Source organism: Streptomyces hokutonensis (genome assembly GCF_042751305.1).
In the GTDB taxonomy this organism is placed as follows: domain Bacteria; phylum Actinomycetota; class Actinomycetes; order Streptomycetales; family Streptomycetaceae; genus Streptomyces; species Streptomyces hokutonensis_A.
Window position 1 is genome coordinate 399,065 of sequence record NZ_JBHYWD010000001.1, and the last position, 57,224, is coordinate 456,288.

45 protein-coding genes are annotated in these 57,224 nt (G+C 71.3%); 22 read left to right on the forward strand and 23 right to left on the reverse strand.

The features are described 5' to 3' along the window. Positions 1-183: 183 nt before the first annotated feature. Positions 184-1,281, reverse strand: a complete 1,098-nt coding sequence (absR1, locus tag ACFXC1_RS01820) for a beta-glucuronidase AbsR1 (RefSeq protein WP_381237361.1) — start codon at positions 1,279-1,281, stop codon at positions 184-186. Between the two features lie 97 nt (positions 1,282-1,378). Here absR1 and ACFXC1_RS01825 point away from each other — a divergent pair, with 97 nt between their 5' ends. Next, positions 1,379-3,256: a LuxR family transcriptional regulator AbsR2 gene (locus ACFXC1_RS01825; protein ID WP_381237364.1), complete on the forward strand. Its 1,878-nt coding sequence runs from the start codon at positions 1,379-1,381 to the stop codon at positions 3,254-3,256. Between the two features lie 24 nt (positions 3,257-3,280). On the opposite strand, the gene ACFXC1_RS01830 is transcribed toward ACFXC1_RS01825, so the two are convergent. Continuing rightward, positions 3,281-5,884: a CHAT domain-containing protein gene (locus ACFXC1_RS01830; RefSeq protein WP_381237366.1), complete on the reverse strand. Its 2,604-nt coding sequence runs from the start codon at positions 5,882-5,884 to the stop codon at positions 3,281-3,283. A 109-nt stretch (positions 5,885-5,993) separates the two neighbouring features. Here ACFXC1_RS01830 and ACFXC1_RS01835 point away from each other — a divergent pair, with 109 nt between their 5' ends. The 3 genes from ACFXC1_RS01835 to ACFXC1_RS01845 are packed head-to-tail and all read left to right on the forward strand — an operon-like array spanning position 5,994 to position 8,613. Continuing rightward, on the forward strand, positions 5,994-7,430 hold the full coding sequence (locus ACFXC1_RS01835; RefSeq protein ID WP_381237369.1) for a S8/S53 family peptidase: 1,437 nt from the start codon (positions 5,994-5,996) through the stop codon (positions 7,428-7,430). Continuing rightward, a complete protein-coding gene (locus ACFXC1_RS01840) occupies positions 7,427-8,065 on the forward strand; it encodes an RNA polymerase sigma factor (RefSeq protein WP_381237372.1) in 639 nt (212 codons plus the stop codon). The genes ACFXC1_RS01835 and ACFXC1_RS01840 overlap by 4 nt, the downstream gene beginning before the upstream one ends. 5 nt (positions 8,066-8,070) lie before the next feature. Continuing rightward, positions 8,071-8,613: a hypothetical protein gene (locus tag ACFXC1_RS01845; RefSeq protein ID WP_381239389.1), complete on the forward strand. Its 543-nt coding sequence runs from the start codon at positions 8,071-8,073 to the stop codon at positions 8,611-8,613. A 54-nt stretch (positions 8,614-8,667) separates the two neighbouring features. On the opposite strand, the gene ACFXC1_RS01850 is transcribed toward ACFXC1_RS01845, so the two are convergent. After that, complete coding sequence (locus ACFXC1_RS01850; protein ID WP_381237374.1) at positions 8,668-9,894, reverse strand: cytochrome P450; 1,227 nt, start codon at positions 9,892-9,894, stop codon at positions 8,668-8,670. A 57-nt stretch (positions 9,895-9,951) separates the two neighbouring features. Next, a complete protein-coding gene (locus ACFXC1_RS01855; RefSeq protein WP_381237376.1) occupies positions 9,952-10,764 on the reverse strand; it encodes an N-formylglutamate amidohydrolase in 813 nt (270 codons plus the stop codon). A gap of 83 nt (positions 10,765-10,847) precedes the next feature. Between ACFXC1_RS01855 and ACFXC1_RS01860 the strand changes: the two genes are divergently transcribed. Beyond that, on the forward strand, positions 10,848-11,189 hold the full coding sequence (locus tag ACFXC1_RS01860; protein WP_381237379.1) for a DUF5713 family protein: 342 nt from the start codon (positions 10,848-10,850) through the stop codon (positions 11,187-11,189). An 88-nt stretch (positions 11,190-11,277) separates the two neighbouring features. Here ACFXC1_RS01860 and ACFXC1_RS01865 read toward each other — a convergent pair whose 3' ends face one another. After that, on the reverse strand, positions 11,278-13,497 hold the full coding sequence (locus ACFXC1_RS01865) for an NADP-dependent isocitrate dehydrogenase (RefSeq protein WP_381237381.1): 2,220 nt from the start codon (positions 13,495-13,497) through the stop codon (positions 11,278-11,280). Positions 13,498-13,707: 210 nt separating this feature from the next. Here ACFXC1_RS01865 and ACFXC1_RS01870 point away from each other — a divergent pair, with 210 nt between their 5' ends. Continuing rightward, positions 13,708-15,279, forward strand: coding sequence for a M1 family metallopeptidase (locus ACFXC1_RS01870; RefSeq protein ID WP_381237383.1), 1,572 nt, complete (start codon positions 13,708-13,710; stop codon positions 15,277-15,279). Between the two features lie 18 nt (positions 15,280-15,297). Here ACFXC1_RS01870 and ACFXC1_RS01875 read toward each other — a convergent pair whose 3' ends face one another. Next, a complete protein-coding gene (locus ACFXC1_RS01875; protein WP_381237386.1) occupies positions 15,298-16,395 on the reverse strand; it encodes a mechanosensitive ion channel family protein in 1,098 nt (365 codons plus the stop codon). Between the two features lie 375 nt (positions 16,396-16,770). Here ACFXC1_RS01875 and ACFXC1_RS01880 point away from each other — a divergent pair, with 375 nt between their 5' ends. The 5 genes from ACFXC1_RS01880 to ACFXC1_RS01900 all read left to right on the forward strand — a co-directional run bounded on the left by ACFXC1_RS01880 (position 16,771) and on the right by ACFXC1_RS01900 (position 22,939). Further along, complete coding sequence (locus ACFXC1_RS01880) at positions 16,771-18,210, forward strand: FGGY family carbohydrate kinase (protein ID WP_381237388.1); 1,440 nt, start codon at positions 16,771-16,773, stop codon at positions 18,208-18,210. 124 nt (positions 18,211-18,334) lie between these two features. Continuing rightward, positions 18,335-19,504, forward strand: a complete 1,170-nt coding sequence (locus ACFXC1_RS01885) for a low temperature requirement protein A (protein ID WP_381237391.1) — start codon at positions 18,335-18,337, stop codon at positions 19,502-19,504. Positions 19,505-19,634: 130 nt separating this feature from the next. Beyond that, positions 19,635-20,831 carry an MFS transporter gene (locus tag ACFXC1_RS01890; RefSeq protein WP_381237393.1) on the forward strand — a complete coding sequence of 399 codons (1,197 nt, stop codon included), beginning with the start codon at positions 19,635-19,637 and terminating at the stop codon, positions 20,829-20,831. Between the two features lie 22 nt (positions 20,832-20,853). Beyond that, positions 20,854-21,228 (forward strand): nuclear transport factor 2 family protein, encoded by a 375-nt coding sequence (locus ACFXC1_RS01895; RefSeq protein WP_381237395.1) that lies wholly within the window; start codon positions 20,854-20,856, stop codon positions 21,226-21,228. 94 nt (positions 21,229-21,322) lie between these two features. Then, positions 21,323-22,939: an FAD-binding oxidoreductase gene (locus ACFXC1_RS01900; RefSeq protein ID WP_381237397.1), complete on the forward strand. Its 1,617-nt coding sequence runs from the start codon at positions 21,323-21,325 to the stop codon at positions 22,937-22,939. A 67-nt stretch (positions 22,940-23,006) separates the two neighbouring features. Here ACFXC1_RS01900 and ACFXC1_RS01905 read toward each other — a convergent pair whose 3' ends face one another. The 6 genes from ACFXC1_RS01905 to ACFXC1_RS01930 are packed head-to-tail and all read right to left on the reverse strand — an operon-like array spanning position 23,007 to position 27,622. Next, positions 23,007-23,843, reverse strand: a complete 837-nt coding sequence (locus tag ACFXC1_RS01905; RefSeq protein WP_019072630.1) for an SDR family NAD(P)-dependent oxidoreductase — start codon at positions 23,841-23,843, stop codon at positions 23,007-23,009. 17 nt (positions 23,844-23,860) lie between these two features. Beyond that, positions 23,861-24,310 carry a VOC family protein gene (locus ACFXC1_RS01910; RefSeq protein WP_381237400.1) on the reverse strand — a complete coding sequence of 150 codons (450 nt, stop codon included), beginning with the start codon at positions 24,308-24,310 and terminating at the stop codon, positions 23,861-23,863. A gap of 10 nt (positions 24,311-24,320) precedes the next feature. Then, positions 24,321-24,692, reverse strand: coding sequence for a nuclear transport factor 2 family protein (locus ACFXC1_RS01915; protein WP_381237403.1), 372 nt, complete (start codon positions 24,690-24,692; stop codon positions 24,321-24,323). Between the two features lie 41 nt (positions 24,693-24,733). Continuing rightward, positions 24,734-25,552 (reverse strand): ester cyclase, encoded by an 819-nt coding sequence (locus ACFXC1_RS01920; RefSeq protein WP_381237405.1) that lies wholly within the window; start codon positions 25,550-25,552, stop codon positions 24,734-24,736. Between the two features lie 10 nt (positions 25,553-25,562). Beyond that, the gene (locus ACFXC1_RS01925) at positions 25,563-27,182 is read right to left on the reverse strand and encodes a GMC family oxidoreductase (RefSeq protein ID WP_381237407.1); all 1,620 of its coding nucleotides are present in this window, start codon (positions 27,180-27,182) and stop codon (positions 25,563-25,565) included. Positions 27,183-27,208: 26 nt separating this feature from the next. Next, positions 27,209-27,622, reverse strand: coding sequence for a nuclear transport factor 2 family protein (locus ACFXC1_RS01930; protein ID WP_381237410.1), 414 nt, complete (start codon positions 27,620-27,622; stop codon positions 27,209-27,211). Between the two features lie 317 nt (positions 27,623-27,939). Between ACFXC1_RS01930 and ACFXC1_RS01935 the strand changes: the two genes are divergently transcribed. The 5 genes from ACFXC1_RS01935 to ACFXC1_RS01955 are packed head-to-tail and all read left to right on the forward strand — an operon-like array spanning position 27,940 to position 34,539. Continuing rightward, on the forward strand, positions 27,940-28,779 hold the full coding sequence (locus ACFXC1_RS01935) for a type 1 glutamine amidotransferase domain-containing protein (RefSeq protein WP_019072624.1): 840 nt from the start codon (positions 27,940-27,942) through the stop codon (positions 28,777-28,779). 51 nt (positions 28,780-28,830) lie between these two features. Next, complete coding sequence (locus ACFXC1_RS01940; RefSeq protein ID WP_381237414.1) at positions 28,831-30,507, forward strand: thiamine pyrophosphate-binding protein; 1,677 nt, start codon at positions 28,831-28,833, stop codon at positions 30,505-30,507. A 5-nt stretch (positions 30,508-30,512) separates the two neighbouring features. After that, on the forward strand, positions 30,513-31,106 hold the full coding sequence (locus ACFXC1_RS01945; protein WP_381237417.1) for a DJ-1/PfpI family protein: 594 nt from the start codon (positions 30,513-30,515) through the stop codon (positions 31,104-31,106). Positions 31,107-31,132: 26 nt separating this feature from the next. Beyond that, positions 31,133-33,121, forward strand: coding sequence for an alpha-1,4-glucan--maltose-1-phosphate maltosyltransferase (locus ACFXC1_RS01950; protein ID WP_381237419.1), 1,989 nt, complete (start codon positions 31,133-31,135; stop codon positions 33,119-33,121). Beyond that, entirely contained in the window at positions 33,118-34,539 is a 1,422-nt protein-coding gene (locus ACFXC1_RS01955; RefSeq protein WP_381237421.1) for a maltokinase N-terminal cap-like domain-containing protein, read from the forward strand. Before ACFXC1_RS01950 ends, ACFXC1_RS01955 begins: the two co-directional genes overlap by 4 nt. 315 nt (positions 34,540-34,854) lie before the next feature. On the opposite strand, the gene ACFXC1_RS01960 is transcribed toward ACFXC1_RS01955, so the two are convergent. Further along, a complete protein-coding gene (locus ACFXC1_RS01960; protein ID WP_381237424.1) occupies positions 34,855-36,210 on the reverse strand; it encodes a helix-turn-helix domain-containing protein in 1,356 nt (451 codons plus the stop codon). A 277-nt stretch (positions 36,211-36,487) separates the two neighbouring features. Here ACFXC1_RS01960 and ACFXC1_RS01965 point away from each other — a divergent pair, with 277 nt between their 5' ends. After that, entirely contained in the window at positions 36,488-36,640 is a 153-nt protein-coding gene (locus tag ACFXC1_RS01965) for a hypothetical protein (RefSeq protein WP_158697264.1), read from the forward strand. A 58-nt stretch (positions 36,641-36,698) separates the two neighbouring features. Here the strand turns inward: ACFXC1_RS01965 and ACFXC1_RS01970 are convergent, their stop codons facing one another. The 3 genes from ACFXC1_RS01970 to ACFXC1_RS01980 are packed head-to-tail and all read right to left on the reverse strand — an operon-like array spanning position 36,699 to position 41,175. After that, positions 36,699-39,302, reverse strand: a complete 2,604-nt coding sequence (locus ACFXC1_RS01970; protein WP_381237428.1) for a dipeptide ABC transporter ATP-binding protein — start codon at positions 39,300-39,302, stop codon at positions 36,699-36,701. Continuing rightward, on the reverse strand, positions 39,299-40,195 hold the full coding sequence (locus tag ACFXC1_RS01975; protein ID WP_381237431.1) for an ABC transporter permease: 897 nt from the start codon (positions 40,193-40,195) through the stop codon (positions 39,299-39,301). The genes ACFXC1_RS01970 and ACFXC1_RS01975 overlap by 4 nt, the downstream gene beginning before the upstream one ends. Beyond that, the gene (locus ACFXC1_RS01980; protein ID WP_381237433.1) at positions 40,192-41,175 is read right to left on the reverse strand and encodes an ABC transporter permease; all 984 of its coding nucleotides are present in this window, start codon (positions 41,173-41,175) and stop codon (positions 40,192-40,194) included. The genes ACFXC1_RS01975 and ACFXC1_RS01980 overlap by 4 nt, the downstream gene beginning before the upstream one ends. Positions 41,176-41,348: 173 nt before the next feature. On the opposite strand from ACFXC1_RS01980, the gene ACFXC1_RS01985 reads away from it, so the two are divergent. Next, entirely contained in the window at positions 41,349-42,974 is a 1,626-nt protein-coding gene (locus ACFXC1_RS01985; protein ID WP_381239391.1) for an ABC transporter family substrate-binding protein, read from the forward strand. A 55-nt stretch (positions 42,975-43,029) separates the two neighbouring features. Here ACFXC1_RS01985 and ACFXC1_RS01990 read toward each other — a convergent pair whose 3' ends face one another. The 6 genes from ACFXC1_RS01990 to ACFXC1_RS02015 all read right to left on the reverse strand — a co-directional run bounded on the left by ACFXC1_RS01990 (position 43,030) and on the right by ACFXC1_RS02015 (position 51,809). Continuing rightward, the gene (locus tag ACFXC1_RS01990) at positions 43,030-44,208 is read right to left on the reverse strand and encodes an IS701 family transposase (RefSeq protein WP_431255708.1); all 1,179 of its coding nucleotides are present in this window, start codon (positions 44,206-44,208) and stop codon (positions 43,030-43,032) included. A 31-nt stretch (positions 44,209-44,239) separates the two neighbouring features. Next, positions 44,240-46,399, reverse strand: a complete 2,160-nt coding sequence (locus ACFXC1_RS01995; RefSeq protein WP_381237438.1) for an AGE family epimerase/isomerase — start codon at positions 46,397-46,399, stop codon at positions 44,240-44,242. Position 46,400: 1 nt separating this feature from the next. Further along, the gene (gene glgX / locus ACFXC1_RS02000; RefSeq protein ID WP_381237441.1) at positions 46,401-48,548 is read right to left on the reverse strand and encodes a glycogen debranching protein GlgX; all 2,148 of its coding nucleotides are present in this window, start codon (positions 48,546-48,548) and stop codon (positions 46,401-46,403) included. Between the two features lie 50 nt (positions 48,549-48,598). Further along, on the reverse strand, positions 48,599-49,309 hold the full coding sequence (locus ACFXC1_RS02005; RefSeq protein ID WP_381237443.1) for an NAD(P)H-binding protein: 711 nt from the start codon (positions 49,307-49,309) through the stop codon (positions 48,599-48,601). A gap of 59 nt (positions 49,310-49,368) precedes the next feature. Continuing rightward, on the reverse strand, positions 49,369-50,703 hold the full coding sequence (locus ACFXC1_RS02010) for a sugar phosphate nucleotidyltransferase (protein WP_381237445.1): 1,335 nt from the start codon (positions 50,701-50,703) through the stop codon (positions 49,369-49,371). 173 nt (positions 50,704-50,876) lie between these two features. Continuing rightward, entirely contained in the window at positions 50,877-51,809 is a 933-nt protein-coding gene (locus ACFXC1_RS02015; RefSeq protein ID WP_381237448.1) for a lysylphosphatidylglycerol synthase transmembrane domain-containing protein, read from the reverse strand. 138 nt (positions 51,810-51,947) lie between these two features. On the opposite strand from ACFXC1_RS02015, the gene ACFXC1_RS02020 reads away from it, so the two are divergent. Next, entirely contained in the window at positions 51,948-53,831 is a 1,884-nt protein-coding gene (locus tag ACFXC1_RS02020; RefSeq protein WP_381239394.1) for an ABC transporter ATP-binding protein, read from the forward strand. 27 nt (positions 53,832-53,858) lie between these two features. Here ACFXC1_RS02020 and ACFXC1_RS02025 read toward each other — a convergent pair whose 3' ends face one another. Beyond that, complete coding sequence (locus ACFXC1_RS02025) at positions 53,859-55,310, reverse strand: purine-cytosine permease family protein (RefSeq protein ID WP_381237450.1); 1,452 nt, start codon at positions 55,308-55,310, stop codon at positions 53,859-53,861. A gap of 136 nt (positions 55,311-55,446) precedes the next feature. Between ACFXC1_RS02025 and panD the strand changes: the two genes are divergently transcribed. Genes panD through ACFXC1_RS02040 form a run of 3 tightly spaced genes read left to right on the forward strand, consistent with a single transcriptional unit; the run spans position 55,447 to position 56,921 of the window. Next, complete coding sequence (panD, locus tag ACFXC1_RS02030; RefSeq protein ID WP_019068223.1) at positions 55,447-55,866, forward strand: aspartate 1-decarboxylase; 420 nt, start codon at positions 55,447-55,449, stop codon at positions 55,864-55,866. Positions 55,867-55,888: 22 nt separating this feature from the next. Next, complete coding sequence (locus ACFXC1_RS02035; protein WP_359614517.1) at positions 55,889-56,233, forward strand: GNAT family N-acetyltransferase; 345 nt, start codon at positions 55,889-55,891, stop codon at positions 56,231-56,233. 49 nt (positions 56,234-56,282) lie between these two features. Then, positions 56,283-56,921 (forward strand): aspartate/glutamate racemase family protein, encoded by a 639-nt coding sequence (locus ACFXC1_RS02040; RefSeq protein WP_381239397.1) that lies wholly within the window; start codon positions 56,283-56,285, stop codon positions 56,919-56,921. Positions 56,922-57,224 lie beyond the last annotated feature (303 nt).

Below are 57,224 nucleotides of genomic sequence, written 5' to 3' on the forward strand. Positions count from 1 at the left end.
CCTGTCTCTGGTGTCTGTTTGCGCTGGCCCCCCCGACCCCCCCCGCCCGGGGTGGGTGGGGCGCGCGGGGGGGGGGGGTCGGCGCAGACCAACACCCCCCCCCCCCCCCCCGCCGCCCCCCCCCCCGCTTCCCCCGGCGCCGGACCGTGGTCCGTCCGTCCGCGTGCGGCTGTACACGTGCTGTTACCAGCACATCACCGCGGTGTCCCCCGACCCCCAGGTGGAGTACAGGCGCACACGGACGAAGTAGCGGCGGCTCTTGACGAGCCTGACCTTGAGTGTTGCGTTGTGCGGGGTGCCCCCGTCGTCCTGACCGGCGAGGAAGCGCGGTTCGCCGTCCCGTTCCTCGAAGACCACGACGACCGTGTCGCTGTCCCCGAAGGTGCCGACGGCGTACTCGCGCGTCTGGGTCGGCTCGATCGTGAAGTCGGCCTGCTCGCCCGGTCCCAGCCGCAGCGGCGCCGAGCGGAACGGCACCAGCTCGGCCGGCCTGGGCGGGCCGGCGGGCGGGTACCAGCGGAGCACGAACTCCTTGTCCGAGGACGAGAGTCCGCCGTGCGGGCGCAGACCCGTGCGGTACTCCTCCGGCTCCAGGACCAGGCCCGACGCGAACGGGTACTCCATGATCGACTGCGGGTCCCAGACGGAGCCGTTGACTTCGGCGGGGTCCAGTTTGCGCAGGATGTTGAACAGGGTCTTGTCCCGGCTCCAGAAGTTCGGCGGGCCCGCCAGCTCGGCGTACACGGCCTCGTCGTCCCAGTGGATCCCGGCGAACGGGCTCTGGTGCTCGTGCAGCATGCCCAGCGCGTGCCCGATCTCGTGCAGCGCCGTGCCCCGCTGTCCGGGCGCGGTCAGATCCCAGCCGAAGTTCATGGTGCGGTCGCCCAGACCGACCGTGAGCGCGTCGCGTCCCACCGCCGACCAGGAGCCGTCGCCGGCCTGGAACCCGATGCGCAGCTCGGCCTCCGAACGGTCGGTCACCTCGGCGAAGTCGACTCCGATGCCGAGCCCCCGCCACTCACGGAAGCACTCGCGTACGACGTCCTGCTGCTCCTTGGCGCCGGCCCACGGCACCCGCCGCAGCTCGCCGGTCCCGGGCACCGGGATGACGGAGGTGTCGGCGGCGGCGGAGTTGTCGACGTCGAAGAAGTAGTAGTGCAGGACCGTGCCGTTGACCCACATCCGGCTGCCGCCGATGAGGGCACCGCGCCGCTCCGCGGCCAGTCCCGGTCCGAACTCCGGGGCCGGCTGCTGCGTGAGGGAGCAGTAGCGAGCGGTCATGCGACCAGAGTGCCGTCGACCGTACCCGGGCGCCTGAGTCGAGGGCTACTCAAGTCACCCTGTATCAGGCATGAGTAGCCCGGCTCATATCTGCGTGATGACTTTCGAACAGGACGCGAAGACCCTTGAACTGCCCTGGCCGTTCACCGGCCGGGAGGACGAACTCGAACTGATCCGCAGGTCGTTGACGGCAGGACGGCACGGCATCGTGGTCACCGGCCCGGCCGGCCGGGGCAAGACCCGGCTGGTCACCGAAGCCGTCCGGGGCGGCGACTGCGCCCGGATCACCGGGACGCCCGAGACCCGCGCGCTGCCCTTCGCCGCGTTCGCCCACCTGCTGCCCGAGAGCGTCTCCCTGCACCGAGCGGTCCAACTCCTGTCCGGTACACGCCTGTTGCTCATCGACGACGCCCACCTCCTCGACGACTCCTCGGCCGCCCTCGTCCACCAGCTCGCCGTCCACGGCCGGACCCGCCTGATCGTCGTGGTGGCCGACGGCAACCCGGTACCCGGCGCGGTCTCCCGCCTCTGGACGGGCGAACTGCTGCCGCGCCTCGCGCTGGAACCGCTGGCTCGCGAGGAGATCGCCCAGTTGCTGGCGGCGGGCGCGGGCGGCCCGCTGGAACCCCTCACCGTGAAGCGCCTCCACCACCTCTGCCAGGGCGACCTGCGCCTGCTGCGCGACCTGTTCGGCGCGGTGCGCGAGCGCGGGCTGCTCACGCGGGCCACGGACACCGACGAGTGGGCCTGGCGCGGCCCGGTGCCGGTCACCGCGACGGTCCGCGAACGCACCGCGCAGGTCCTCGCCCGCGGCAGCCTCGACGAGCGCGAGAGCCTCGAACGCCTGGCCTTCGCCGAGCCGTTGGCGTCCTCCCTGGACGACTTCGACCTCGACATCCTCGAACGCCTGGAGGCCGAGGACCTGATCCACGTCGACGACCGGGGCGCCGTCCACCTCACTCACCCCCTGCACGGCCCCGCCCTGCGCGCCGCCGCCGGCCGGCTCCGGGCCCGCCGCCTGGCCCGCACCCCCGACCAGTGCGTCCCGGCCCTCGCGGCCGAACGGGCCGCGCTCACCGACCGCATCGACCGGACCGACGTACGGCCGTTTCCGACGCCGGTGGGGGAGTGGCTGGTGGCCGAGGGCGCACCGGTACCGGCCGGGTACGCGGCCGTACGCGCCCGGTTCGCGAGGCTGCGCGGCGAACTGCGCGAGGCCGCGGCCTGGGCGCGGGAGGGACTGCGGGAGACTCCGGCCGACCGTGCCTGCGGGGCCGAACTCGCCCTGGCCGCCGCCCAGTCGGGCGACGTGCCGGACACCGGCGAGACTCTCGCCGACCGCCCCGCGAGCGGCTGGCTGGAGGCGGCCCGGGGTGATGTGGAGAGGGCCCGCGAGACGGTGGCCGAGGCGCTGACGCCGGACCGGCGGGAGGGCACCGCCGAGGACGGCAGGCCCGCCGCGTACGCCCTTTACGACGCCGTGCGACTCGGTGCTCCCGAGCGGGTCGTCGGCCGGCTGGCCCGGCTGCCCGGCGACGGACCGGCCGTGCTCGCCCGGCATGCCGAGGCGCTGGTCGACGGCGACGGGCCCGCGCTGGACCGGGTGGCGGGGGAGCTGGAGCAGCGCGGGTTCCTGCTGTTCGCGGCCGAGGCCCACGCACAGGCCGTACGGGCGCACCGCGACCCGCGCGCAGCCCGCATGTCCCGCACCCGTGCGGTCACGCTGGCCCGCCGCTGCCAGGGCGCGCGCACCCCGGCCCTTTCCGGTCTGGTGCTCGGTGAACTCACCGCCCGCCAGCGGCAGATCGTCACGCTCGCCGCCGCGGGCCTCAGCAACCGGCAGATCGCCGAGCGCCTCACCCTCTCGATCCGCACCGTCGGCAACCACCTCTACAGCGCCTACGCCCGCCTCGGCGCGAGCGACCGCGGCGCGTTGCCGTGGCTGGTGGAACTGCCGACGACGCAGTCGGCCTGACAGGTGGCCCAACGGGTTGGGCGTTCACGCCGCTCCGAACGCCGTGAACGCCCAGCCCGTCGCCTGGTGCATCGCGTCCCCCGGCAGCGCGGCCCGGGCGTCGCGCAGGGCCTCCGCCAGGGAGAGGCCCGCGCTGAGGCCCTTGTGCAGGGCGAGCATCAGCGGGACCACCGCGGCGTCGCTGACGGGCGCGCTGCTCGCCACCACGCCCGCCGTGCCCAGCGGGAGCAACGCCGTTACCAGGCCCAGGAGTTCGTCCGCGCCCACCGGGGCGAGGCGGGCCGTGTCGCAACTGGAGAGGATGATCCGGTACGGGCTGCGGGCGAGACGTTCGAAGTCGTGGACGATGAGCGGGCCGTCGGCCATGCGAAGGGCCGAGAACAGCGGGCTGTCCGCGCGGAACGTGCCGTGCGCGGCGATATGGGCCAGGGTCGCGCCGTCCAACTCGGCCAGCACCCGGGGGACTTCGGCGTCCTCGTGCTCCAGGACCGTGGGCCTGCCGTAGCGGTCGGCCAGGTCCGGGACCTCGGCGCCGTCGGTCGCGAGGCCGGGCCCGCGCACCAGGACATGCCGTCCGCCGGGCGGCGGCCGGGTGTCCAGGGCGCGCAGCCAACTGCCCGCCGACGGCGACACACTGAGCACCCGCTCGCGCAGCGAGGGCAGCAACGCCCAGGGAACACGGTGGAGTCGGCCCGGCGGGACCACCACCACCGGCCCGGAGCCCAGGTGCCCGGCCGCCTCACCCAGCAGTAGTTCCTCCAGACGCCGGCCCGCCGCCTCCACCACCGGCAGCCTGGCCTCCGCCCCGGGGTGCGCGAGGCGCCGCAGCCCGGCCTGTACGTGTTCCGCCTCGGCCATCGCCTCGGCGAGCAGGCCCGCCTCGAACCGTCGGACCCGTCCCTGGCCGCACAGCAGGGCGTGCACCCGGCCGTCCACGACGGCGAGTTCCACCAGCCGCCCCTCACCGAGCCGTGCCAGCAGCCGAGTCGGGTCGAAGCGCTCGCCCTCGCCGGGGGCATCGCCGCGCATGTGGAGGGTGCGGGAGCGGATCTCCCGTTCCAGGCGCCGCTGTTCGCGTTCCAGGGCCGGCACCGGGTGGCCCTCCATGCGGGCCTCCTCCGCGCGGGCGGCGATCTCGCGGAACGCCGTCAGACCGCTCAGCAGGGCCGGGTCGGCGGGCGGCCGGGCGGGCGGGGTGGACAGCGCGGTCGCCCGCCAGCGCTCGCTCCACGCCAACAGCCGTCGCGGACCACCGGAGTCGAGGCTCGCCCGCTGCGCGAGCGCCGCCAGCTCCGCGCCCTGCGCGGTCGCCCGGGCCCGCAACTCCGAGGCGCCCAGGGTCGTACGGTGGTCGTCCAGGACGTCGAGCCCGCGTCGGCAGGCCTCCAGCACTCCGCGTCCCGAACCGGCGGCCTCGGCGCGCAGCGCCTGCGCCGCCCAGCCGGTCATCCGGGCCAGCGGCGGACCGGCGCGTCTGCTGCGGGCGGCCACCGCCAAGTGCCGTTCCGCGTCCGCCGTCCAGCCCAGCGCCAGCGCGATCCGACCCGCGAGCAGCGCGGCCTCCGGCGCCGACGGGGAGCCGAACGCGGCCAGCCGGCCGGCCACCGCGGCGGCGTCCGCTACCAGCCTGCCCGAGGCCCGCCCGGCCGCCAACCTCGCCTCGATCAGCACCAGTTGGGCATGCGTCTGCCACCAGGTGCGGCGCTGCGCGGCGAACAGCCGTACCGCCACGGCCGCGCGCGCGATCGCCGTGGGCGGATCGTCCGCGAGCCGCGCCGCCCGGGCGGCCACGAGCAGCAGTTCCGCCTTGCGGGTGGACTGCCCGCCGATGCCGTCCAGCAGCCCGATCGCCGTGTCCGCCTGGGCCAGCGCCTCCGCGGCCAGGCCCGCGCTGAGCAGCACCTCGCAGCGGCGGATGGTGAGCATGAAGGTGGGGGTGGTCAGCTTGGCGTACATTTCCTCGGCCTCGTCGAGGAGCCGGAGCGCCACCGGGATGTCGCCCGAGCGGAACGCGGCCAGGCCCCGGCTCTCCACCGCGTCGGCCTTGTCGTGTTCCTGGCCGGTGGTCTCCCACAGCCGCTCGGCCGCCGTGAAGTCGGCGTCCGCCCGGTCCACCGCGCCGAGCGCCAGATGCACGGTCGCGCGCAGGGTCAGCGCCCGCGCCGTCCAGATCACGTCCTCCGTCTGCCGCAGCACGGGGATCGCCCGCCGTACGTCGTCCAGCGCCTCCTTGTGCCGGCCCAGCACCCACCAGGCGTAGGCCCGCAGGAACAGGACGCGCGCCCTGGACTTTCTGCTGCCGCGGGCGATGCCCCGCTCGAAGGCCGCCAGGCCCTGCCGGGTGCGGCCCGCGTGCACCAGGGCCACGCCGAGCGTGCCGAGAACGTCCGCCTCCCGGTCCGCCGACTCCGCGCGCGCCGCCAGGTCCCGGGCGCGCCGCAAGTGCTTGAGAGCGAGCCGGAGATCGCCGAAGTCCCGCTGCCAGATACCGATCACATGGTGGGCCACGGAGGCCTGGAACGGCGTCGGATCGCCGTCGAGAACCTCCCGCGCACCGGCCAGCGCCTCGCTCGGAGCCGCGAACACCATCGGCAGCAGTTCGAGAACCGGGTCGCCTTCCGCTGTCACTCCTCGGATGGTAGTGGCCCCCGGTGCACACCACACGTGTTTGGCGCTGTATCAAGTAACGGCCCGCGGGCTCTGATTGACGACCGCCGCCCCAGTGGGAGGACACGCCATGGCACCACAGCGATTCCACGAGCAGTTCGACCAGATCCAGCGCTCGATGCCCGACATCCCCCTCGCGATGGGGCCTGACGACTCCGCCGAGTTCTTCTACGAGAAGGGTGTCGTGCTCGCCCGCGACGGCGAGGAGGCCCGCCTCGTCGAGGACACCGTACGCACCCACTTCACCGAGGCCACCGGCCTCACCGCCGACTCCGTCCGCAGGGCGGGCCCCGAGACCAACCGGTCCGGGATCACCCGCATCCAGGTCGGCGACCCCGGCCACGGCGACCGGCGCGGCGACCGTGCCGTAGCCAACGCGCTGCGCGCCCTGCGCGAACCCGAGGGACGGGCAGGCCGCCGACTGGTCAGCCGCAACCACGTCGTGTCGATCGCCGTGAACGCCTGTCCCGGCGACGAACCCGTGCCCGCCCCGCTCGCCCAGGGCGCCAACCCCGCGCCCGCGGAAGCCGGTTACGACCCGGACACCGCCGTCGAGGTCCTCGTCATCGACACCGGACTCATGCACGACTACCGGTCCTATCCGCTGCTGGCCCACGTCCAGGGCGACCCGCAGATCAAGGAGACCGACGCAGCGGGAGTGCTCCAACAGTACGTAGGACACGGCACGTTCATCGCCGGGCTCGTCGCGGCCGTCTCGCCCAACACCGAGGTGACCGTCCGCAACACCCTCAACGACGCGGGCGCCATCCTCGAATCCGACTTCGGCGAGGCGCTGTTCGCCGCCGTCGACCAGAACGGGTGGCCCGACGTCATCAGCCTTTCCGCCGGCACCAGCAACGGCCGCACTGACGGACTCCTCGGCGTCGAGGGCTTCATGCAGGCCCTGCGCGGACAGCGCACCCTGCTCGTCGCGGCGGCCGGCAACAACGCCAGCGCCACCCCCTTCTGGCCCGCCGCCTACGCCGACCTGCCCGACTACCGGGACGTCGTCCTCTCGGTCGGCGCCCTGCGCGGCGACGGCGAGTACGGCGCCTGCTTCAGCAACCACGGCGCCTGGGTCAAGGCCTACGCCCCCGGCGAGCGGCTCGTCGGCCCCCTCACCGGCTTCGACGCACCCACGCCGTACACCTACCAGCACAGCACCTACGACGCCTGCCGGTTCGGCTTCACCTACTCCTGCACCTGCCAATACCCCTCCCACACCGGGGTGTTGAGCCAGCAGGGCGACAACTCGGCCGGCAAGCCCGACCAGGTGATGTTCGAGGGGTTCGCGCACTGGAGCGGGACCTCGTTCGCCACCCCCGTCGCCGCCGGCCTGGTCGCCGCCCACATGACCGCGAACAAGGAGAGCGACGCGCGCGCCGCCCGCACCCAACTCCTCGCGGCCAACACCGAGTACGCCGAAGTACGCGGGGCGCATGTACCGGCGCTGCGCCCGCCCACCTGGCGCCCGGTCCCCGTCGTGCCGCTCTCCGCTCCCGCATGAGGGCCGGAACCATCCCCTCCACGGCGTACGATGACATGCCGTACACGAGGGGTGGCACCGTGGAACGTGCAGAAGTCGGCGCGCTCGTCCGGTCGGCGGTCGACGGCGACGCGGCGGCCTGGAAGGCGCTCGTGGAAGGGCTCAGCCCACTGGTCTGGTCGGTGGTGCGCGCCCATCGGCTCTCCGACGCCGACGGCGGCGAGGTGTACCAGACCGTGTGGTTCCGCTTCGCCCAGCACCTGGGCCGGATCCGGGAACCCGACAAGGCGGGCTCCTGGCTGGCGAGCACCGCGCGCAACGAGTGCCTGAAGGTGATCAAGGGACTGCGGCGGCTCATGCCCACGGACGACCCTCAACTCCTCGACCGCGTCAGCGAGGAGCGCACCCCCGAGCAGTCGGTCCTCGACTCCGAGGAGGCGGCCTCCGAGGCCGAGCGCATCCGCAGGCTGTGGCAGGAGTTCGCCGAACTGGGCGAGCGGTGCAGGCAGTTGCTACGCGTCCTGATGGCCTCGCCGCCACCCAGTTATCAGGAGGTGTCCGCCGGTCTGGGCATCGCCGTGGGCAGTATCGGACCCATGCGCCAGCGCTGTCTGCGCCGCCTGCGGGCCCGACTCGACGCCGGGGAGGCGCTGTGAACGGCATGTACGGCGACGGTCCCGGAGGGTTCGACGCCTTCGGCCAGAACCCCTTCGACGACGAGGAGTTCGACGACCAGCAGGGCGAACAGGACGGCGACGGCTCGGAGTTCGACGACGCCCTCCTGGAGGAGGAGCTGCGCCAGGCGGCCGCCATCCTGGACCCGGTCCCCGCCGAACTGCGCCAAGTCGCCATGGACGCCTACGCGTTGTACGACATGGACGCCCGGCTCGCGGAACTGACCTTCGACTCCCTGGTCGACGCCATCCCGGTCAGGGGAGCCCTGGACGTACCCCGCATGCTGACCTTCACGGCGGGCGAGCTCAGCGTCGACGTCGAGGTGACCAGCGAGGGCCTGATGGGTCAGGTGATGCCGCCCCAGCCGGCCGGCATCGAGGTCCTGAACGGCTTGCAGGCCCTGCGCCCCACCACCCTCACGGCCGACTCCATGGGCCGTTTCACCAGCGACGTACCTCCGGCGGGTCCCTTCGCGCTGCGGCTGCGGACCGGCCGTGAGGTCGTCGTCACGGAGTGGCTGCGGGCGTGAGCGCCGGTGCGCGAGGAAGGAGAGCGGGACACCCCTTCCTCGCGCACCAACGAGCTACCAGGTCACCGGCAGTGTCTGCGGACCCCGGATCATAGTCTTCCGGCGCCAGACGATCTCCTCCGCGGGGACGGCCAGTTGGAGGCCGGGCAACCGGTCCAGCAGGGTGTCGACGAGGAGTTCGGTCTGCAGCCGGGCCAGCACGGCACCGGTGCAGTAGTGCGGGCCGTTGCCGAGGGCCAGATGCGGGTTGGGATCGCGGTCGACGTCGATGCGGTCCGGGTCAGGGAAGACGGCCGGGTCGCGGTTGGCGGCGAGATAGGAGACGTAGACCGGGTCGCCCGCGCTGATGCGGTGGCCGTGCAACTCGACGTCCTCCAGGGCGATCCGGGCCAGCCCGACGGAGGAGCGGTGCGGAATGTAGCGGAGGAGTTCGTCCAACGCGGCCTCCCGGCACTCCGGTTGAGCCCGCAGGCGCTCCAGCAGCTCGGGGCGGGTGAGCATCAGGTACAGCATCTGGCCGCAGTTGTGGGTGACCGCCTCCCCGCCGATCTGCAGCGGACCCGCGAGGCCCACCGCCTCCTGCTCGCTGATGTCGCCCCGGGCCACGGCGGTGCCCAGCAGCGAGTACACATCGGTGCCGTCGCTGTCTGCGCGGGCGCGGATGGTCTCGGTGATCCACGCGTACATGCCGTTCTTGGCCCGGTCGGCGGCCTCGGCGCCACCGGAGGTGGAGATGATCTGCCGGGTCCAGGCGTGCACCTGCTCCCGGTTCTCCTCGGGCACCCCCATGACCTCGCTGACCACCGCGAGCGGGAAGGGCTCCAGGACCCGCTCGATCAGATCCGCCGGCGGCCCGTCCGCCACGACTCCGTCCACCAGCGCGTCGAGCAGCGCCTGCGCCCGGGGCCGCAGCCGCTTCATCGCGCCGACCGTGAACGCGCCCGCGACCGGCTTGCGCAGCCGGTTGTGGTCCGGCTGGTCGGCGAACGCCAGTGACCCGGGGCGCGGCTTGAAGTGCGGGGCCATGCGCGTCACTTGACGGGTCGTCACCTCCGCGCGGCCGAATCGCGGATCGTTGGTGATCATCTTCACGTCGTCGTAGCGGGTGGCCAGCCACGCCCAGCCCTCACCGTGCGGCAGCCGGATCCGGTTCAGCGGGCCCTCGCGCATCAGCTCCGCGAGCACCGGGTCGAAGTCGGTCCCGGTCAGGTCGATCGGGGGCCAGTCCCGCACGGGTGGCTGCGGGGCCTGGCTGGTCAGCGTGGTGGTCTCCTCGGTCATGCGTCCACCCTCGTACGCCCCCGCCCGCCTGTCCTGCGGGAGTGCTCCAGCCGGTGGTCAGCCCGACACGGCGGCGACGAACGCCGCCAGCGCCGCGGCGAGCCGCGCGACCGAGATTCCGTCGGGCGGCCCCCCGGGCTCCGTCATGTACGTGTCCCGGCGCAGCTCCACCATCAGCGCTCCTACGGCCGGCTCCTTGCCGTAGAACTCGAGCGGGACGTAGGTCCCGATGAACGGGCTGTCGACGCCGATCTCCCCGCACCCCGCGAACGCCTCGCGCGCCGCCGCCGGCAGCGCGGGCGGCGTGTGGAAGGCGTCCGTGCCCAGGCAGACGGGCGGCCGGGGACCGGTGCCGTGCAGTTCGTAGGGGAGCGGGGCGGTGGGGTAGGAGTGCAGGTCGACGACGACGGCCCGGCCGGTCGCGGCCAGCCGGTCGGCCACGGCCTCCGTCATGGCACGGGCGTACGGGCGGAAGTAGCGGTCGATCAGCGGCTCGGGGTCGTGCTCGGCGGGCCGCAGCTCGGCGCGGTGCGTGGTGCGGGTGTAGACCGCGCCCATGCCCACGGCGAGCATCTCCTCCCGCTCGTCCGGGAACCGCTCCGGATCGACGACCAGCCGGGACAGCCGGTTCACGAACCGCCAGGGGGCGAGGGCACACGCGCGTGCCGCCTCTTCCGCGATCCGGGCGGTGTGGCTGTCCGTGATGTGGTCCAGCTCGCGTGCCAGCGCCCGGTCGTCCAGCACGATGTCCGCGCGGACGTCGTCCGGTATCTCCCGCGCGGAATGCGGGACATGAAGGATCACGGGCGAGTCGGCGGCGCCGGGCAGCAGCTCGAAGGACGGCGCGGAGGACGGCACGGAGAGGGACACGGGCGGCTCCCGGGGCGTTGTCAGTGGCGTGGTGCAGGATCAAGGTAGTCGCATCGACGATCACGAACCGGGGGAGCACCACCATGCCCGTCAGCAACCAGCAGATCACCGAGCACGCCTTCCTGCGCGCGCTGTACCGGGACGACTACTACCCCGACCCCGTGGTGGACCTCGGCAAGGCGATCCTGCTGCGGCTGTGCGAGCGCATCGAGACCGGGCGGCCCGCCGACCTGTCCGCGCTGTACGCCCTGACCGAGGTCGCCACCGAGGAGTTCAACGCCCTGCAGGACGACTTCGAGGCGGCCGGCAGCGAGATCGAGACCGTGGCGCGCGAGGAGATAGCCGGGGACTTCTGGTTCGTGGCCAAGGCGTACGGCTTCGCGGACGCGGACGTGGAGGAGCTGATCGCCGTACGGGACTGGTGACCGGCGGGCTGTCGCGCTGTCGCGTGGGGACGCAGCCGCCCCGGCCAGGAGGAACCCGGCCGGGGCGGAGTGACACGGAGAGCTTGCGTCAGCTCAGGGAAGCCAGCGCCTCGTTCCACGTCGTCGACGGGCGCATGACCTTCGCGGCCTTGGCCGGGTCGGGCTGGTAGTAGCCGCCGATGTCGGCCGGGTGGCCCTGGACCGCGAGGAGCTCCTCGATGATCGTCTGCTCGGCGCCCGCGAGGGTCTCGGCGAGAGAGGCGAAGGCCTTCGCGAGGTCCGCGTCCTCGGTCTGCGCGGCCAGCTCCTGCGCCCAGTACAGGGAGAGGTAGAAGTGGCTGCCGCGGTTGTCGATGCCGCCGACGCGACGGGTCGGGGACTTGTCCTCGTTGAGGAAGGTCGCCGTGGCGCGGTCGAGGGTGTCGGCGAGGACCTTGGCGCGGGCGTTGCCGGTGAACGTCGCGTACTGCTCCAGGGAGGGGACCAGCGCGAAGAACTCACCGAGCGAGTCCCAGCGCAGGTAGTCCTCCTTGACCAGCTGCTGCACGTGCTTCGGCGCGGAGCCGCCGGCGCCCGTCTCGAAGAGGCCGCCGCCCGCCATCAGCGGGACGACCGACAGCATCTTGGCGCTGGTGCCCAGCTCCAGGATGGGGAAGAGGTCTGTCAGGTAGTCGCGCAGCACGTTGCCGGTAACCGAGATGGTGTCCTCGCCGCGGCGGATGCGCTCCACCGACAGCTTGGTCGCCTCGACCGGGGCGAGGATCCGGATGTCCAGGCCCTCGGTGTCGTGCTCCGGCAGGTACGCGTTGACCTTGGCGATCAGCTGGGCGTCGTGCGCGCGGGTCTCGTCCAGCCAGAACACCGCCGGGTTCCCGGTGGCGCGGGCCCGAGTGACGGCCAGCTTCACCCAGTCCTTGATCGGGGCGTCCTTGGTCTGGCAGGCGCGGAAGATGTCACCCTTGGCGACCGGCTGCTCCAGGACGACGTTGCCGGCCTGGTCGACGAGGCGGACCGTACCGGCGGCCTGGACCTCGAAGGTCTTGTCGTGGGAGCCGTACTCCTCGGCCTTCTGCGCCATCAGACCGACGTTGGGCACCGAGCCCATGGTCGAGGGGTCGTAGGCGCCGTGGGCGCGGCAGTCGTCCAGGACGGCCTGGTAGACGCCGGAGTAGGAGGAGTCCGGGAGCACCGCGAGGGTGTCCGCCTCCGCGCCGTCCGGGCCCCACATGTGGCCGGAGGTGCGGATCATGGCCGGCATCGAGGCGTCGACGATGACGTCGGACGGGACGTGCAGGTTGGTGATCCCCTTGTCGGAGTCGACCATCGCGAGCGCGGGGCCCTCGGCGATCTCCGCGTCGAAGGAGGCCTTGATCGCGTCGCCCTCGGGCAGCGCGGCGAGGCCCTTGAGGATGCCGCCGAGACCGTCGTTCGGGGAGAGACCGGCGGCGGCGAGCGTGGCGCCGTACTGCTCGAAGGTCTTCGGGAAGAAGGCGCGGACCACGTGGCCGAAGATGATCGGGTCGGAGACCTTCATCATCGTGGCCTTGAGGTGCACCGAGAAGAGGATGCCCTCGGCCTTGGCGCGGGCGATCTGCGCGGTGAGGAACTCACGCAGCTCGGCCACGTGCAGCACGGAGGCGTCGACGACCTCGTCCTTCTGGACGGGTACGGACTCGCGCAGCACGGTGGTGGTGCCGTCCTCGGCGACCAGCTCGATGCGCAGCGCACCGGCCTCGGCGATCGTCGCGGACTTCTCGGTGGAGCGGAAGTCGTTCTCGCCCATGGTGGCGACATTGGTCTTGGAGTCCGAGGACCAGGCACCCATGCGGTGCGGGTGGGTCTTCGCGTACTTCTTGACCGAGGCGGGGGCGCGCCGGTCGGAGTTGCCCTCGCGCAGGACCGGGTTGACCGCGGAGCCCTTGATCCTGTCGTAGCGGGACTGGATGTCCCGCTCCTCGTCGGTCTTCGGGTCGTCCGGGTAGTTCGGCAGCGCGTAGCCCTGCTCCTGCAGCTCGGCCACCGCGGCCTTGAGCTGCGGGATGGACGCCGAGATGTTCGGCAGCTTGATGATGTTGGCCTCGGGCGTCTTCGCCAGTTCGCCCAGCTCGTGCAGGGCGTCCGGGATCCGCTGGTCCTCGGTGAGGTACTCCGGGAACACGGCGATGATGCGCCCGGCCAGCGAGATGTCCCGCGTGGTCACGGCGACACCCGCCTGCGAGGCGTACGCCTGGACCACCGGCAGGAAGGAATACGTCGCCAGGGCCGGGGCCTCGTCAGTGTGCGTATAGATGATGGTCGAGTCAGTCACCGGTGCTCCGCTCCACGTCTGCAACATTGCTCGACATCAAGATATCTCGTGATGGGATCCCACTCGACAGCGGTCCGTCCGCACTGCGCGAACAACAGTCCGCCGATCGTGGGCAACCGACCGCCCGGTCCGGCAGTCAGTAAGGGGTGGATCACCTTCACTGACCGACGGCCGGAGCTGACCACCCGGCCGCCCGAGCGAAAGCGGATCATGAGAAATCGCACCAGAGTAACGGCCCCGCTGGCCGCCCTGATAGGTACGGGCACGGCACTGACCATGGGTTCCCCGGCCTTCGCGGCCGGACGGGGGAACACCGACACCACGACCGGACGGGGATACGGCGATGAGGGCGCCGAGACCCTCGGCGACCCGGTGTACCCGGGTCTCGGCAACGACGGCTACCGCGTCCGCTCCTACGACCTCGACCTCGCCTACGACGCGACGACGAAGCTCGTCGACGGCACGGTCACGATAGAACTGCGCACCACCGAGGCCCTGACCCGGTTCTCCCTCGACGCCCTCGGCCTCGACATCCACGCGGTCCGCGTCCAGGGCCGCAGCGCCGACTTCGAGCAGGCCGGCGAGAAACTGCGAATCACGCCCGCCCGAACTCTCCCGGAGAGGGCCAGGGTCACCGTCCGCGTGGACTACTCCGCCGACCCGGGCCGCGCCGCCGCGCCCACCGGCGGCTGGGTCATCACCCCCGACGGTTTCGCGGTGTGCGGCCAGCCGAACCTGGCGCACACCGTCTTCCCCTGCAACGACCACCCCAGCGACAAGGCCGACTTCACGTTCCGGATCACCGTCCCGGACGGGCTGCGCGGGGTCGCGAACGGTCAACTGGTGTGCACCGAGCCGCTGGACGGCGACCGGACCGCGTTCAGCTACCGCTCGCGCTCGCCGATGGCGACCGAGCTGGTGCAGCTCACGGTCGGCGACTACGTCGTCAAGGAGCGCAGCGGCCCGCACGGACTGCCGCTGCGGGACATCGTGCCCACCGCCCGCGCCGCCGCCCTGGAACCGGCGCTCGCGCTGACGCCGGGCCTGGTGGACTGGCTGGAGCAGCGGCTCGGGGCGTTCCCGTTCGAGACGTACGGACTGCTGCCCTGCAACTCCGACAGCCCGACCGCCTTTGATTTCACGGGACTTGAGACCCAGACCCTCACCCTGTACAAGCCGAACTTCCTGCTCCAGGTGGAGAGCAAGATCGGCTCGCACATGATGCACGAGCTGGTCCACTCCTGGTTCGGCAACAGCGTCAGCCCCGCCACCTGGGCCGACCTGTGGCTCAACGAGGGCCACGCCGACTTCTACGGGCTGCTCTACCGCTACGAGCGCGGCTGGGCCGACTCCCTCGGGCTGACCACGATGGAAGCCCGTATGAAGGACACCTACGCGCGCGGCGACCAGTGGCGCCACGACTCGGGCCCGGTCGCCGCCCCGAACGCGGTGAACCTCTTCGACAGCCAGCGCTACCTGGGCGGCGTCCTGGTCCTGTACGCCTTGCGGGAGTTGATAGGCGAGGACGCCTTCCACGCCGTGGAGCGCGCGTTCCTCGCCCGGTACCGCGACTCCGCCGCGACGACGGAGGACTACATCGCCGTCGCGTCGACGGTCTCCGGCCAGGACCTGTCCGGCTTCCTGCGGGACTGGCTCTACGGTACGACGACGCCGCGCATGCCCGGCCATCCGGACTGGACGGTGACGCCGGTGAAGCCGTCGCTCACCGCCCCGCACAGCCGGACCGGCGGGCACTACCGCGACAACTCGGCGACCCTCTGAGGGAGTTGACCGAGCAGGTCAGTCGAGCCGGGCGGAGGAGACTTCGCCCGGCTCGTCCTCCGGGACCCGCTGCTGCGGTATGGCGATCGCGCCCTGCTGCAACGCCACGGTCCGCGTCGGCGCCGGGATCCGGATGCCCTCCGCGCGATACCGCTTGTGCAGGCGCTTGATGAACTCGTGCTTGATGCGGAACTGGTCGCTGAACTCGCCCACGCCCAGGATCACCGTGAAGCCGATCCGGGAGTCGCCGAAGGTGTGGAAGCGGATGGCCGGTTCGTGCTCCGGGATCGCGCCGGTGATGTCGGTCATGACCTCGGCGATGACCTCCATGGTCACCTCCTCGACATGCTCCAGGTCGCTGTCGTAGCCGACGCCCACCTGGACCAGGATCGTCAACTGCTGCTCGGGACGCATGAAGTTGGTCATGTTCGTCTTGGCGAGCTGGCCGTTCGGTATCACGACGAGGTTGTTGGAGAGCGCTCTGACCGTGGTCTGACGCCAGTTGATGTCCTCGACGTATCCCTCCTCGCCGCTGCTCAGCCGGATGTAGTCGCCGGGCTGCACCGTTTTCGAGGCGAGGATGTGGATGCCGGCGAAGAGGTTGGCGAGGGTGTCCTGGAGCGCGAGCGCGACGGCGAGACCGCCGACGCCGAGGGCGGTGAGCATCGGCGCTATCGAGATGCCGAGCGTCTGCAGCATCACCAGGAAGCCGATGGCCAGGACCAGTATCCGGGTGATGTTGACGAAGATCGTGGCCGAACCGGCGACACCGGAACGGGAGTTGGTGACCGCCCGGACCAGACCGGCGATCACCCGGGCCGCCGACACCGTCACCGCGAGGATGACCAGCACCCGGAGGGTCTGGTTGACCTGGTGCTGGACCGTGTGCGTCAACGGCAGCACCGCCCCCGCGACCGCCGCGCCACCGGCGATCGCCGACCACGGCACCACGGTCCGCAGCGCGTCCACGATCACGTCGTCGCCGCTCCACCGGGTGCGGTCGGCGTGCTTGCCGAGCCAGCGCAGCAGTATGCGCAGCAGAAACGCCGCCAACAGGCCGGACGCCAGGGCGATTCCGGCCAGCATGAAGTCGTCCAGGGTCGGCGTGCGGTTCATCGGTCACCTCCGGGGAACGAAGCTGCGGCGGAGAGGGCCGCCGACGGCCGGATGTGAAGTGTCGTCACGTTGCCACCTGCTCGAATTGCGGGCATTGCCGGTATTGCGCTCACACCGGCCGGGACGGGCCCGCACACCGGCGCGACCGCTCATCCTGCCGTATCCGGACGGGGAGTTCGTACCCGGTGCGGGGCTGTGAGCATGGGTTTCGGACGGTGCCCGTTGCGCCGTCGAGCGCGGAAAGGCGCACTTCCCGCTTCTCCGTCCTCCCCAACTCTGCAGATATATCTGCGAGTTGACTGAAGATCAGAAATGCTTGACGTGGTGTGCGGAGCGGCGGCAGGCTGGCGGGCGTTGATCTACGGGAGGGGTGGTATGACGGGTCCGGTACTCGCCGTCGACCAGGGAACATCCGGTACGAAGGCCCTGGTGATCTGTCCCGAACGCGGCGTGATCGGCACCGGGTTCGTCTCGGTGGGGAACCGCCGGCCGCCGGGCGGTCCGGTCGAGGCCGACCCCGAGGAACTGTACGAGTCGGTGATCGTCGCCGGGCGCCGCGCGCTCGCCGAGGCCGACGAACCCGTGACGGCGCTGGGCCTCGCCAACCAGGGCGAGACCGTGCTCGCCTGGGACCCCGACACCGGTATGCCGCTGACCGACGCACTCGTGCGGCAGGACCGCCGCGCCGAGAGCGTCTGCGCCGAACTCGCCGCACACGCCGACGAGTTACGAGCGCTGACCGGGCTGCCCCTCGACCCCTGCTTCGCCGCGCCCAAGATGGCCTGGATCCGCCGCCACCTCACCCGCGAGGGCATGGTCACCACCAGCGACTCCTGGCTGGTGCACCGTCTCACCGGCACCCATGTCACCGACGCCGCGACGGCCGGCCGTACCCAACTCCTCGACCTGGACAAGGCCGCCTGGTCGCCCCGCACCCTCGACCTCTACGGACTCCTGGACGAACGCCTCCCGGGAGTCGTCGACTGCGACCGACCCATCGGTACGACCACCGCGTTCGGCGCGGAGATCCCCCTCACCGGACTCGTCGTGGACCGGCAGGCAGCACTCCTCGCCCAGCGGATCACCGCACCCGGCGGCGCCAAGTGCACTTATGGGACAGAGGCGTTGCTGCTCGCCCACACCGGGGACACACCCCGGCGCGGGGACTCGGGCCTGGTGAGCTGTGTGGCCTGGCGGCTGGACGGGCGGACCGGTTACTGCCTCGACGGGCAGGTGTACACGGCCGCGTCCGCCGTGCGCTGGCTCACCGACCTCGGCGTCATCACCGGCCCCGCCGACCTCGACCGCGTCGGCGGCACCGTCCCCGACAACGGCGGCGTCACCTTCGTCCCCGCCCTCGCCGGACTCGCCGCCCCCTGGTTGCGCGGCGACCTGCGCGGCTCCCTCACCGGACTCGGCCTCGACACCACGGCCGGGCACCTGGTGCACGCCCTGTGCGAGGGCATCGCCGCACAGGTCGCCGAACTCGCCGCAGCCGCCACCACCGACCTCGGCATCCCCCTCGACGTGCTGCGTGTCGACGGTGGCCTCGCCCGCTCCGCCCTGCTCATGCAGATCCAGGCCGACCTGCTGCAATGCCCCGTCGAGGTGTGCGTGCTGCCCGACGCCACCGCCCTCGGCGTGGGCGCGCTGGCCCGACTCGGCGCCGAACCCGGACTGTCGCTCGCCGACGCGCTGCCGGACGGAAAGCCCTCCGCCGTCTACGAACCCCGTATCGGCCCCGACCAGGCGGCCGAACGCCTCGCCGCCTTCCGGTCCGAGGTCACCACCCTGCTCGACCGGACCCCCGGATGACCGTCACGGCCAACGGCCCCCGGCCGTCGTGGAGTTCCCACAGCAGGTGGTCCGACTCGCCGCAGTAGGAGCCCACTTCGGCGATTCCCCGCCCGCAGGACCCCGCCCGTGCGCCGATACGACGATGACCGACGCAACCGCGACAACGACCGTCCCGGCCGTTCAGGTGCGCGACCGGGCCACCTGGGCGGAGCTCTTCTTCGATCTGGTCCTCGCGTTCGGCGTGGGCCAGATCGCGCACCTGCTCGCCGGACACCCCACCTGGCCGGTCCTCGGACAGTGTCTGCTCGTGCTCGTCCCGCTCTGGTGGGCCTGGGTGGACGTCGTCATGGCGATGAACGCCGTCCACGAGACCAACCTGCAACGCGTGTTCCTCCTGCTGACCGCACTCGCCGTCTACGGCATGGCAGTTGCGGCGCCACAGGCACTCGTCGACCGGGAACAGGCCCTGCTGTACGCGGGCAGCTATCTCGCGCTGCGCCTGCTCATCGGCGAGGCCATCCGCAGGGAGTGCGCCCTCTACACCATCCACCCCTACCGCGCCGGACTCGCCTTCGCCCTGGTGCTGTTCGCCGCCGCCACCCTCCCCGCCCCCTGGCGCGAGGTGTGCTGGGCGTTCGCCGTGATCGCCGAACTGGCGGCGCCCGTGCTGCTCAGCGGACATCTGCGGCGACTGGCCTTCGGCGTCAACCATCTCCCGGAAAGGTTCGGCCTGTTCATCATCATCGCCCTCGGCGAGAACATCTTCTCCGTCGGCGCCGGGGTCGCCAAGGGCCCGCTCGACCCGGTCAGCCTGACCGCGCTCGTCCTCGCCTTCCTCATCGGCTGCGCCCTGTGGTGGCTCTACTTCCACCTCGCCGCCTCGGCCGTCGCCCACGCCCTGCGCACCCACCCCACCCCCGCCGTCGTCGTCCGAGACGTCCTCAGCTACGGCCATCTCGCCCTGGTCGCGGGCCTGTTGCTGGTCTCCGTCGGCGCCGTACGCACCGTCCACGACCCGCTGCGGGCCCCGCACTCCGGCGCCGCAGGACTGCTGCCCGTCGGCGCCGCCCTGATCCTGCTGACCTTCTGCTACACGCGCCGCCGGATGTTCGGCGCCGCGTCCGCCACCCGCTTCTACTGCGGGCTGGTCCTCCTGGCCGCCGCCGTCGCCGCGCCCCTCGTGCCGGCCCTCGCCGTGCTGGCCCTCACCACTCTGCTGCTCCTGCTGGTCAACGGCGTCGAGCACTGGCTCATCAGTACCGGCCGGAGCGTGCCGCTGGTGCTGCGCTCACGGTCCTTCGGCGCGACCTGACGTAGTGCGGGGACGGACCTCGGGCAGTGCCGCCGGCCTCCTCGCGGCGCGCGCGAGGGCCCGCCCGGCCCTCCTACGGTCGCCGTATGCAACTTTCCCGTTCGGAACGTTCGGAAGAGGAGGTGGCGTGATGCCGTCCCGCAACGCCTTACCGGCCTTGCTGTCGCTGTCACTCGGCTACTTCAGCCTGGGGACGATCTCGCTGGCGGTCGTCGGCCTCAACGGTCCGATCGGGGACGACCTGCACGTCCAGCCCGCCTCGGTGGGCATCCTCGTCACCGTCTTCGCGCTGACCTTCGCCGTCTGCGCGCCCACCGCCCCCATCCTGCTGCGCCGGTGGAACCGCAAGCGCGTTCTCCTGGTCGGCATCGGGCTGCTCACCGTCGGCGCCGCGCTCGGCGCAGTGGCGCCCAACTACGGCTTCCTGACGGTCACTCGGGTCCTCGCCGCGATGGGCGCCGCCGTCTTCGGACCCGGCGCCTCGGCGGCCGGGGCGCTCATCGTCCCGGCCGAGCGCCGGCAGCGGGCGCTGGCCACCGTCTTCGGCGGGATGACGGCAGCCGCCGTGCTCGGTGTGCCGCTGGCCTCCTTCCTCGGCGGCAGCCTCGGCTGGCGGCCGGCGCTGCTCGGTGTGGCCGCGCTCTCCGCGATCGCCTTCGTGACGGTGTTCGTGTTCGTCCCCGAGATCCCGGTCGGCGAACCGCCCACCCTGCGCGCCTACCGCGGCGCGCTGGGCACCCCCGCGACCGTGGCCACCGTCTCGACGACCCTGCTGTTCATGGCCGCCCAGTTCACCGTCTACGGCATCGCGGGCGCCTACCTCAAGGACCGCTTCGACGCCTCCTCCGGGCTGATCTCGGTGACCCTGCTCGCCTTCGGCGTGATTGGCGTCGCGGGCAACGCCTCCGCGCCGAGGATCGCCGAACGGCTCGGCGGGGACCGCACCGTGGGCCTCGCCGTCATCGGACTCGCCGCGGGCTTCGCCCTGTTGCTGGTCGCCCCGCACTCCCACGCCGGGCTGGTGTTCTTCGCGTTCTGGGCCTTCTTCAGCCAGCTCTACCAGGCCCCGCAGCAGGCCCGGCTGGTCGAACTCGTGCCCCTGCAACCGGGGTTGATCCTCGCCCTGAACGCCGCCGCGCTCTATCTCGGGATGAGCCTCGGCAGCTTCATCGGCAGCTCCCTGCTGCCCGGCGTGGGCGCGGGCCCCATCCCGGCCGCGGCCCTGGGCGTCCTCCTCCTCGCCGCGCTGGCCCATGCGCTGTCCGTCCGGCAGGCCTCGGCGGCGGCGTCCGCCGAGCAGCCCGCCACACCTGTACACATCAGTTAGATCAGTCAGTCAAGGAGAACTCATGAGCAGCCACCAGGTGCACCTCGTCAGCGAATACCTGGAGACCGTCTGGAACCAGGGGCAGACCGACCTGGCCGACAAGTACCTGGCCGCGGACCTCATCCAGCACAACCCGAACCTGCCCGACGGACGGGAGCCGCTGGTCGAGTTCATCAAGGGCTTCCGCAAGCAGCTCCCCGACGCACGGTTCGAGATCAAGCGCTCGGCGAGCTCCGGCGACCTGGTCTTCGTGCACACCCACTTCCGCGCCACCGCGACGGACCGGGGCTCGGTGGTCGTGGAGATCTTCCGGCTCGAAGGCGGACTGATCGTCGAGCACTGGGACGTCCGCGACGAGATCCCGGAGACCACGGTCAGCGGACACGACGTCGTCTGACGCCCCCTCAACTCCTGCCGCCCAGAAGGCTCCCGGCCTCCTGGGCGGCAGTTTTTTCACGAGATGCACCCTTCACGAGACAAAGGAGACAGCAGTGGCACGACAGCTACCGGACCGGCCTCCGTCCACCGGCCTCACCCGGCGCGGACTCCTCGGCACCGCCACCGCCGCGGGGATCGCCGCGGCCGCGGTCCCCACCCGCGCCCTCGCCGCCGACAGCAGCACCCCCGGGGCGGTCACGGTCAACGCGGCCGACTCCCGCTATCTCGACCTCACCTCCCGCGGCTACAACGCGAGATTCACCGCCGCCCCCGACTCGATACGCCTCGTCCACACCACCGCGCAGGTGGTGTCCGTCGTCCAGGAGGCGGTCGACGCCGGCAAACGCATCGGTGTGCGCGGCGGCGGGCACTGCCTGGACGGGCTCGTGGACGACCCGGACGTGCGGATACTCGTCGACATGTCGGAGATGGACGCGGTCCGCCACGACCCGGCCCGCCGCGCCTTCCTGGTCGAGGGCGGTGCCACCCTCGGCCACGTCTACCGCACCCTCTACCTGGAGTGGGGCGTGTCCCTCCCCGGCGGCACCTGCCCGACGGTCGGCGTCGGTGGCCATGTCACCGGGGGCGGCTACGGCGCGATGTGCCGCCAGTACGGCGCCGTCGTCGACCACCTCTACGCCGTGGAGGTCGTCGTGGTCGACGCGACCGGCACCGCCCGTGCCGTGGTGGCCACCCGCGAGGCGAACGACCCGCACCGCGACCTGTGGTGGGCCCACACGGGCGGCGGCGGAGGCACCTTCGGCATCGTCACCCGCTATTGGTTCCGCGCCCCCGACGCCACCGGCACCGACCCCTCGACCCTCCTGCCCAGACCGCCCAAGACGCTCCTGAAGTCGACGGTCGCCATCAAGTGGACCGACCTGACGGAGGCCGCCTTCACCGCGCTGATCGCCAACCACGGAGCCTGGCACGCCCGTAACAGCGTCGCCGGCTCCTCCTACGACAGCCTGCACAGCGTCCTGATCCTCTACAACCGCATCCAGGGCAGCCTGGTCCTCAACACCCAGATAGACGGCACCCGTTCGGACGCCTCGGCGCTCCTCGACGCCTACGTCACGGCGGTGGTCGGCGGCATCGGCGTCCCGTACACGGACGGCCGCTCCTCCTGGCCCTGGCTGAAGACGACCCTCAAAGACCCCTACGACACCGGCCTCTACAACCGCACCAAGTCCAAGGGCGCCTATCTGCGCCAGGGTTGGTCACCCGCACAGGCCAGGACGCTCTACGGCTACCTCTCCGACGCCGCCTACGACGGGCACGCCGGCATCCTGCTCTACTCCTACGGAGGCAAGGTCAACACCGTGTCGCCCACGGCCACCGCGCTGGCCCAGCGGGACTCGATCCTCAAGGCCAACTTCACGACGTACTGGCCCGATCCGACGCAGGACGACCGGCACGTGGCCTGGATGCGCGCCCTCTACCGCGACCTCTACGCGGACACCGGCGGTGTGCCGGTGCCGAACGACACCAACGACGGCTCGTACATCAACTATCCCGACACCGACCTCACCGACCCGGCCTGGAACACCTCAGGCGTGCCCTGGGGGACCCTCTACTTCAAGGGCAACCTCGCCAAGCTGCGCCAGGTGAAGGCCACTTGGGACCCGGGCAACGTCTTCCACCACAAGCTGTCCGTGACCGCGAACTAGCACCCGCACACCACGGAGCCCCCGCCTCGCGTGCACGAGGCGGGGGCTCGGTGTTGTCGCGGGCCGCTCAGCCGCTGAGGTCGGCCGGGAAGGTCACCCCGGTCAACGACTCGCTCAGCGCCCGCAGTTGGGCTCGGGCCTTCTCGTCGTAGGCCTGGGCGCCCGCCCGGGAGCGCTGGGTGCGGTTGAAGTAGGTGCCCGTGACGTCGTCGAGGGCCGGGTCGGTGATCAGGCGCAGGGTGCTGTGCACACCCTCCGCGACCGTGGACTGCGGGGTGAAGAGGTTGACCACCATCTTCGTCGGCATGTACGACGCCGGGTGCAGGGCGTTGGCCGTCACCCCGGTGCCGCGCAGCCGCTCCGCCAGGTCGATGGTCAGGCTGATCTGGGCCAGCTTCGCCTGGCAGTAGGCCTGCACCCCGTCCCAGTGCCGCTCCAGCATCACGTCACGGAAGTCGATCGGCGCCTGGCCCGCGGAGCTGACGTTGATGATGCGGGCCGGGGCCGAGCGCACCAGCAGCGGCGCCAGCCGGCAGCTGAGCATGTACGCCGCCAAGTAGTCGACCTGGAAGGTGAGTTCCAGGCCGTCCTGGCTCTCGTGGCGCACCAGCTCGACCCCGATGCCGGCGTTGTTCACCAGCGCGTCGAGCCGGTCGTGGGTGGCGAGGATCCGGTCGGCCAGCTTGCGGATGTCCTCCAGCGAGGAGAAGTCGGCCAGCTCGTAGCTGAGCCGGTCGTTGCCGGTGGACGCGCGCAGCTCGGCCAGCAGCTCCGCGCCCTTGGCCGCGTTGCGGCCGTGCAGGATCAACGACGCCCCCTGCGCGGCGAGTTCACGGGCCAGCTCACGGCCCATGCCGTCGGTGGCGCCGGTGAGGAGGATGGTCTGGTCGGGGACGGGCCTCATGGTGGTGCACTCTCCTGTCAGGCGTAGGTGGCCAGTTCGTCGGTGGTCTGATCGGTGTAGCCCTGGCTGACCTCCAGCACGATGCCGTCCGGGTCGGACACCCACACGGTCTTCCAGCCGGGGATGAACTCGTCGAAGGTCAACGGGCCGAGCAGCGGCTCCAGTTCGCCTCCGGCGGCGGCGAGGAACGCGTCCACGTCGTCGACCTGGAAGGCGAGATGGCGTGCCGTGCCGGGGTTGGCCGGGCCGTCCTTCGCCGTGGTGAACAGGGCGTCCGCGTCGGTCGCGAACAGCTCCAGATAGACGGGGCCGTTGCGCAGGAACACCACGCGGACCCCGTCGGCCTCCACCACCCGGGCCCGGGCGAACCCGAAGTGCCCGGTGTAGAAGTCCTCCGTGGCCTTCTGGTCACGGCAGTTGAGGCCGACGTGCGACCAGCGCAGGCCGGCCGGAGCTGCGGTCGTCATCGGTGAGCCCTCACTTCCCGGTGACCGCGGCGAACGGCACACTGTCGTGGAAGTTCGCGAAGTAGCTGATGAGACCGCCGGTGACGCGGAAGTAGTTGCACACCTTGGCCTCGACGGTGATGCCGTCGTGGGTGGTGCCGGTGATGTCGGAGACCACCGCGGCCTGCTCGCCGTCCACGACCACGTGCCGGGGCACGTTGGCGAAGGAGGCGTACATCTCCGGGAAACCCTTCATCATCTCCCGGAGGGTCTCGCGGCCCTCGACGTGTCCGGCCAGCTGCTCGTCCATGGTCTGGTCGATGGCGAACAGGTCGCACCAGGCGTCCCACTCACCGGAGTTGGCCAGCCGGTAGTACGTGTCGACCACTTCTCGGGTGTTCATGCGCCCGTCCTTTCCGGTTGCTGTCTGGGGTGTGGGAACGGTCAGGGGAGGGGGACGCCGACCTGGCGCATCAGGCCCGCGGTGTCGGCCTGCACCCAGCGCTCGACGACCTTGCCGTCCTCCAGCCGGTAGACCTCAAGGCTGGTCCAGGAGACCTCCTTGCCGGTCGGCTCCTGGCCGAAGAACGGGGCGATGTGCTTGCCGTGGAAGGTGATGTGCATGATCACCTTGTCCGGCGAGGCCGGGTAGAGCGCGTCGAGGTGCACGCTGAAGTCGAGCCCGTCGTACGCGCCCTGGATGATGCCCTTCAGTTCCTCCAGGCTCTCGCAGCTCCACGCCGGGTTGTTGTCGTGGAACGTCGGCCCGAACAGGTCGTCGAGGGCGTCCAGACGGCGCTGGTTGACGGCGTCGCTGACCTGCTGGACGACGGCCAGGTTCGAGGCGTCCGAGGAGATCTGCTCGCGCAGCCCGAGCATGTCGTCCTGCGCCCACCGCTCCACGAACAGGCCGTCCTGGACCCGCCAGATCTCGGTGGTGGTCCACTCGACCTTGCGGCCCGTGGCCGGGAAGCCGAACAACTCGCCGAGGTGGGTGCCGGTCAGCTTGACCCGGGTCAGCACCCGGTCCTCGCCGAGCGCCGACAGCTCCTCCAACTCGCCCTTCAGATCAAGGGTGTTGTAGGCCCCGCGCAGCGCCTCCAGATAGGAGTCGAGGCCGGTGATGTCGAACCCGGGGTGGTGGTCGGTGAAGTCGGCGGCGATGACCCGGGGGATCTCCGCCTGGTCGCCGGCGTTGAACGCGTCGAGGAAACGCCGGTACAGCCTGAGGTTCTCCTGCTGGGACTGGTCGAGGTCGGACATGGTGCATCCCCTAGCTCAAGTGGACGTCGGACAGGGACGGTTCGGCGAGAGCCGGTACGGCGGCCTCGCGGACGAACGCCGCCGCACGCTCGCCGATCATGACGCTGGGCGCGTGCGTGTTGCCGGCGGTGATCGACGGCATCACCGACGCGTCGGCGACCCGCAGTCCCGCGATGCCGTGCACGCGCAGCTCGGGGTCGGTGACGGCGTCCGCGCCCGTGCCCATCCGGCAGGTGCCGGCCGGGTGCCACAGGGTGGTCGCGTTCGTGGCGACGTACCGGCGCAGCTCGGCGGCCCCGGTGATGTCCTTGCCGGGGCCCAGCTCGTCGCCGCGGAACGCGTCGAAGGCCCGGGTGGCGGCCAGCTCGCGCGCCAACTCAACGCCGCGCGCCAGGACTTCGAGGTCGGCGGTGGAGGTGAGGTACCCGGCGCTGACGACGGCGTTGGACCGCGGGTCGGCGTCGCGCAGCCGTATCCGGCCCCGGCTCTCCGGTCGCAGCGCGATGGGCGCGAAGGTGAAGCCGGGCCCCTCCCACTGGTCGGCGGGGGCGTCGGCCGGCAGGAACTTGATGGGCCCGAAGGTGAATTGAAGGTCGGGGGCGTCCTCCGGACCGGCCTCGCGGGTGTGGGTGAACAGCCCCGCCTCGGACAGCAGCGCCCCGTCCGGGTGCTCCTGGAGCGACTGGTAGCAGACGGGCGTGAACAGGTGGTCCTGAAGTCCGGCGCCGACCCCCGGCAGGTCCTGCACGCAGCGGATGCCGTGCTCCCGCAGATGCGAGGCAGGGCCGATGCCGGACAGCATGAGCAGCTTCGGCGTCTCGAACGCCCCGGCGGACACGATGACTTCGCTCTCGGCGCGCAGTTCGTGCCGGGTGCCGTCCTGGACGAACTCGACACCCGTGACCCGCGTCCCGGAGAGCAGCAGCCGGGTGGCCAGGGTGTCGGTCAGCACGGTCAGGTTGGAACGGTCCAGGGCCGGTCGCAGATAGGCGTCGGCGGTGCTGCACCGGCGGCCCGCGTCGTCGCGGAACGTCTGGTACAGGAAGCCGAAGCCCTCCTGCCGGGCGCCGTTGTAGTCCCCGTCGGTGTCCGTGGCGTACCCGAGTTCACCGGCGCCTGCCACGAAAGCCCGCGCGATGGGGGAGGGTCGATCGAGTTGCCGCACCCGGACCGGACCGCCCGCGCCGCGGAACTCGTCCGCGCCGCCCGAGTAGTCCTCGGCCAGCCGGAAGAACGGCAGGACCTCGTCGTACGACCAGCCGGTCGCGCCCTCGGCGACCCAGCGGGTGTAGTCGTGGCGGCTGCCGCGCACCCACATCAGGGCGTTGACGGAACTGCAGCCGCCGACGACCTTGCCACGGGCCACGGGGACTCGGCGGCCCTCCATGCCCGCCTCGGACTCGGTGACGTAGCCCCAGTCGATCTCGCTCCGCCACTCGGCGGTGAGCAGCGAGAGGACCGAGGCGGCGTCGGCCCGGTGGATCTCGGGGCGCTCGTCCCAGCCGCCCGCCTCCAGCAGGACCACGGTCGTGGACGGATCCTCGCTCAGGCGGGCCGCGACCGCGCAGCCGGCCGAGCCGGCGCCGACGACGATGTAATCGGCCCCGAGGGGCACCGACTTCGACGGCATGACAGCCTCCAAAAGGTGACGGGGAATCAGATCGCGGCCGGCTCGCCGACCCGGTAGTCGACGATCAGCGGGCGGGCGCCCGGCGTGGACCGCTCCAACTGCCACTTCTGGTTGATCCGGAAGGACGAGACGGACCCGTCGGCGGTCGACTTGGCGGTCCACACCACCGTGACGTCGACGTCGATACGGGCGCCCTCCTCGTGCGTGGTGACCTTCTCCACGGTGTGGCTCTGATCGGTGTAGGCCTCGCCGACGGCCGTGTACCAGTCGAGGAAGTCCGCGTGGCTGTACAGGGTCCGCTCCGGGAAGGCCATCACCAGGCCCTCGTCGGTGACGAAGGGCAGCAGCTCCTCGACCGGCGCGTGCGCGCTCAGCAGGTCGTACCAGCGCTGCACGAACTCGGCGATCTCCCGGTCGGAGCCGGTCTGTTCGCTCGGCATGTGTGTCTCCGCTCATCGGGGTTCCGCTCCCGGGGTCCGGAAGCGACACGGTCCGATGACCCCACATCCGCGCCCGCCCGGTCCGCTCGTGCGCGCGGACCGGCCGCACTGTGCGAAGTCGCGGCCCGAGCTGCGGCAACTCCCGTCGTACGCCGGTGGGTTCACGCAATGAAGACCGATGGCCACAACATGCCGTAGTGCGTTCGGCCACTTGAGGATGTGCCGCGACCGGGGCGCCGCCGGCGGCCGGGGCGAACGGCCCCGACGTAGACAGGAATCCGCCAGTTGGCACCGTCCCGCCGAACGGGAGGAACCCCATGAGCAGGCGCATTCTGGTCGTCCTGTCCGAACACGGCTACTGGGGCGAGGAGTTGATCGGCCCCCTGGAGACCTTCGACCAGGCCGGTTACCACCTCACCTTCGCCACCCCCACCGGCAAGCGCCCGCAGGCGCTGCCGCCGAGCATGGACCCCGAGTACATCGACCCGCCGCTCGGCCGCTCCGTCACCACCCCCGAGACCGCCGCCAAGGTGCGCAAGGTCGAGGACTCCGACCGGCTCGACAACCCGCTCGACCTGTCGTCCTGGCTGCCCGACCGGCCCTACCGGTCCAAGCCGTACTTCCTGCGCGACTGGGAGGCCTACAACACCCGCCTGGAGCAGGTGCGTTCACAGATCGCCGACCGCTACGACGCGCTGCTGATCGTCGGCGGCAGCGGACCGATCGTCGACCTCGCCAACAACTGGCGGGTCCACGACCTGATCCTCGCCTTCCACGCCCTGGACCGGCCCATCGCCGCCGAGTGCTACGGAGTCGCCTGCCTCGCCTTCGCCCGCGACCAGGAGACCCGCGAGTCCCTGATCCGCGGCAAGCACGTCACCGGCCACTGCATCGAGTACGACTACAAGGACGGCACCGGGTTCATCGGCACCGACTTCGTCATGGGGCCGCCGCCGTACCCGCTGGAGTACATCCTGCGCGACGCCACCGCACCCGGCGGCGCCTATCACGGGAACTTCGGCAAGGAGACCTCCGTCATCGTCGACTACCCGTTCATCACGGGCCGTTCGACGCCCGACTCCTACCTGACCGGACAGAAGACCGTCGAGGTCCTCGAACAGGGCCTGCGGCAGTGGGGGTTCAGGACGACCGCCTGACCCACGGCGACCGCCTGACGCTCCTCCGCCCCGACGAGAGGTGAGCACACGATGGACAGCAGGCCCGCGCGGATCGCGCTGCTCGAACAACTGCAGGCCGAAGGGGTCCGGTTCATGTTCGGCAACCCCGGCACGGTCGAGCAGGGGTTCCTCGACGAACTGCGCTCCTTCCCCTCGATCCAGTACATCCTGGCCCTCCAGGAGTGCACGGCCGTCGGCATGGCCGACGGCTACGCACGCGCCACCCGCACCCCGGCGGTCCTGCAACTCCACTCCGGAGTAGGGCTCGGCAACGGCATCGGCATGCTCTACCAGGCGATGCGCGGCCACGCCCCGATCGTCACCCTGGTCGGCGAGGCCGGGCTGCGCTACGACAGCATGGACGCCCAGATGGCCGCCGACCTGGTCGGCATGGCCAAACCCGTGACCAAGTGGGCCACCCGCGTGGTCGACCCCGACTCCACGCTGCGGGTGCTGCGCCGAGCCTTCAAGGTCGCCGCGACCCCGCCGTACGGTCCGGTGCTGGTCGTGCTGCCCGCCGACGTCATGGACCACGACACCACCGAGGCGGTGGCGCCCGTCTCCTACCCGGAGACCCGCAGCCTGCCCGCCCCCGACACCGTGGCGAGGGCCGCCGCGCTGCTCGCCGACGCCCGAAACCCGATCGTCATCGCAGGTGACGGCGTCCACTTCGCGGGCGCCCAGGCCGAGTTGGCGCGGCTGGCCGAGGTGTGGGGCGCCGACGTGTACGGCGCGGACTGGGCCGAGGTCAACCTGTCCGTCGAACACCCCGCCTACGCGGGCCAGTTGGGCCATATGTTCGGCGAGCAGAGCCGGAAGATCACCGGCGCGGCAGACGGTGTCCTCATTGTGGGCACCTATGTGCTGCCCGAGGTGTACCCGGCGCTCGACGGCGTCTTCGGGGCCGGTGTCCCGGTCGTGCACATCGACCTCGACTCCGGCGCGATCGCCAAGAACCACCCCGTCGCCCTCGGCATCGTCGCCGACCCGAAGGCCACCCTGGGCCTGCTCGCCGACGCGCTCGGCCGGGAGATGGGCCTCGGGCGGCGGACGGCGGCGGTCGAGCGGCTGCGCCGGCGCGCCGCGCAGCGTGCGGCCGCGCTCGCGGCGGCCGACGCGCGGGAGGAGGCCACGGCCGCCGCCCTGGAGCTGCCGACCATCGCCGTCGCCCAGGAGTTCGCGCGCCGGCTGCCGCCGGACGCGATCCTGTTCGACGAGGCGCTGACGGCGTCCCCGGAGATCTTCCGCCGGCTCGCGCCGACCGTGCCGGGCCAGTGGATGGAGACCCGCGGCGGCTCCCTCGGCGTCGGCATCCCCGGCGCGCTGGGCGCCCAACTCGCCCACCCCGACCGCACGGTGGTCGGCTTCACCGGCGACGGCGGCAGCATGTACACCTTCCAGGCGCTGTGGACGGCGGCCCGCTACGGCCTGCCCACCAAGTTCGTCATCTGCAACAACGGCCGCTACAAGCTCCTGGAGAACAACATCGAGGAGTACTGGCGCGACCAGCACATCCCCGCCCACGAACAGCCCGAGATCTTCGACTTGAGCAGCCCGGCCGTCGACTTCGTCTCCCTCGCCGGCTCGCTCGGTGTGGCCGCCGTCCGGGTCGAGAAGCCCGGGCAGGCCGAGGAGGCGGTCGCGCAGGCGCTCGCCCACCGCGGGCCGTTCCTCATCGACCTGGTGACCGCCAAGGGGAAGGGGTAGCCGCCGTGCGACTGACCGGTCACAAGATCGCCGTCCTGATGGAGAGCGACTTCTACGAGCCCGAGATCCTCTACTACCGCTACCGCTTCCCCGAGGAGGGAGCCGAGATTCACTTCCTGTCCCGACTGTGGGGCAACGAGCGGATGACCTTCCAGGGGCACGAACACCGCATGCCCTTCGAGGTCGACGAGTCCTTCGAGGACCTCGACGAGTTCGCGCTGAAGGAGTACTCGGCGGTGATCGTCCCCTCCGGGATGGTCGCCGACCGGCTGCGCTTCACCGAGGACCCCCAACTCCTGCCGCCCGCCTCCCAGTTCCTGCGCCGCGCGTTCGCCGACCCGGCGATCGTCAAGGGCATCATCTGCCACGGCATGTGGCTCGCCGCACCCGTGCAGGGCCTGATGCACGGCCGGCGCGCGGTGGTCCACAACAACCTGCTGGGCGACCTGCGCAACATGGGCGGCGAGTACGTCGACCAGGACGTCGTCATCCACGACGACCTGGTCACCGGCCGCACCGGCAACCACTGCCACCTCTTCGCACGGACCATCATCGACCTGCTCGCATCCCGTACGCCGGCCCCGACCGGGCTCCGCTGACGGGATCCGACCGGGAGGAGTCGACCATGACACCGGTGACCGGGCGCATCCCCGTCCTCGACGTCCGACCACGGGTGCGGGACGGGGAGTTGCCCGCCAAGGCCGTGACCGGCGAACACCTCGACATCACGGCCACCGTCTTCCGCGAGGGCCACGGCGCCGTCGCCGCGGACGTCGTCCTGCACGACCCCGCGGGGCGCCCGGCCCACCGGGTCCCGATGACCCTCGTCGACGAGGACGCCGACCGCTGGCGGGCGACCGTCGTCCCCGACACCGAGGGCCTGTGGACCTTCCGGGTCGAGGCCTGGGCCGACCCGCTGGAGAGCTGGCGGCACGACGCCGCGCTGAAGATCGCGGCGGACGTCGACACCGAACTCACCCTCACCGAGGGCGCGTTGCTGTACGAACGGGCGGCACTCGGCATCACCTCCACGGACCGCCGGGAGGCGGTCTCCGCGGCCGTGGCCGCGCTCCGCGACACCCTGGGTCCCCCTCCGGCCCGGCTGTCCGCCGTCACCGCCCCCCGGGTGACGGCCGCCCTGGGGCGCTACGCGCTGCGTGATCTCGTCACCGCCTCCCGGCCCCTGCCGCTGCGCGTCGAAAGGCGGCGCGCCCTCGTCGGCTCCTGGTACGAACTGTTCCCCCGCTCGGAGGGAGCGGTGGTGCAGGCGGGCAGCCGCCCGATCGGCGGCACACTGCGGACGGCCGCCGAGCGGCTGCCCGCCGTGGCCGCCATGGGCTTCGACGTCGTCTACCTACCGCCGGTCCACCCGATCGGCACGACTCATCGCAAGGGCGCCGACAACACGCTCCACGCCGGCCCCGACGACGTCGGCTCGCCCTGGGCCATCGGCTCCCGGCACGGCGGCCACGACGCCATCCACCCCGACCTCGGAACCGAGGACGACTTCCGCCACTTCGTCGCCACCGCAAGGGAGTTGGGCCTCGAAGTCGCCCTGGACCTCGCCCTCCAGTGCTCACCGGACCACCCCTGGCTCACCGAGCACCCCGAGTGGTTCCACCACCGCGCCGACGGCTCCATCGCCTACGCCGAGAACCCGCCCAAGACGTACGAGGACATCCACCAGCTCGACTTCGACGGCGACCCCGAGGGCCTGTACGCCGAGGCGCTGCGGATCGTGCGGCACTGGATGGACCTGGGCGTGCGGATCTTCCGTGTCGACAACCCGCATACGAAACCGGTGCAGTTCTGGGAGTGGCTGATCGCCGAGGTCGACGCCACCGATCCCGATGTGCTGTTCCTCGCCGAGGCGTTCACCCGCCGGGCGATGGTGCACGCGCTGGCACAGGCCGGCTTCCAGCAGTCGTACACCTACTTCACCTGGAAGAACACCAAGGCCGAGTTGACCCAGTACCTCCCCGAACTCGCCCGGGACAGCGCCGACTTCCTGCGGCCCAACCTCTTCGTGAACACCCCCGACATCCTGCACGCCTACCTCCAGCACGGTGGCAGGCCCGCCTTCGAGATCCGGGCCGTGCTCGCCGCGACCGCCGCGCCGAGCTGGGGTGTCTACGCCGGCTACGAACTCTGCGAGAACACCCCGCTGGCGGAGGGCACCGAAGACTACCTCGCCTCGGAGAAGTACCAACTCCGGCCCCGGGACTGGGCGTCGGCGGAGGCCGATGGCCGCACCATCACCCCCCTGATCACCCTGCTCAACCGGCTCCGCCGACTCCACCCCGCCCTCCAGGAGTTGCGCAACCTGCGCCTCCAGAACACCGACAACGACCAGATCCTCGCCTACACCAAACACGTCGAACTGCCGGACGGCGCAACCGACTTGGTGCTCGTGATCGTCAACCTCGACCCGCACCACGCCCACGAGGCCACCGTCACCTGCGACCCGGCCGTCCTCGGTCTGCCCGCCGACGGCACCCTCAAGCTGCGCGACGAACTCACCGGGGAGACCTACGCCTGGGGCGAGTCCACCTACGTACGCCTCGATCCGGCCCACCAGGTCGCGCACGTGCTCACACCCGCGGAGGGAACATGAGCGACGGCATCCTCGAACCCCTGCTGCCGGCCCTCGCACCATGGCTGGAGGGCCGCCGATGGTTCGACGCCCGGTACGGCGGAGCCCAACTCGCAGCCAGAGCCGCCACCGTGCTCGGCACGGAACCACCTCTGCTGCTGCACGCCGTGGTCTCGGCCCGGCGCGAGGACGGTTCCGTCCTCGACTACCAACTCCTGCTCGGCCTGCGCCCCCACCTCCCCACCCGCCTCGAACCGGCCGCCATCGCCACCATCCCCACCGGCTCCTACCAGGGCTGGCAGGTCTACGACGCCCTCGCCGACGGCGCCCTGCTGGGACTGCTGCTGCGCACGCTCGCGGGCCCCGGCACCGACCCCGGCCTGCGCCTGGAACGCACCGGCCGCTACCCCCTGCCCGTCGGCCTGGTACCCCACCCGCTCTCGGGCGAGATGAGCAACACGGCCGTGGCGTACGGCGGCCGGATCCTCCTCAAGATCTTCCGCCGCCCCGAACCGGGACCGCACACCGAGGTCGAGGCCCTGCACGCCCTCACCCGGCAGGACTGCGCCCGTACCCCGCACCTCTACGGGGCGCTGCACAGCGACGCCCCCGGCGCCGAGGGCCTGGTGCTCGGCCTGGTCGAGGAGTTCCTGCCCGACGCCCGGGACGGCTGGGAGGAGGCGGTGCGGCAGGCGGGCGACTGCATGGACGGCACCGGCCGCAGTGGCCCGGCCGGCGGCTTCACCGCGCACGCGCACGGACTCGGCCGGGCCGTGGCGGACGTGCACGGCGCGCTGGGCAAGGCGTTCGGCCGCAGCCGCCTCACGGCACAGGACGTGGCCGAGGAGGCGGCACGCATGAACATGCGGCTCAAGGAGGCCGCCGAGGAGGTCCCGGCCCTCGCCCGCTACAGCACCCGGCTCGGCGCCCTCTTCGACGACTACGCCCGGGTCGCCGGGCGCGGCAGCCCCGTCTTCGCCCAGCGCACCCACGGAGATCTGCACCTGGGCCAGGCGCTGCGCGCGGCGGACGGCTGGCGGATCGTCGACTTCGAGGGTGAACCGGCCCGGCCCGCCGCCGAACGCGCCCGCCCGCAGCCGGTGTTGCGCGACATCGCCGGCATGCTGCGCTCCTTCGACTATGCCGCCCGCACCGGCCTGGCCGTCCGCGAGTCCGGCGACCCGGGGGAGGACGGCTCGCCCGCGCGGCGACTGCGCCGACGTCGGCGCGCCTACGCGTGGGCGGTGCGCAACCGGCGGGCCTTCATCGAGGGATACGCGTCGGCCGGGCGGGAGGACCCGCGCTGCCAGCCGGTGGCCCTGCGCGCCTTCGAGGCGGACAAGGCCGTGTACGAGGCCGTATACGAATCCCGCCTGCGCCCCGACCGGTTGAAGATCCCGCTCGCCGCCGTGCACCGGCTGGCGAACACCTCCCGCTGAACTCCGCCGAATTCACCGCCCCGCCGGAATAGGAACTCCCGTGCTCTGTAAGGGAATTCCGGCGGGAATTCCGGTGAGGGGAGAGCGGGCGGAATTCACCGGCGGATTGCCCGCCCTCGCGTCCCGTCTAACGGAGACACGACGAACCCCCCGCCCCGGGCACTCTTCCAGGCGAGGGGTTCGGAGGGCTCGGATCCGGCCGGAAACGGAACCGGGGCGCCTGCCTCACAGGACCGCTCCACGGTGAAAGGTCCGGGTCTGTAACGGAGGTGAGGGCGAAAGGTTCGTACCGGATTCGGGGAAACGGCGGGCAGTTCAGGCGCGGTGCTGCTCGGAGAGGATCTGGCCGGGGTCGCGGTGCGGTGCCATACCGGCGGCCGACAGCGCCCGGTCGTACGCCTTGAGCGCCTCGGCGGTGTTGCCCTGCCGCTTCCAAAGGTCGCCCAGGTAACGCCAGTTGAGGGCCACCTGGTGGGAGGGGCGGAACTGGCGCAGCTGCCGGGTGGCGGCCTGCAGATACTGCGCGGCCTGCTCGTGGTTGCCGCGCATCAGCTGGATCTCGGCGAGCGTGCCGCGCGCGCCGACGGCCTGGATGCGGGACTCGGTGCCGGTCAGCCCCAAGGCCCGCTCCGCGTGCGCCGCGGCCTCGTCCCACTGTCCGAGCATCGCGTCCGCGTCGGCGAGACCGATCTCGCACTGGGCGAGCTCCGGCGCGTTGCCCACCTCGGCCAGGAGCTGCTGGGCCTCCTCCAACAGCTGCTTGCCGCGCGCCGGTTCGGGCTCGTCGACCTGGAGCAGCAGGGAGCCGTAGTTCATCTTGAGCATGGCGAGGTGACGGAGGTTGTCGTCCTCGGACATCAGCGCGAGCGCCCGCTCCACCAGGGCCAGCGCCTCGTTGAGCTGGCCGCGGGAGCGGGCCACCAGGCCGGCGTTCCAGTAGACGGCGCCGCGCGCTGCCCGCGCGCCCTGCTTCTCGGCGGCGTCCAGGAGCTTGCCGCCCATCAGCTGGGCGTGGATGAGGTCGCCGCGCATGTGGAACGAGCCCATGAGCGTGGCGCCGAGCTGGACGTGGTCGACCGTCACGTCCAGGCCGAGGGCGTCCAGCCGGGCCATGGCGCGCTCGCCGATCTCGATGCTGAGCGTGATGTCGCCGGCGTTGCGATAGCAGCGGCACAGGGCGACCGCGATCTGGCACCACTCGGCCGAGCCCGGCGCCAGGTCGGGGTCCCGCTGGAGTTCCTCCAGGACCGCGATGGCGGCCTCGGTGCGGTCGAGCTTCTCCAGCGCGGAGGCCTGCCCCATGCGCGCCCGCCGGGTCATCGGGACGTCCAGGAGGTTGGGCTTGGTCAGCAGCTCGCTGAGGGTCTGCAGGGCCTCGCCGTTGCTGCCGTTGCGCAGGGCCATCTCGCCGAAGGCCAGCCGCAGGCGCGCCTCTTCCAGCTCGTGGTCGTCCCGTCCGCTGCGCAGGTACTCGGCGGAGCATCCGAGGCGCTCCGCGAGGGCGGCGAGCACCGCGTCCGACGGTGCGCGCTTGCCGGATTCGATCAAGGAGATGTAGCTCGCCGAAATCTCGCTGGACGCCAGGTCCTGCTGCTTGAGGCCACGTTTGCCGCGCAGCAGCCGGATGCGGTCGCCCAGCCCTGTGGTCGTCGTGTTTTCGAGAGGGTCCATGTGGGCTCCTAGGAGGTGGCTTTGACCACCGGGATGACAGATCAACGTTACCAGTAAGTCGTCTGCGATCCAATGGAGTTTCCTTGATCGATTCGCTGGCGCGAAGTGGTCTGGGCAGGCATTTTCTGAATTGACGTTAATTCACACTTCATTTGGGTGTGGGCATTCCGCTTTTCGAGATCGTCTTTTGCAAGATTAATACTTGACTCATTGAGTAAGTTCTTGTTGACTCATCTTGTCAATGCGTCATCCGTAAATGCTCGGAGAGGAGATTTTCATGAGCATCAAAGTATTCACGCTCATAGCAATCGTCGTCTTCGTCGGTGGGCTTGTGACGAGCGGACTCTGGTTGAACGGTTCGGGTGCCACCACGCACCCACTGCGAGAGGGCATCGCCCAGTCGAGCGGTGCGAGCGGCGCCTGCTGCTGAGGCGGCCGTACGGACAAACGGCACACGAGGCTCAGCGGACCGGAGGACGGTCCGGCGGTCAGTTCCAGGGCCGGCCGGTCGTCCCCCGGTCTGTCCGTGTCTGCTCCCAGGGCAGTCCCCGGTGCGGGAAATGGCATGCCACCGTGTGGTTGCCGGCCGGGGTGACCTGCGACTGGCGCGGGATCTCGGTCTCGCAGCGCAGCCGCCGCCCGGCCGGGAGGTCCGCGGCCACGGGGCACCGGGACCGGAAACGGCACCCGGCGACCGGCGGCGCCCCGGCCGGGGGTTCGCCGGGCAGCACGATCCGGCGCCGGGCACGCTCGGCGACCGGGTCCGGCAGCGGGACGGCCGACAACAGCGCCCGCGCGTAGGGATGGCGGGGCCCGTCGAACACCTCGGCGACGGGCCCCGTCTCCACGACCCGCCCCGCATACATCACGCACACCCGGTCGGCGATCTGCCGGACCACCGCCAGATCGTGCGACACCAGCAGATACGCCGGCCCCAACTCCCGCTTCAACCGCAGCAACAGCTCCAGGATCTGCGCCTGCATGGACACGTCCAGCGCGGACACCGGCTCGTCGAGCAGCAACAGCGCGGGCTCCACGGCCAGGGCCCGCGCGATGGCGACCCGCTGCCGCTGCCCCCCGGAGAACTGATGCGGATAACGTTCCGCGTCCCCCGGATCCAGCCCCACCTGAGCGAGCAACCGCGGAACCCGCGCCTCTACGACACCCCGTGGCACCCGGTGCGCGTACAACGGCTCGGCGACGATGTCACCCACCGGCATCCGCGGATCCAGACTCGACATGGGATCCTGCGGAACGATCTGCACGGCCCCGCGCAGCAGCCGCGCCGTCCGCCGGCTCAGCCGCGCGACATCCTGCCCGAGAATCTCCACGGTCCCCGCCTCCGGGGCGGCCAGCGCCACGATCTCCATCAGCGCCGTCGACTTCCCGGCCCCGGACTCCCCGACCACCGCGAGGGTCTCCCCACGGCACACCTCCAGATCGACTTCCTCGACCGCCCGAACCGCCCGCTCACGGCGGCGCCGGCCGCTGACGGGTATGTAGGTCTTGGCGAGACCGGAGACCCGGAGTATGACCTCGGGGGCGTCCGGGCCCGGGCGGGAAAGCGGAAACTCCGTCGGCTGGACGGCACTTGGGAGGGCTTGGCCCGGGCGCGGGCCGGGAAGTGGGACCGTCGTCCACGGCGGGCCGGGTACCGATGACGCTGCCGGCCCCGGGACACTGGGAAGGGCGTGGCCCGGCTGCGGGCCCACGCGCCCGTCGGCAGGGAGGGCGTGTCGGCCGCTTCGCGTGGCGGGCCCCCGGCCGGGCCCGGTCGGCCCATTGCCCGGTGCCGGGGACCCCTCGCCCGGGGCAGTGGGATCTGCGCCGTGCACGCCCTGCACTTCATCGCGTCGGGCGTGCTTGCCGGCCCCGTCGGCCAGTGCCTCGCCGGGGCGGGTATGTCTCCCGCTTGCGTCGGCCGAGACCCTGCCCAGTCCGGCCTGCCCTCCGCTCACGTGGGTCGGTGGTCCGCCCGGCCGGGTGTGGTTCCCGCTCACGTCAGTGGATGTCCCACCTGCCCCGGGGTGCTCCCTGCCCATGGCGCCCGATACCCCACCCGGCGGAAAGAGCCCCGTCGCCCCCCGGTGAATGACCAGCGGGATCCGCCGGCACGCCGCCTCGTGCGCGGCGGGGCCCGCGAGGCCCGCCCGGGACGGGCTGTCCACGCCCAGGAGGGGGATGTCGGAGGTTTCGCACTCCGGCTGGGCCAGTGGGCAGCGGGGGGCGAAGGCGCAGCCGGCGCCAACCGTGCCCGGTGTCGGGGCCGTTCCCGGTATCGGGGTGAGGGGGACGCGGGCGTCGGCCCGCGGCACCGAGCCGACGAGGCCGACCGTGTACGGCATCCGGGGGCGGGTGAGTACCGTCTCGACCGGGCCCGTCTCCACCACCCGGCCCGCGTACAGCACGGCGACGCGGTCCGCCGTGCCCGCGACCACGCCGAGGTCGTGCGTGACCAGGAGCAGGGCCGCGCCGGTCTCGCGGCGGGCGTCGGCGAGCGCGTCCAGGACCTGGGCCTGGACGGTGACGTCGAGCGCGCTGGTGGGCTCGTCCGCGACCAGGACGTCGGGGCCGTTGGCCATCGCCATCGCGATCATCGCCCGTTGCCGCATCCCCCCGGACAGCTGGTGCGGGTAGGCGCGAGAGGCCCGCGAAGGCTCCGGTACCCCTACGAAGTCCAGCAGCTCCACCGCCCGCCGCAGCGCCGACTCCCTTGGCGGGCGGGGCCGTTGGTGGATGCGTACCGCCTCCGCGAGCTGGTCGCCGACCCGCCGCACCGGGGTGAAGGCGTGCAGTGGGTCCTGGAAGACCATGGCGATCCGGCGCCCGCGCAACCGCGCCAACTCCCGTTCCGGCAGCCCGAGTAGCTCCTCGCCCAGTAGTCGTACCGACCCGCCCACCGTCGCGTCCGGCGGCGCGAGCCCCATGAGGGAGAGCGCGGTGAGGGTCTTGCCCGTTCCCGACTCGCCCACCAGGCCCAGTACTTCACCGCGGCGGAGGGTCAAGTCGACGCCTCGCACCACGGGTACCGGCGGGCGTCGCCCTCCGCCGACGGCGACCGTCAGACCGCGGACCTCCAGTACGGCGTTCACCCGGACACCCCCGACGGCACGGCGGTGCGCGACGGTGCGACGCCGTCCGCCGTCGTCGGATCGAGCGCGTCCCGCAGGGCGCCGCCGACGAGATTGACAGCCAGCACGAACGCGATCAGCAGCCCTGTGGGGAAGAAGAACATCCACGGATACACCAGCGCCACGTCCGTCGCGTCCGCGATCAGCGTGCCGAGGGACACGTCCGGGGGCTGTACCCCGAGACCGAAGTACGACAGCCCGGTCTCGCTGATCACCGCCGCGCCCACCGCCAGCGTCGCGTCCGTGATGAGGAACGACGCCGTGTGCGGCAGCACGTGCCGCCACAGGATCCGGGCCGGCGAGACCCCCATCAGCCGTGCCAGCACCACGAACTGACGCTCCTTCAGCGATCGTGTCATCCCGCGTACCGCCCGCGCGGTGACCATCCAGCCCAGCAGCGCCAGCAGCCCGACCAGCGCGATCCAGCTGCGGTCGCGCAGCCGGGGCGCGGCCACGGACAGCACGAGGAAGGCGGGGAGGACGAGCATGAGGTCCACGACGAACATCAGCACCCGGTCCGTCCAGCCGCCGAAGTAGCCCGCGCAGGCGCCCACCACGGCGGCCAGCCCGGTGGAGAACACCGCGACCAGCAGCCCGATCAGCAGCGACTTCTGCAGCCCCCGCACGACTTGGGCGAAGACGTCCTGCCCGATCCGGTTGGTGCCCATCCAGTGCCGCGTATCCGGCGGCTGCCGCAGCGCCGTGTAGTCGACGTCCGTGTGCGTCCACGGGCTGAGGTACGGCCCCACGAACGCCAGGGCGAACAGCACCAGCAGGACCGCGAGCCCGCACAGCGCGCCAGGCCGCCGTACCGTCCGGCGCAGCACCGCGCGCCCCCGTCCGCCGGCCCTCATGGCTGCCGTACCCGGGGATCGAGCAGTGCGTGCAGGACGTCGGCGAGCAGCCCGGCGAGCAGGACGACGGCCGCGGCGAAGATGTTCACGGCCACCACCGAGTTCACGTCGCCCTTCTGCACCGAGTCGACGAGCCAACTCCCCATGCCGGGCCAGCCGAAGACCGCCTCGGTGAACACGGCACCGGTGAACAGGGTCAGCATCCCGAAGGAGAAGAACACCGACACCGGGACGAGCGAGATCCGCAGCCCGTGCCGCAGCAGCGCACGGCCCGGGGTGAGCCCCTTGGCGCGGGCGGTGCGCAGATGGTCGGCGCCCAGCACGTCGAGGGTGGCGGCGCGCTGGTAGCGGCTGTAGGAGGCGATCGCGGGGAGCGCCACACAGATCGCCGGCAGCAGCAAGTGGGCGGCGGTGTCCCGCAGTTGGACGGTCCAGTCGCCCTGCAGTCCCGGTGTGTGCTCGCCCGTGTAGAGGATGACCTGGCTCCCGGCGGCCCGGTTGACCGCCAGGGCGCCGGTCTTCAGCAGCAGCGCCAGCACGAACGTGGGCACGCACAGCACCGCGAACGAGAACACCGTCAGGATCCGGTCGCCCGGGCGGCCGTGGCGGACCGCCGCCCACACCCCGGCCAGCACCCCCACCGCCGTACCCACCACGGTGCCGACCAGTAGCAGCCGCACCGACACCCCGACCCTCCGGCCGAACTCGGCGTTCACGGACTCCCCGTCGATGGTCCGGCCCAGGTCACCGTGGAGGGCCCGTCCCGCCCAGTGCGCGAACCGCTCCGGCAGCGGAGCGCGGTCGTCCATGCCCAGCCGGGCCAGCTCCGCGTCGACGACCCGGGCGGGCGGGGGCGGCTGACGGCCCTCGAAGTAGGCGCGCGGATCGAGCGAGGTCGAGGCGAGCGCGTAGGTGAGGACGACGGAGGTGAGGAAGAGGATCGTGCAGTGGACCAGGCGCCTGAGGATCAGGGAGAGCATGGGCCCTCGTTCCGCTTCATGTGGGTGACACATCGTGATGTTAAGCTCCGGCTCCGCAATGCGCAGGACAGTTCGGGCAGTTGACGGTTCGTCCGTTCTGGGAGGGCCGCAGGGTGGAGCGATTAAGGCGCCGGCTCGCGCGCTCGCTGGTGTGCACGCTCGTTTTCCTGGCCATGGCAGGCTGCTCCGGTTCTCCCGGCACCAACGGCCGTCCGGCGCTGCCGACTTACGGCACCTACGACATCAACGCCCAGCCCGCGGACGCCCTCCGCGCGGGCGGCACGCTGACCCTGCCGATGGCGCAGATGATCACGCAGTTCAACTTCGACCACGTCGACGGCGCCCTGGACGACGTGTGGACCGTCGACAGCATGACCGAGCCGCGGCTCTTCGCCCGCGACGCCAAGGGTGTTCCGCACGCGGTACCGGAGTACCTGCTCTCCGCGTCCGTCACCGGCACCTCGCCCCAGGTCGTCACCTACCGGCTCAACCCCAAGGCCCGCTGGTCCGACGGAACGGCCCTGGGCTGGCGGGACTTCGCCGCCCAGTGGCACGCACTCGGCGGCGCCGACCAGCGCTATCTGGTCGCCGACACCAGCGGCTACGACCGTATCGCCGACGTACGCCGGGGCGCCGGCGCGCACGAGGTGCGGGTCACCTTCAAGCAGCCGTACGCCGACTGGCGCAGGCTGTTCACGCCGCTCTTCCCGGCCGCCGCCTACGACACCCCGCAGCGCTTCAACTCCGGCTGGCAGGGCCAACTGCCCATCAGCGCGGGCCCGTTCAAGCTCGCCTCGGTCGACCGGACCGCGCAGACCGTCACCCTCGTGCCCGACCCCCGCTGGTGGGGCACCCGACCCCGGCTCGACCGGATCGTCTTCCGCGTCCTCGACGCCGACGCCGCCCTCCAGGCCTTCCTGAACGGTGAGGTCGACGCGGTCAACGCGGCCACCAGCGAGGCCTACGCGCAGCTGAAGAACGCGCCGGACAGCGAGATCCGCATCGGCTCCGCCTGGGACGAGGTGCACATCACCCTCAACGGCGCGGGCGGCCCGCTCGCCGACCGAACCGTACGCAACGCGGTCCAACAGGCCGTCGACCGCACCGCGTTGGCCGACGTCGCCGCCGAAGGCCTCCCGGTCAAGGTGCCCTTGCTCGGCAACCACTTCTTCATGACCAACCAGCCCGGATACACCGACAACTCCCGCCCCTACGGCACCTACGACCTCAAGGCCGCCGAAAAGGCCCTGGACGCCGCCGGCTGGAAGAGCCCGGGCGTCGGCAGGACCCGCATGAAGAACGGCCGCAGCCTCACCCTCCGCTTCGTGCTCAGCGAGGGCACCAACCGGCTCGGCGAGGACCTCGCCCAGCTCGTCCAGCACATGCTGGCCCAGGCCGGCATCCGCGTCGACATCCAGAAGGTGCCCGCCTCCGCCTACGCGTCGCAGTACCTGGAGAAGGGCAACTTCGACCTCGCCATCTTCCGGTTCACCGGCCTGACGTACCCGAGCTCCGCCTACGCCATCTACCGCCGTCCCACGACGGGACAGCCGTACCAGAACTACGGAGGAGTCGGATCGGCACAGGTCGACCAGCTCCTCGGCCAGGCAGTCGGCGCCCTCGACGAACGGACCGCCCGGCGGCTCTACGACCGCGCGGACGCCGAGATCTGGCGGCTCGGCCACGACATCGAGCTCTACCAGCGCCCCCAGATCCTCGCCGTGCGCAAGGGCCTCGCCAACTACGGGGTACCAGGACTCGGCGACGTCGACTTCAGCAAGGTCGGCTGGCAGAAGTGAGCGCACGGCGGCCCCGTACGGACGATTCCGTACGGGGCCGCACTGACTCGCGGGTTCAGGCACGCGGGCGGCTCAGGGCTCTCTCGTCCGCCTGCTGGCGCACCATGTCGTAGCCGAGCGCCGCCGAGGCCAGCGTCACATGGTGGTGCCAGCCCCGGAAGGAGCGGCCCTCGAAGTCGCCGAGCCCGAACTCCTCGTGCATCCGGCCGAGCGCCCCCTCGGCGAACCGCCGCAACTGCGCCAGCGGCACGATCTCCGCAAGACGGCGGGCCGGGAGGTTCGTCAGCCAGTAGGCGCGCGGCCGGGAGCGGCCGTAGGGCCAGTCCGCGAGCAGGAGACGCGGCCGGGGAAGCGTGCCCGCGGCCGGGTCCGCGCGCAGGAGCACCGGGCCGGTCACGAACTCCGAGTGCCGCATGCGTTCGGTCACCGGGTCGTGCCAGGTCACCGAGGCCCGCTCACCGTGGCGCGCCGCGTGCGCGGCGAGTTCGGCGAGCGTGCCGCGCGTCCCGGGGGCGGCGGCCTGCCGCCGGGGCAGCAGCACCGGGGTGTGCGGTGCCGCCTGGACGAGATAGCCCAGGCCGCGCGCCTCCAGACCGCGCAGCAGCGGGTCCGGGTCGCTCTCGCAGCGCCAGTCGGCCAGCACCGGCAGCGGCTCGAGCGACCACTCGTCGAGCATCTCGTCGAGCGCCTCCAGTACGTAGCTCCAGCGCGGCCTGCACCGCTCCTGGGCCGGGACATGGGCCTGGCCGCGCAGCCGCTCGTCGCGGTCCCAGCGGGCCGGCAGCAGCAGCCGCCAGTTCACCGGGACCCCGCCCGCCTGGCCCACCAGCGAGGCGGCGAGCGCCAGTTGGCAGTTCACCGTCCGTTCCTGGGAGGCCGCGTACTGACGGGCCACGCCCACCGAGCGGTCGCCGTTCTTGGCGAAGACGACCTCGTCGACGGACCAGGCCTCGGCGCGGAAGGCCCGCACCACCTGCCGGGCGAGCCGCCCCCGCACGGGAGCGGACGCCCACGGACTCTGGTTCACGAACTGCTGGATCTGCTGCACGGCCCGCCTGCCGAGCACCTGCTCGGAGATCCGGGCGGGTGTCTTGCGCCCGGGCACGTCCAGCAGCCCGCGCACGTACACCTCGCCCCAGCGCCGCTGGTCGGCACGGGTGAAGTCGCCGAACAGCTCGCGGCAGTAGGCGGGGAGCCCGGCGGAGGTGCCCGGCGGTGCCCCCGGGGTGCGCATCGGGGGTAATGGGAGGGTGATGGTCGCGAGGTCACTCATGGTTGCACTCGTCACCCCCAGCCAGCAGGAAGGCGTCCGTCGCGAGCAGGGCGTCCGCCACGTCCGGCAGCGCGCAGCCCACGATGACGAAGTCGACGTCCAGGCCCGCCTTGGTGCGCTGGAACAGCAGCTCGTTGATGGCGGGCCGGCACATGCCCCCGACCTCGCACAGATGGAACTCCACGCGCTGCGGGGCCGCCGCCATGACCTCGGCCAGGACCCGGCGGAACTTGCCCAGTTCGGTCGCGTCGATCACACCGTGGCAGCTGACGTGTGCGGTGCCGCCGTCGAACGAGGTGCGCATCCGCAGCCGCATCGTGGCCGGCTCCAACTCGACGCGGACGCGCACGGGTTCGTCGCCGCGTGGCAGTACGACCGTCAGGTCCTTGCCGTCGAAGTTGTGGTACGGCTGGTCGTCGACCCACACCCGGGTCAGTTCCACCGAGCCGGCCGGCAGCAGATCGGGCGCCACCCGCAGCACCCGGTCCGGCAGGTCCGCCGGGCGGGGCTTGAAGTGCAGGGTGACCGGGTCGTCGCTGAGCAGCAGCCCGGTGTAGGCGGCCGACAGGTAGCACAGCTCCAGCGCGTGGTAACCGGCCATCGCGTGGCTGCCCTTGAGGCGCTCGGTGCCCAGCAGGTAGGGGATGCCGTTCGCCAGCACGTTGAAGTAGACGCCGCCGTCCTGGTAGTCGAGGAAGAAGGCGTTGTAGAACGCCGCCGCCTCGCGCGCCAGCCGCAGCTGCTCCGGGTCCCCGGTGGTGCCGGCCAGGATCAGATAGGCGAGGATCGCCTGTTCCTGCTGCCACCAGGCCTTGCGGTCGTGCCAGACCATGCGGTGGATGCCGCTGTCCGGGTCGGGCTGCCGCTCGACCACGTCGTACCAGCCGCCGCGCAGTCCGTCGCTGCCGACCGGCGGCATGATCTCGGCGATCCGCTCGGCGGTCGTGCCGTACTGGGGCTTGTCGTGCAGGGACTTGATGCGGGTCAGGTTCCAGGCGATCTTCAGGTTGTGGCCGACGACCGCCCGGTCCTGCTGCCAGCCCCAGGTCCGGTCCGGACTCCAGTCGGCGTGGAACCGTTCCTGCACGAACGGGCTGTTCGGCTCGTCCGGGAACCGCTCCACGATGGTGTCCGCGGTCTCCTCAAGGAGCGCGGCGAAGTCCGAACGGCCCGTCGCCAGATAGGCGTTGATCAGATACGCCGGGGCGTGGTCGCCGACCGAGTTCCAGTTCTTGCGGGACCGGTTGCGGCCCAGCGAGTCGGCGTTCGGGTCCAGGGTGATCGGGTCGAGGTGCGAGAAGAACCCGCCGCGCACGGGGTCGCGGAAGTACTTCTGGAACAGCTCGACCGTCCGGTCGATGTCCTGGAGGATGCGCGGGTCGCCGGTGATGCGGAACGTCTGGGTGGGACCGGCGAGCGCGTAGATCTGCTCGTACATCGGGATCGCGTCGAAGTCGTCGCCGAACTCCGAGGCGAAGACCGGGCGGTGGCCGGAGGACGTGATGTCGATGCCGTGGTACCAGTAGGTGATCCCGTCGGCGGTGTCGTCCACCCGCATGTGCTCGCGCAGGTACTCGGTGCCGGCCTCGGCCGCCTCCAGGAAGCGGTCCTTGCCGGTCAGCAGATACGCGGTGGCCAGGCCGTAGACCAGCCGGGAGATGGTGTCCGTCTCCTGGCGTACGTCCTTGCCCGCGAAGTCCGGCAGATGGGTGCCGCTGAGCGTGAGATGGGTGCGGAACCCGCGCCAGTCGTACACGCCGTCGGGGAAGTGGCCGCGCAGATAGAAGTCGGCGATGGCGGCGGCCTGTTGGACCCACCAGTTCGGGTGCTCGAAGACGTACTGGCCGCGGGTCTCCTCCGGGAAGGTGATCTCCTTGGCCTCGAACCGCGAGCCGCCCTCCCACTCGTAGAGGATGCCGTACGCGAAGACGTAGCGGCCCTCGGCCAGCATGTCGGCGGTGTCGGCGGTGGTGTCGCGGTAGTCGTCGCCGAGGTTGCGGACGATGCGCGAGACCGCGTTCGCGGGCAGGTGGACCGTGAACTCCCGTTCGTCCGAGGTGCGCAGGCCGAAGCGGCGGCCGGTGGGGCTGTAGTAGGTGATGTAGCCGGCGAGTGTGTCGGAGTTGATGCGTCGTTGCGCAGGTGCACTCATCTCAGGTGCCCTTCTCGTCGGGCAGGGACGCGAGCAGGACGACGCTGCGGCCCTGGGCGTGGTGGGTCGGACCGGCGACCAGCTCCTCTTCTCCGGGCGGAAGGATGTCGTAGGGGCCGGGGCGGGCCGTGTCGAGCACGCGGTGCCAGTGGTGGCCGGGGAGGTCGGGCAGCTCGAAGTCGAGCCCCAGGTGGTACATGTTGAGGATCAGATGCAGGTCCGGGTCACCGTCGAAACCGCCGTACGTGCAGGCCAGCACCCGGGCGTTGGGGTCGTCCCAGCCGGGTTGGTGGAGCCGGGTGCCGTGCCAGGTGATGTCGGGCTGGGATCGGGAGTTGAGGCGTTCGGAGAAGAACTGCGGTTCGCGCAGGGTGCGGTAGCGCTTGCGGAGCTGGACGACCCGCTGGGTGAAGGCGGTTGTCTCCTTCTCCTTCCTGGCCTGGTTCCAGTCGAGCCAGGAGGTCTGGTTGTCCTGGCAGTAGCCGTTGTTGTTGCCGCCCTGGCTGTTGCGGAACTCGTCGCCGGCCAGCAGCATCGGCACCCCGCGGCTCAGCATCAGCAGGGACAGCAGGTTCTTGATCTGCCGTACCCGTAGGTACTCGACGTCGGAGTCGTCGGTGGGTCCCTCGACTCCGCAGTTCCAGCTGTAGTTCTCGTCCGCGCCGTCGGCGTTGGCCTCGCCGTTGGCGTGGTTGTGCTTCGCGTTGTAGCTGACCAGGTCGTTGAGGGTGAAGCCGTCGTGGCAGGTGATGAAGTTGATGCTGTTGGTGGGGAGTTCACCCTGGGCGGCGAACAGGTCGGCCGAGCCGCCGAGCCGGGAGGCGACCTCGCCGACCATGCCGGCGTCGCCGCGCACGAACCGCCGTACGTCGTCGCGGAACGGGCCGTTCCACTGCGCCCAGCGCTTCCCCGGGAACCTGCCGACCTGGTACAGGCCGCCGCCGTCCCACGGCTCCGCGATGATCTTCGTCTCGGACAGCACCTGGGACAGTTCGATCGCCCACAGGGCCGGCGGCACCGCCATCTCGTAGCCCAGGGGGCCGCGGGAGAGTTCGGAGGCGAGGTCGAATCGGAAGCCGTCGACGTGGTGCTCGGTGACCCAGTACTCCAGGCACTCCACGATGAACTTCGTGACCATCGGGTGGTTGGCGTTGACGGCGTTGCCGCACCCGGTGAAGTCCATGTAGTGCGAGCGGTCCTGCGGCCACAGGTGGTAGTACGCCTCGTTGGCCGCGCCCCGGAAGCTGATCGTCGGCCCGAACTCGTTGCCCTCGCTGGTGTGGTTGAAGACCACGTCGAGGATGACCTCGATGCCCGCCTTGTGGAACGCCTTCACCATGTCGCGGAACTCGGTGATGTGCGTGGCGAGATGGGGACTCGAGCAGTAGCCGGTGTGCGGGGCGAAGAAGCCGTACGGGTCGTAGCCCCAGTAGTTGCGCAGCGGAGTGCCGTCGGGGGCGGTGCGCAGCACCTGGGTCTCGTCGAAGTCGAAGACCGGCAGCAACTCCACGGCGGTGACGCCGAGTTCGCGCAGGTGCGGGATCTTGTCGATGACGGCGGAGAAGGTGCCGGGCCGCGCGGTCTCCGAGGTGGGGGAGGCGGTGAGGCCGCGTACGTGCATCTCGTAGACGACGGTCTCCGCCATCGGGGTGTGCAGCGGGGCGTCGCCCTCCCAGTCGTAGTCGTCCAGGTCGACGACCAGACTGCGCATACAGTGCTCGACGTTGTCCCCGGGGCCGATGGCGTGAGTGCGCTCCCAGCGGCTGTTGACGTTGGCCCGCGCGTACGGGTCGATCAGCACCTTCCGCTGGTCGAACCGGCTGCCCAGGGCGCTGAGGTCGCGCGGTCCGTCGATGCGGAAGGCGTACACCTGGCCGGCGCCGATCCCGCGGACGTGGCAGTGCCAGAAGTGGAAGCTGCGGTGGCGGTCGGGGAGCAGCGGGATCGTGCGGTAGGGGTGCGGGCTGTCGCAGTGCTCGAAGAGCAACAGGTCGACGCGGGTGGCGTGTTCGGAGAAGAGCGAGAAGTTGACACCGTCGCTGTCGACGGTGGTCCCCAGCGGCTGCGGGCGGCCGGGGGTGACGTCGGAGGGATGGCCGCCATAGAGGTCGGTGGCCTGGTCGGGGCGTAAGGTCATCTGTTCCGTCATGGCATCTGTCGCAGAGTCGGTCGGAGTGTCGTACACATCGGTGGCCACCCTCAGGCGAGTGCGGCCCGGGCCGCGGTCGGAGTGTCGGCGCGGAGGCCGGTGAACAGTTCGTCCCAGGGCGGGGAGCCGGCGCCCGGCCCCACCTCGCTGCGCATCTCGAAGGTCACGCCCCGGGCGGCGGGCGAGTACAGCGACTCGACACAGGCGTCGGCCACATGCGGGCGGGCCACCCGGCCGTCGCCGACATCGCCCTGCTCCAGGTGCAGATGGCCGTGGCCGGGCTCGTCCGTCAGCCAGCCCGGGCGGATCACCGTGTACGGCAGCCCGGAGGAGCGGACCGCGTTCTCACCGGCGAGCCGCCAGTCCAGCATCCGGCCGTAGGCGTTCATGGGGTGGTCGCGGCGGGTCACATGGCGCTGGCTGACCAGCACGAAGTGCGGGTTCCCGGAGGCGGCGAGCAGGGCGTCCAGCACATGGCGGACCCCGGTGTGCAGGGTGGTCTCGGGGCTGTCGGGTCCGGCGTCGTCGGTGCCCGGCTCCACGATGTAGACGACCGCCGAACAGCCGTGCAGGGGTGTGCGGACGGTGGCGGGGGAGCGTACGTCGGCCGCGAAGAACTGTGCCTGCGGCGGATTGTGCCGCCGGGCGCGCTGGGTGCTGCGGCCGATGACCCGCACGCTCTCGTCACGGGCGAGCAGTTGACGGGCGACGAGCCGGCCGACGCGGCCGGTTCCTCCTATGACTGCGATCGAGCTGTCCATCGAGATCTCCACGGGGCTGCGGAAGAGCCGGAAAGGGCGGGGGAGTTGGCGGGGTGCGCTCAGATCCAGTGCAGGATGTCGTCGGAGCTGGTCAGATGGGTGCCGGTGGGCAGACCGGTGACGGCGGGCACCCGCAGCCGCGGATACACGCTCACCCCGGTCAGCCGGGTGCCGGGACGCAGGTCGGCGGCCTCGCCGATCGCGGAGTGCAGCAGCCGGACCGGGTTGTCGCGCTCGGAGTGCACCCGCGCCAGCGGCCCGACGTACGAGTCGGTGATACGGGCGTACGGCCCGACGACGGCGCCGTCGCCGATCGCCGTCCGGCTCAGCCGGGCGCCCTCGTCCACGTCGACGCCGTCGCCGATGTCGCTGAACCGCAGTTTCACTCCGGGACCGATCTCGGCGTTGCGCCCGATGCGGACGGCGGGGCCGATGACGACACTGCCCTCGGAGATCTTCTGGGCCAGGGTGGTGCCGGTCACGCTGTCCTTGGTGCGCAGGCTCGACTCGTGGATCCAGTACCGCGGGTCGGTGCTGGTCGGTTCGCCCAGGGCCTGGTTCATCCGGCGGTAGTGGCCGCCGAGCACATCGCCGAGGGTGGCGAGATAGTCGGGGATGCTGCCGAGGTCGCCGAGCCGGTCGATGGGGGCGACCGCGACCGGCAGTCCGCGCCCGACCAGCCAGGGCAGCAGGTCGCCGCCCCAGTCCAGGCGCTGCTGGGCGAGCCGGATCATCTCCGGGTTGCGCGCGGCCAGCCGCAGCCGGCCGCAGTCGACCAGGTACATCCCGGCGTTGGTGGGCAGAGTGCTGCGGGAGGCGGGCAGCGAGGTCTCGGGGAAGACGCGGTGGACGCGGTCCAGGTCGGGCTTCTCCAGGAATCCCGCGACCAGTCCGTCCGGGGAGGTCTGCATCACGCCGTACTTGCCGGCGATCTCCTCGGGGGTCCGGCCGACCGTGGCGACGGTCACGACGGCGTCGGCGGCGTCGTGCGTGTCGACCAGTGTGCCGAGGTCGAACTCGAAGACGGAGTCCACCGGCAGCACCAGGGCGCGGCCGGTCAGGTCCCACTGTTCGAGGTTGTGCAGGGTGGCGGCGCCCGAGCCGACGTTGTAGCGGTCGAGCCGCGCGCGGGAGTAGTGGATCTCCACGCCGAACCGTTCGCCGTGGCCGAGCACGAGCTTGATCTGGCTGTGGTTCTCGGCGCCCTGGGCGATCACATAGAAGCGGCGGATGCCCTGGTCGCGGCAGGACTCGACGAGCCATTCGACGACGGAGCGGCCGACGAACGGGATGAGGGCCTTGCTGCGGATGTAGTCGGACGAGGCGAGGGTGAGCGGCTTGGCGCGTTCGCCCCGGCCTCCCGCCAGGATGATGCCTAACGTCTCGTCCCCCATGACAGTCCTGCCTCCTCGGCTGACAAATCAACGCTCTTCAGTCAACTCGCGCTGTCATGTAGAGTCAAGTAAAAAGTAAAACAAGGGAGTTGAGGAAAACGCGAATCAGCCCTGGTCAACTGTTTGACCAGGGCTGATGCTTCTTTACAAGAATATCTGAGCGGTGTCGTATCTTAGATGACTCTCAGCCGGACCAGCGCGCCGAGCGTCAACGCGCCCGGGATGATCGGGATCCAGACCGTGATGATCCGGTACGCCAGCACCACCGCCGTGGCCACCGCGACCGGACCGCCCGCCGCGACCAGCGCCACGATCAGCGCGGCCTCCACCGAGCCGATCCCGCCCGGTGTGGGCACCAGCGCGACGGCCACCGTCGCCGCCAGATAGGCGAGAGCCATCTGCGCGGGCGGCACCGGCAGGTTCAACGCCTGCCCCACGGCGACCAGTCCGGCCGCCTGGAGCGCGGGGAACGCCAGCGAACCGCCCCACAGCGCGAGCGCCCGAGCCGGCCGGGTGTGCACGGAACGGGCCTCGCTCAGCGCGGTGCGCAGGAACGACAGGACGGCGGTACGCAGCCGCCGCACCAGCACGAGCACCACGACCGCCGCGCACAGCACGGCGCCGAGGATCATGAGAAGGGGACCAACTGCCCCTGCCGGAAGCAGAGTTCCCAGGCGCAGGGCGTCCGGGAAGGCGATCAGCAGGCCGGTGAGCAGCGTCAGCCGGGCTATCGACTCCGCCAGCAGGAACAGCGCCAGCGCGGCCGACGAACGGGCCAGCGGCAGCCCGCACACGGTCAGGAACCGCAGGTTCACCGCCCCCGCGCCAAGTCCCGTGGGCAGCAGATGATTCGCCGCGCCCGCCGCGAACTGCGTGGCCAACAGCCGCCGCGCGGGCAGCCGTTCGACGACGGCACCCTGTCGGGTGACCGCGGCGGCGACCCAGGTCAGACAGGTGGCACCGGCCGCCGCCACCAGCCAGGGCCACTCCGCCGCCCGCAGCTGGCCGAAGCCCGCGACGAGGACGGAGCGGTGTTGTACGGCGACGACGGCGACCAGAAGCAGTGGGAGCAGGCACAGGATCTGCCGGACGCGGATGTGTCTCACATCACTGGAGGTTCTCCGCGCCACGACAACTGCGGGTTGCGGCAGCGCGGACAGTTCCTTACACCCGTCGTTACACGAGGCTGTGGCGAACGCGTTGACCTCAACGCCGCTTGAGGTCCTACGGTCTCTCCCATGAGCATGGAGAGCACCGCCTGGACCCAACTGCACAGTGTCATGACCGCGGAACAGGAGCGCCGGCCGCTGGCCCGCGCCACACTCCGCCGCATCGCCGCGTTCGCGCGCCCGCACCGCCGCGAGATCGCCCGCTTCGTCCTGCTCGGGGTGCTGACGGCACTGCTCGCCGTCGCGACCCCCGTACTGGCCGGACATGTCGTCGACGCGATCGTGTCGGGCGGCGACGACGGCACCGTCGTACGCCTCGCCCTGCTCATCGCCCTGATCGCGGTCGCCGAGGCGGCGCTCGGCATCCTCGGCCGACGCCTTTCCGCGGCGCTCGGGGAGGGACTCATCCTCGATCTGCGGACAGCCGTCTTCGATCATGTGCAGCGCATGCCGGTCGCGTTCTTCACACGTACCCGTACGGGAGCGCTCGTCTCCCGACTCAACAACGACGTCATCGGCGCCCAGCGCGCCTTCAGCAACACCCTGTCCGGAGTGGTCAGCAACGTCGTCACCCTGCTGCTCACGCTGGCCGTCATGCTCACCCTGTCCTGGCAGATCACCCTGCTCGCGCTCGTACTGCTCCCGGTCTTCGTGGTCCCGGCCCGCCGGATGGGCAGCCGCATGGCCCGCATGCAGCGCGAGGCGGCCACACTCAACGCGGCGATGAGCACCCGTATGACCGAACGCTTCTCCGCCCCCGGCGCCACCCTCGTCAAACTCTTCGGCCGCCCGGAGGAGGAGTCCGTGGAGTTCGCCGAACGCGCGAGCCGGGTCCGTGACATCGGCGTCCGCACGGCCACCGCCCAGTCGGTGTTCATCACCTCCCTGACCCTGGTCTCCGCACTGGCCCTCGCCCTCGTCTACGGCCTCGGCGGCTGGTTCGCCCTGCACGGCACCCTGGAGCCCGGCGCCGTCGTCTCCCTGGCCCTGCTCCTGACCCGCCTCTACGCCCCGCTCACCTCGCTCGCCGGAGCCCGCGTCGAGGTGATGAGCGCCCTGGTCAGCTTCGAGCGCGTCTTCGAAGTGCTGGACCTGAAACCGCTCATCGAGGAGAAGCCGGACGCCCGCGAGGTCCCCGAGGGCCCGGTCGCGGTCGAGTTCGACGAGGTCCGCTTCGCCTACCCCTCCGCCGACAAGGTCTCCCTCGCCTCACTCGAAGAGGTCGCCACCCTCGACACCCGCGGTGGCGCCGAGGTCCTGCACGGCGTCTCCTTCCGCGCCGAACCCGGCCAGACCATCGCCCTCGTCGGCTCCTCCGGCGCCGGCAAGTCCACCATCGCCCAACTCCTGCCCCGCCTCTACGACGTCGACGAGGGCGCCGTACGCATCGGCGGCACCGACGTCCGCGACCTCACCGCCGCCTCCCTGCGGGCCACCCTCGGCATGGTCACCCAGGACGGCCACCTCTTCCACGACTCCGTCCGCGCCAACCTGCTGCTGGCCCAACCGGCCGCCACCGAGGACGAGTTGTGGGACGCCCTGCGCCGCTCCCGCCTCGACGATCTCGTACGGTCCCTGCCCGACGGCCTGGACACGGTCGTCGGCGAACGCGGCTACCGCCTCTCCGGAGGCGAGCGCCAACGCCTCACCATCGCCCGCCTGTTGCTGGCCCGCCAGCGCGTCGTCATCCTCGACGAGGCCACCGCCCACCTGGACAACACCTCGGAGGCCGCAGTGCAGGAGGCCCTGACGGAGGCACTCCAGGGCCGCACGGCCGTGGTGATCGCCCACCGGCTGTCCACCGTGCGCTCCGCCGACCAGATCCTGGTCGTCGAGGCGGGCCGCATCTCGGAACGCGGCACGCACGACGAACTCCTCGCCGCCGACGGGCGATACGCCGAGCTGTACCGCACGCAGTTCGCGAAGCAGGTGGTACCGGTACCGGACGCGGTCGTATAGGGAGCGCGGGGTCAGGGATCCGGGGTGTCAGGGCTCGCGGTGCTCGTGCGCCGCCTTCTCCAGCTCCTCGGCCTCCGCCTCGGCCACCCGGATCTCGGCCGCCACGTCGATCGAGCGGCTCAGCCACCAATACAGCAGGCCGGCCACCGGCAGTCCGACGAACAGGGAGAGGTCGGCGCCGTCCATGGCGTGGGCGATGGGGCCGACGTAGAGGGTGCCGACGGAGAAGAACGGCACCATCACACCGAAGCCGACCAGGTAGGAGATGATCCCGTGCCAGCCCCAACGGCCGTAGATGCCGTGCGGGTTGAAGATCTCCGCGATGGCGTAGTGGCCGCGGCGCACCACGTAGTAGTCCATCAGGTTGACCGCGGTCCACGGGATGAACAGATAGAGCACCAGCAGCAGGAAGTTGTTGAAGTTGGTGAGGAAGTCGGAGGTCGCGGCAAACGCGCCGACCAGCGAGAGCGCGGCGGTCAGCCCGATCGTCAACACCCGGACGCCCACGGTCGGTTGGACCTTCTTGAGCGAGTCGATCGCGCTGATCAGGGTCAGCGAACCGCCGTACATGTTCAGCGCGGTGACGGAGATCAGGCCGAGCGTGGCGAAGAGGAGGACGATCGCGCCGAAGCCGCTGAACACCTTGTCGCCCGCCGCGTTGATCGAGCGGATCGTGTCGAAGTCCTTGCCCGCCCAGGCCGCGAGCAGCGCGCCAAGCGTCATCAGCCAGACCCCGCCCAGCGCCGAACCGAAGTAGGTCCAGTAGAAGGTCTTGCGGACGGTCACGTCCGGCGGGAGATAGCGCGAGTAGTCCGAGACGTAGATCGCCCAGCTGATCTGGTAGCCGGCGACCACGCCGAACTGCGCCAGGAACGGCGTCCAGGAGAAACCGCCGAGGTCGAAGGAGCCCGCCGGGTAGTGCAGGGTCGCCAGCACACCCACGGTGAAGATCCCGAACACGACCAGGAAGGTGTACGTCAGGAACTGCTCCGCCTTGTGGATCACGTCGTAGCCCACCAGCGCGATCACGAAACCGACCACGGTGACCACGGCCACCCACATCTTGGTGTTGCCGTGCACCGTGGTGTGCAGGGCCTCACCGGCCAGGATCGTGTTGAAGACGTTGAAGCCCGCGTACTGCACATAGGCGAACAGCCACACCAACAGGGCGCCCACGTAACCGAATTGGGGCCGCGACTGGATCATCTGCGGCAGCCCGAGCTGCGGGCCCTGCGCCGAGTGGAAGGCCATGAAGAAGGTGCCGAGCAGGGTGCCGGAGACGATCGCGATGAGCGACCAGATGAGGTTGCCGCCCTCGGTGATGCTGATCAGACCGACCGCCAGCGTGGCGATCTGCGCGTTCGACATGAACCACAGGGGGCCGAGGTGCCACAGCTTGCCGTGGCGCTCGTTCAGGGGGACGTAGTCGATGGAACGTATCTCCAGCCCCGACACCCGGGGCTCTGATGCGGTGGTCACGGTGCCTCCCAGGTGCTGATCCAGCCTCTGTGGCCACATTCATCCCCCACGGGAGACCAGGCAACCGCAACGGATACTGTGAAACCAGCCCTTGACCCGCGACTGCGGGCAGGGAGCCGAGTCCCGGGAGTGTCCGATGCTGCGCACCATGTTCAAATCCAAGATCCACCGTGCCACCGTCACCCAGGCCGACCTGCACTACGTCGGCTCCGTCACCATCGACGCCGAGCTGCTGGACGCCGCCGATCTGCTGCCCGGCGAGCTGGTCCACATCGTCGACATCACCAACGGCGCCCGCCTGGAGACGTATGTCATCGAGGGCGAGCGGGGCTCGGGCGTGATCGGCATCAACGGTGCCGCCGCCCACCTCGTGCATCCCGGAGACCTGGTGATCATCATCAGTTACGCTCAGGTGTCCGACGCCGAGGCGCGGGCGCTTCGGCCCCGGGTCGTGCACGTGGACTCCGCCAACCGGATCGTGGGCCTGGGTGCCGATCCGTCCGAGCCGGTGCCGGGTTCGGAGCAGGCGCGCAGCCCGCAGGCCGTCACGGCCTGACCACCACACCAGGAGAAGGCCCATGAGCGAGATCGAGATCCGCGACGACCGGGCGGCGGGCCGCCTGGAGGCGATCGGCGACGGCGAAGTCGTAGGCCACATCGAGTACTTCGTCCTCGAATCGCCCCAGCGCGCCCTCGTCCCGGTCCACACGATCGTGGAACCGGCCCACGAGGGAAAGGGCATCGCGGGTTCACTGGCCCGCGAGCTGTACGGCATCGCCGCCCGCGAGGGCATCGTCGTCGCCCCGCTCTGCCCGTACGTCGTGAAGTGGGCGGCCCGCCACCCCGACGAGGCCCCGGCCGCGGACCCCGCGCTGCAGAAGGCGGCGATGGAGTGGCTGACGGCGCATCCCGGACGGTTCTAGAACCGAAGGCCCTGTCTTCGTGAGCATTCTGACGAAAGGTCCCGCCGGCGTGCTCGCCCTCCTGCACACCTCACCGGCCCACATCCCGGTCTTCGACGCCCTGCGCGACGAGGACCACCAGGGCCTGGAACTACGGCACTTCGTCGACGAGGAGCTGCTGGCGCGGGCCCGCCGCGAGGGCCCGGAAGCGGTGACCGACGCGGTACGGCACGCGCTTGAGGAGGCCGTCGCCCAAGGGGCCCGGGCGGTCCTGTGCACCTGCTCGACCATCGGCGCGGTGGCGGAGTCGGCCGGTGCCGATGTCGGCGTACCGGTGCTGCGCGGTGACCGACCGATGGCGGCCGCCGCCGTCGCCACCGGTACCCGGGTCGTCGTGGCCGCCACGCTGGAGAGCACGCTGGGGCCGACCGCGGCGCTGATCGAGGAGGAGGCCCGCCGCATCGACCGCCCCGTCGCGGTCCGCACCCTCCTCGTGGAAGGCGCCTGGGCCCGCTTCGAGACCGGCGACAACGAGGGCCGCGCCCGTCTGGTCGCCGACGCCGTGGATGCGGTCGGGGACGCCGACGCGATTGTCCTTGCACAGGGGTCCATGGCCGGCGCCCGGCAACTGACGACCACGACGGTGCCGGTGTTGTCGAGCCCGTGGCTGGGGCTGGGTGCGGGGGCTCGGGCGGTGCGGGTGGGGTGAGTTCGGCAGAGCCCGGGGACTGTGCGCCGGATGAGGCCGCCCGGGTGAGTGGCGGCTCGGGTGCTGGGTAGGCGGGGGAGTAGTCCAGAGCCGACGCACCCACTGGCTGGAGGACACCATGACCAACCCGTACCCCGACCCTGTACCACCCGGACCGACCCCTGGCCCTGACCCCGTACCCCCGGGACCGATCCCGGGCCCCGGTCCCGTACCGCCGGGCCCGACTCCCGGCCCCGGCCCCACACCGGGCCCGGACCCGGAACCGCCGACGCCCCGGCCCACGCCGGGCCCCGTCCCCGGCCC

Bases quoted from the DNA above. Each gene is read 5' to 3' on its own strand.
- ACFXC1_RS01895 (WP_381237395.1), top strand. From the start codon at position 20,854: ATGAGCAGCCACCAGGTGCACCTCGTCAGCGAATACCTGGAGACCGTC.
- panD (WP_019068223.1), top strand. From the start codon at position 55,447: ATGCTGCGCACCATGTTCAAATCCAAGATCCACCGTGCCACCGTCACC.
- ACFXC1_RS02020 (WP_381239394.1), top strand. From the start codon at position 51,948: ATGGAGAGCACCGCCTGGACCCAACTGCACAGTGTCATGACCGCGGAA.
- ACFXC1_RS01885 (WP_381237391.1), top strand. From the start codon at position 18,335: ATGACCGACGCAACCGCGACAACGACCGTCCCGGCCGTTCAGGTGCGC.
- ACFXC1_RS01915 (WP_381237403.1), bottom strand. From the start codon at position 24,692: ATGAACACCCGAGAAGTGGTCGACACGTACTACCGGCTGGCCAACTCC.
- ACFXC1_RS01990 (WP_431255708.1), bottom strand. From the start codon at position 44,208: ATGCGCACCCCGGGGGCACCGCCGGGCACCTCCGCCGGGCTCCCCGCC.
- ACFXC1_RS01975 (WP_381237431.1), bottom strand. From the start codon at position 40,195: ATGAGGGCCGGCGGACGGGGGCGCGCGGTGCTGCGCCGGACGGTACGG.
- ACFXC1_RS01965 (WP_158697264.1), top strand. From the start codon at position 36,488: ATGAGCATCAAAGTATTCACGCTCATAGCAATCGTCGTCTTCGTCGGT.
- ACFXC1_RS01920 (WP_381237405.1), bottom strand. From the start codon at position 25,552: ATGTCCGACCTCGACCAGTCCCAGCAGGAGAACCTCAGGCTGTACCGG.
- ACFXC1_RS01835 (WP_381237369.1), top strand. From the start codon at position 5,994: ATGGCACCACAGCGATTCCACGAGCAGTTCGACCAGATCCAGCGCTCG.
- ACFXC1_RS01905 (WP_019072630.1), bottom strand. From the start codon at position 23,843: ATGAGGCCCGTCCCCGACCAGACCATCCTCCTCACCGGCGCCACCGAC.
- ACFXC1_RS01950 (WP_381237419.1), top strand. From the start codon at position 31,133: ATGACACCGGTGACCGGGCGCATCCCCGTCCTCGACGTCCGACCACGG.
- ACFXC1_RS01880 (WP_381237388.1), top strand. From the start codon at position 16,771: ATGACGGGTCCGGTACTCGCCGTCGACCAGGGAACATCCGGTACGAAG.
- glgX (WP_381237441.1), bottom strand. From the start codon at position 48,548: ATGACGGAACAGATGACCTTACGCCCCGACCAGGCCACCGACCTCTAT.
- ACFXC1_RS01925 (WP_381237407.1), bottom strand. From the start codon at position 27,182: ATGCCGTCGAAGTCGGTGCCCCTCGGGGCCGATTACATCGTCGTCGGC.
- ACFXC1_RS01890 (WP_381237393.1), top strand. From the start codon at position 19,635: ATGCCGTCCCGCAACGCCTTACCGGCCTTGCTGTCGCTGTCACTCGGC.
- ACFXC1_RS01930 (WP_381237410.1), bottom strand. From the start codon at position 27,622: ATGCCGAGCGAACAGACCGGCTCCGACCGGGAGATCGCCGAGTTCGTG.
- ACFXC1_RS01825 (WP_381237364.1), top strand. From the start codon at position 1,379: ATGACTTTCGAACAGGACGCGAAGACCCTTGAACTGCCCTGGCCGTTC.
- ACFXC1_RS01935 (WP_019072624.1), top strand. From the start codon at position 27,940: ATGAGCAGGCGCATTCTGGTCGTCCTGTCCGAACACGGCTACTGGGGC.
- ACFXC1_RS01995 (WP_381237438.1), bottom strand. From the start codon at position 46,399: ATGAGTGCACCTGCGCAACGACGCATCAACTCCGACACACTCGCCGGC.
- absR1 (WP_381237361.1), bottom strand. From the start codon at position 1,281: ATGACCGCTCGCTACTGCTCCCTCACGCAGCAGCCGGCCCCGGAGTTC.
- ACFXC1_RS02005 (WP_381237443.1), bottom strand. From the start codon at position 49,309: ATGGACAGCTCGATCGCAGTCATAGGAGGAACCGGCCGCGTCGGCCGG.
- ACFXC1_RS01980 (WP_381237433.1), bottom strand. From the start codon at position 41,175: ATGCTCTCCCTGATCCTCAGGCGCCTGGTCCACTGCACGATCCTCTTC.
- ACFXC1_RS01845 (WP_381239389.1), top strand. From the start codon at position 8,071: ATGTACGGCGACGGTCCCGGAGGGTTCGACGCCTTCGGCCAGAACCCC.
- ACFXC1_RS01955 (WP_381237421.1), top strand. From the start codon at position 33,118: ATGAGCGACGGCATCCTCGAACCCCTGCTGCCGGCCCTCGCACCATGG.
- ACFXC1_RS01910 (WP_381237400.1), bottom strand. From the start codon at position 24,310: ATGACGACCGCAGCTCCGGCCGGCCTGCGCTGGTCGCACGTCGGCCTC.
- ACFXC1_RS01860 (WP_381237379.1), top strand. From the start codon at position 10,848: ATGCCCGTCAGCAACCAGCAGATCACCGAGCACGCCTTCCTGCGCGCG.
- ACFXC1_RS01875 (WP_381237386.1), bottom strand. From the start codon at position 16,395: ATGAACCGCACGCCGACCCTGGACGACTTCATGCTGGCCGGAATCGCC.
- ACFXC1_RS01940 (WP_381237414.1), top strand. From the start codon at position 28,831: ATGGACAGCAGGCCCGCGCGGATCGCGCTGCTCGAACAACTGCAGGCC.
- ACFXC1_RS01870 (WP_381237383.1), top strand. From the start codon at position 13,708: ATGAGAAATCGCACCAGAGTAACGGCCCCGCTGGCCGCCCTGATAGGT.
- ACFXC1_RS01840 (WP_381237372.1), top strand. From the start codon at position 7,427: ATGAGGGCCGGAACCATCCCCTCCACGGCGTACGATGACATGCCGTAC.
- ACFXC1_RS01985 (WP_381239391.1), top strand. From the start codon at position 41,349: ATGGCAGGCTGCTCCGGTTCTCCCGGCACCAACGGCCGTCCGGCGCTG.
- ACFXC1_RS02035 (WP_359614517.1), top strand. From the start codon at position 55,889: ATGAGCGAGATCGAGATCCGCGACGACCGGGCGGCGGGCCGCCTGGAG.
- ACFXC1_RS02010 (WP_381237445.1), bottom strand. From the start codon at position 50,703: ATGGGGGACGAGACGTTAGGCATCATCCTGGCGGGAGGCCGGGGCGAA.
- ACFXC1_RS01960 (WP_381237424.1), bottom strand. From the start codon at position 36,210: ATGGACCCTCTCGAAAACACGACGACCACAGGGCTGGGCGACCGCATC.
- ACFXC1_RS01850 (WP_381237374.1), bottom strand. From the start codon at position 9,894: ATGACCGAGGAGACCACCACGCTGACCAGCCAGGCCCCGCAGCCACCC.